Raw genomic sequence first — 57,671 nt, 5'->3', positions numbered from 1 at the left:
GGCAAAAAAAGCGGACGGCCAGTCCAAGGATTGGGTTATTAGGACAAGTAAAAAATAAAAAAATATTTTTTTTCTTTACTAAGCAATTCTGAACTAAAGAATCCTGTGAGGTTGTTAATAATGCTGTGATGACTAAGCTAAAAATTACTAACCTTTTCAAAAAACACAGACTGAAATTATTGGGTTTGATGTTTATCGTCCTAATACCCGAATTAATCAGTAGTTGTTTGCAATTTAGAATGAGTGAAGAAAAACTTAAGAAGTATTTTCAAGCCAAATCCATAGAACCAGAAATAAACCAATATGAAGCTTTAGGGAGAACTGTTAATTATGTTTCAATAGGACCTGATACACTACCAATGGTGTTGTTTGTTCATGGTGCTCCGGGTTCCCTTGACGCATTTATAGATTATATTTCAAATGATTCTCTTGCTTCAAAAGCAAGGTTGGTTTCGGTAGACCGGCCAGGGTATGGTCATTCAGGTTTTGGTGATCACGAAACCTCAATTGAAAGGCAGGCTGCTATGATCCAGCCTATATTAGAAACCAATAAATCAGGGAAACCTGCTATCCTGGTGGGCCATTCGTATGGTGGGCCTATTGTGGCCAGGATGGCAATAGACTTTCCGGATCAGGTTGGCGCTTTGGTAATGGCAGCTCCGGCAATTGATCCTGAGCATGAAAAGATATTCTGGATTTCATATCCTGCTGATTGGTTTGTGTTTAGATGGATGGTTCCTGCTACATTAAGGGTCTCCAATTACGAGAAACTTTCCCATGTGGAGGAGTTAAAAAAGATGCTTCCCTTATGGAAAAGAATAAAGGTTCCCACGATTCATATTCATGGGGAAAAAGATGGTCTTGTCCCTTTTGAAAATGCTGCTTTTGCAAAAAAAATGATCACCAATGCGTCTTTAGAAATGGTTACCAGAAAAAATATGGGCCATCTCATCCCTTGGAAAAACCCAGATTTAATTTACAATGCGATCTATAATTGTCTGGAAAAAGTTGACAAGATGAACGCAATGGAAAAATCTACTCAGGATATGAATTAAGATTAAAGAATTGATGGAACTTTGGAACAATCTTTTAGATAATTTGCCTTAAAAAATTTACTTTAATATGCCTTTACTCGTATATTTAAATTGAATAAGTGCTTATTTAATACTTACTTTTACCGATCTTAACAGGAAAGGGAAAAATTTGTGCTGTTGACTAATCGAAAAAATTAAATGGATAAGAATTTTACGATACTTTATGTAGATGATGAGCAGCAAAACCTCATTTCATTTAAAGCTGCATTCCGAAGAGAATTTAAAATTCTGACGGCAATTAGTGGAAATGAAGCCATGGAGATATTAAAGGAAAATGTCGTCCATTTAATCATTACCGATCAGAGAATGCCTGAAATGACAGGAGTCCAATTTCTTGAAAAAGTGGTGCCTATTTATCCTGATGCCATTCGGATGATTCTAACAGGTTTTAGCGATATAGAAGCTATTATTGATGCGATAAACAAAGGCAAGGTATTTAGGTATATTTCCAAACCCTGGGATGAGAATGAGCTCCGAATGACTATAGAAAATGCCAAAACACTTTATTTCCTTCAAAAGAAAAACAAGCAGTTGGTGGAGGAACTTCAGCACAAAGTAAATGAGCAGGAACGAACCCTGAAGTTGTTCATGAAATTTGTTCCGGAACAGGTGGTCCAAAAAGCCTTGAATGATACAGAAAACTCAATATTTGAGGGAGAAGTCAGGAATATATCAGTCCTTTTTTGTGACATAAGAGGGTTTACCAGTATGAGTGAGGAAATGCAACCAAAACATGTAGTCTCGTTTCTAAATTCATATTATGCGATGATGACTGAGGTAGTTAAAAAGCATAATGGAGTGGTAAATCAATTTGTTGGAGATGAAATATTCGCAGGGTTTGGAGCCCCGGTGGCCTATCCAAATAATGAAGAGAATGCGGTTTTTTGTGCTTTGGAAATGCTGGAAAAACTAAATGAAATAAATGAGGCACATCGTGAATATTTAAAAATACCTGTAAGTGTTGGTATAGGAATCAATTCAGGAGAGGTGGTGGCTGGAAACCTGGGGTCGGAAGATAAAATTGAATATTCTGTTACGGGAGATACTGTAAATACAGGGAAGAGAATTGAAATGCTTACCAAAGAGCTCCCTAATTCTATTTTAATGAGTGAAAGTGTATTTAAAAAAGTGGGTCATTTATTTGAAACCAAAGCCTGGGAACCAGTAGCTGTAAAAGGCAAAAAAGAGAAGATTTTGGTTTATGAGGTGTTGGGGAAGAAGTAGAAGGTTTTGAAGATCCTGAGAATCCAGACATTATAATGAAAAAGTTTGAAATTGAATTTCTGGACCATGTGGCTATTCGAGTTAAAGATGTAGAGGCTTCTGCGAAATGGTACGAAAAAGTGCTGGGTTTAAAAAAATATCAATTACCTGAGTGGGGAGATTTTCCCATTTTTATGCTGGCCAATAAATCGGGTGTTGCTTTGTTTCCCGCCAATTTAAATGATGAAAAAGCTGATCCTTTCTCCAGAAATATTAAAATTGATCACTTTGCTTTTAATGTTACGCTACAAAACTTTGAACAGGCAAAAAAGAGGTACAAGGAACTGGGATTGAATTTTAATGTCCAGGACCATCATTATTTCCACTCTATTTATACCAAAGATCCGGATGGGCATACCGTAGAATTGACTACATTGGTAGTGGATGCAAATTCCTTTTACCAATAAAAAAATGGATACCCGACAAAACAGGATAGTTGGGTTCAAAATTATTCTTATTTTAATCGCTAGAATGCGATTATATTTTTATTACCCTGATTAAGCGCCAACAATCAGTGTATTTTATTCTTGGAATAATTAAGGTTTTTTGATAAAAGCCTTCAACTACTCTGCTTTTTCTGGAAAGTAAGATGCTAATCGCATTAGTACTAAATATGAAATATAGAAAACTATGCGAAACACTATTCTTACAATCATTCTCTTTATTATATTTTCCCCTTTCTTAAAATCACAGTCTACCTGGCCCTTTGAATATACAGGCGATGAATTTACTGATGAGGCCCTGCTTGATTTAAGGTATTTAAATGAATCGGTAGCTGGGGAAAACGGCTTTATCCAATTGTCTGCTGATGGTAAATCATTTGTTACTGAAAATGGAAAGCCAATTCGTTTTTGGGCAATTGGGGGTGGAGTACTTGCCAAAGATTTCTCCGATCAGGAATTGGCAGATTATGCCCGGTTTCTGGCGAAAATGGGCGTAAACCTGATCAGGTTTCATGGGGGAATTCATCCGAAAAAATCAAGTCAGGATATTACTGAAGTAGACACTGATGAAATTGATGCCATATGGAAACTTGTGGCCGCTATGAAAAAGGAAGGGATTTATACTGCTATTAGTCCCTTTTGGGCTGGTAAGGTGGATCATATTCCTGCTTCCTGGGATCTGGGGGATTATAATGGGGAAACGAAACCCTGGGAGGTGATGTATTTTGAGGAAAACTTGAAAGAAGCCTATAAAAAATGGGTGGAGGTTTTGTACACGGAAGAAAATCCTTATACCGGAATTCCACTTAAAGATGAACCGGCTGTGGCGCTAATCCAAACCAAAAATGAAGATGGTGTTTTCTTCTGGACCATTTCCAATGTAAAACCTTCCTTACAATTAAAAATAGAAACCTCTTTTTATACCTGGATTGAAGAAAAATACGGAGATCTCACAAAAGCATATGAAGCCTGGGATGGAGAAACCATGGACACCGATAATGCGGATGAAAAAAGAGTAGGGATTTACCATATTTGGGATGCTACTCAACCTCAGTCTGGTGGAAAAGCCAAACGCCTTGCAGATCAGATTCAGTTTTTTGCCGAAATACAACGGGATTTCTATACGGAAATTTATGATCATTACAGAGCTTTGGGCTGCAAACAACTTATTAATGGTAATAACTGGAAAACAGCCGATCCTACCTTGCTTTTTGATGCTGAAAGATATACAAATGCCACCAGTGAGGTAATGGCTGTCAATAGATATTATGCTCCACAGCATGTGGGGGAAAATAGTGGATGGAGAATAGATCCAGGCCATCATTATGTGGGCAATTCAGTTTTACATTATCCGCATAAATTGCCAGTGAATATTAAGCAACTGGACGATCGCCCGTTTTTTGTAACGGAAAGTGCCTGGAACCTGCCTCATAAATATCAGGCAGAAGGGCCTTTTTTAATTGCTTCTTATATGTCATTAACCGGAGTGGACGGCTACTTTTGGTTTTCCCCAAGTGCAGGAGCGTATGATGATTATCCTTATTGGGATTTTACAAATTTTCCTGGAGGACAAAAGGCAATGTACCGCTGGACAGTTTCCACTCCTGGGCAAATCGGAATGTTTCCAGCCAATGCATTATTATACAGGCTGGGTTTTTTGAAAGAAGGGGAAGTAGTAGTTCATGAAGAAAGAACACTTTCGTCTATCTGGAATAGGGAAGTTCCCCTGATTAGTGAAAGTAACAGTTTCGACCCTAATAGGGATGAATGGGGTAACTCCGGAAATGAACTGGAAACTGAAATTTCTCCTATTGCTCATCTCACCGGACCAATAGAAGTAAAATATGACGGGAATCCGGAAAACAACAAAATTTCCGAGGAACTGGATAATCTAATCGATTATAAAAACAAAACTGTAAAAAGTATCACAGGTGAGTTGAACTGGAATTATAAAGAAGGTATTGTGACCATGAATGCACCTTCCGCACAGGGAATTTGTGGTTTTATTGGGGAGAAAAAATCCTTTGAACTCAGTGATGTAACCATTGAAACTGAAAATAATTATGCGGCTATAAATGTGGTAGCCATGGATGAAAAGGCTCTTAAAGAATCTGAAAAAATCCTGATTCAAATTGGAACGATTTATCGACCAAGTGGATGGGTGGAAACCAAAACGACCTTTAAAATAGATGAAAATGAAGTGGAAGGTTTTCGAATTGATAACACTGGGAAAATGCCCTGGAGAGCACAGAATACAGAAGTAACCATTACTATTAAAAATCCAAAAATTAAATCTGCCAGGGTTCTGGATGCTGCCGGTTATGAAGTAAAAGTAATTCCTGTTACCCCAATTGAAGGTGGATTAAATATTCTTTTGCCCAAAGAAGCTATGTACATTATCGTAGATTCGAAGGAAGATCAGGTATTAAGTATTGGGGACGAACAGGGAAGTATAGAACCAGTCTTCCAGATTTATCCCAATCCCTCCAGTGATGGGTTTGAAATCAATTTTTCGGATAACCTTCGCAATGATAAACTTTACCAGATTGAAATTCGGGATACGTATGGAAAAATTGTAATTGAAAAACAATTGTACAAGGGAAAAAATGTAAAATTGGAAAATGCTGCAATTCCTGAAGGAATTTATTTGGTTACTTTAAAATCAGGGAATAAAATAGTTGGGGTAAATAAAATCGCCATTCAAAAATAAAATTCCTTAAATTAAGGATTTGAAAATAATTTATGGTTTTTGAAGAAGGAGTATTGTTTATAATTAAATAAACGTTAGTTTTACGTTTATTAATTATCGTATAATTTCTTATGACCATTACTAAAGCATTTGAAGAGCAGTTTGGAGAATTGCCTCAGTTACAAATTCAGGCTCCCGGAAGAATTAATCTTATTGGTGAGCATACCGATTATAATGAAGGATTTGTATTACCTGCATCAATTGATAAATACATTTCTTTTGCCATTAATAAAGGTAGCCGGGATGATTTGGCCAGGGTTTATTCCATCGATAAAAAGGAGTTATACGAATTTAAGCTTACCCAATTGGACGCAATTCCTTCTGGTGGCTGGAGAAATTACATCATCGGAGTGGTAGCTGAGATGGAAAAAGCTGGGGCAAAGGTAAAAGGATTTGATTGTGTATTTACCGGGAATCTGCCACAGGGAGCAGGGCTATCTTCATCTGCTGCCCTTGAATGTGGATTAAGTTACGGACTAAATGAAATTTTTGCTCTTGGTCTTTCTCGCCTGGAACTGGTAAAATGTTCTCAAAAAGCAGAGCATAATTATGTAGGTGTAAAGTGCGGAATTATGGATCAGTTTACCAGCATGATGGGACAGGAGAACAAGGTAATCCGGCTCGATTGTCGTTCTCTGGATTATGAGTATTTTCCGTTGGAATTAGGAGATTTCACCATTGTGTTGTGCAATACCAATATCGCTCATGAATTGGCTTCCTCTGAGTATAATGTAAGAAGGGCGCAATGTGAAGAGGGGGTAGCATTATTACAAAAATATTATCCCGAAATTAAATCTTTGCGAGATGTGGATATCAATATGCTTCAGGCTCATAAAAGTGAAATGGAGGATGTAATTTACAGACGATGTAAATATATTGTGGAGGAAAACTTAAGAGTTTTAGCTTTTTGTGATGCGCTGAACAATGCAGATTTTGAAAGTGCCGGGGCACTGCTTTATCAGGCACATGAGGGTATGAGAACAGAATATGAAATCAGTTGTAAAGAACTGGATTTTTTGGTTGAATTTACTAAAGATAAAGATTTTGTTGTGGGGAGTAGATTAATGGGGGGAGGTTTTGGTGGATGCACCATTAACCTGGTAAAACAAAAAGACACCGCACAATTTATTGAGGAAATTAGCAAAGTTTATTTAAAAGAGTTTGATATTCAGTTGGGTTGCTACCATGTAAATATTGGTAGTGGAGTAAAAAGTGTTACAGATATTGAATATTAAGCTATATGATTTTGACCCTTAACTTATATGCATTAAAAATATCCCCATACAATTCTGGTTGGTCAAACTTGTATTTAATTCAACGATCAATGAAATTTGATTTAAAATAAATTGCTGTGTTCAAGGACTACCATTTATTTTATCACAAGAAAAGTTAAATAATGGCATCATTTATTGAAGAAAGCTCACATTACCGCAAAAATATATTAACCGGTGAATGGATTCTGGTATCTCCACACCGGACTAAAAGACCCTGGCAAGGCAAAACTGAAGATCCAGACCTGTCAGAGCGGCCGGCTTACGATCCCAATTGTTATTTATGTGCAGGAAATACCCGGGCCAATGGGGAAACCAATCCGGATTATGAAGATGTTTTTGTTTTTACCAATGATTTTGCGGCCTTAACTTCGGATAGCAGCCAGGATGAATATGAGGAAGGATTGTTGTATGCCGTAGGTGAAACCGGGATTTGCAGGGTAATTTGTTTTTCACCCAACCATTCCCTTACCTTGGCTCAAATGGAAGATGAGGCCATTAAAAAGGTGGTAGATACCTGGCAGGTGCAATACAAGGAGCTGGGCAGTCATGCAAGGGTAGATCATGTGCAGATTTTTGAAAATAAGGGAGATGTAATGGGATGCAGTAACCCTCATCCACATGGACAGATCTGGGCGCAATCTTCAGTTCCTGTAGAAGTACAGAAAAAGTCATTCAACCAGAAAAAATATTTTGATAAGCATAAAAAAAGCTTGTTGAAAACTTATCTGGAGGAGGAGTTAGGTCATGGGAAAAGGATAGTTTTGGAAAATGAGGACTTTGTGGTTGTGGTGCCATTTTGGGCAGTATGGCCATACGAAACAATGATTATCCCAAGAAGGCATGTAACCAATATTTCAGAAATGACTGAAGGAGAAAAGTTAAATTTTGCAAGAGCAATTCAGGGTATCACCATTGCTTATGATAACCTTTTTGAGTGTTCTTTTCCTTATTCCTCAGGAATACATCAGGCCCCAACCGATAAAAATAATTATGACTTTTGGCATATGCATATGTCCTTTTATCCGCCATTGTTAAGATCTGCAACAGTGAAAAAGTTTATGGTTGGTTATGAAATGTTTGCCAACCCCCAAAGAGACATTACCGCAGAGCAGGCCGCAGAAAAATTAAGGTCATTGCCAGCCACTCATTATAAAAACCGTAATCCGGAGTGGTAATTTATTGATAAACTGCAAAAAAATGGCTCAGGATATTTTTTTCCTGAGCCATTTTTTATCTTCTCTTTACAATAAATATAACTTAATTTAGATTGATGTCTTTTACCACCTGAATTCCAAATAGTCCATTCTCAATTGTATAAGTGATTTTAGTAGAATTTGAAATATCATTTTGATTAAAAAAGAATCTTAATCCAGGGTTTTTATCAAATCGATTGTCAGGCAATGTAAACATGCTAGTTTTAATTAATTTGGAATTACTACCTCTGCTGCTATAAGACCAATCCGTAATATGTGAAATCGGATAAGTTTCGGTCTTTGGATTTTTGGTAAAATTGAAATTAAGAAATAAAAATAGGCTTAGAATTGAGGGAAAAACACCGAGAGAATTAAAGAGTATATTTTTTTTAAAATAATTGATTTTAAGATAAGAAGATAAAAACCCCAATAATCCCAAAGTTAGATAAAGTACGATCACTACCCATGTGCTCATTATGGTATTTATCCCAATCTTGAAAAAAAGAAAGTTGCTTAAAAGAAACAAAAATAGAGTCCAAAAAAATTTAGTTTGAATAATTCTAAAGGAAGCAGATAAGAAACTTTTTATTGGAACTATTTTTAAACTTAGTATTCCTTGAAGTAGAAGTCCGGAAACGAGCAATAGAATAAAGCTAGCCACGATTAACCCTAATTGACCGCTTTGTGTGTAACCAATATAAGGGGTATAAAAAATGATTGACAGGCATATAAAAAGTACAAAATAGTCAAAAACAATTTCAAAATCTGTATAGGATCTTTTATAAAATACGGTTCCTTTAAAATCATCAAAACTCATATTTGAATAACTCTCCAATTCAGTTATGTTAAGCTTATCTTTATTTATTAAGTAATGATAAGCTTCGGTAACCAAAAGGAAATTTTCAGTAGCGGATGGATCATTGTTCTTATCTGGATGGAGAAGTTTAGCCTTTTTTCGAAATGCTTTTTTTATTTCATCTTTGCTAGCTCCTTCTCTTAGGCTTAGAATATGTAAATAATTCTCTTCCAAAATTTTGCAATTTAGTTGATACCTATTAATCCAAAACCATTAACCCCTTTAAAAATTATCACTCAATAAAAATAACCTACCGGATTGGTATTCACTTCAGAAACCAAAATAGAGATGTTTTTAAATTCTTTTTCCAGCATCCTTTTTAATAAATCACGGGTATAAGTTTCACTTTCAAAATGCCCGACATCAGCAATTATGATTTTATCTTCTGCATCAAAAAATTCATGATATTTAAAATCTCCGGTGATAAAAATATCGGCTCTGGCCCCAATGGCCTTTTTTAATAAAAAGGATCCGGCTCCCCCACACACTGCTATTTTTTTTACGGAGTCTTTCACTAAAGGCGTATGCCGGATTACTTTCAGATCCATTTTTTCTTTGAGGTAGGCAAGGAATTCTTTAGCAGGCAGCGGATCAGGCAAATTACCTGTCATTCCCGAGCCGATTTGCTCATATTTATTTTCCAGATTATGCAAATAATAGGCTACCTCCTCATAAGGATGAGCTGTTTTCAAAGCATTTAAAACCTGGCCTTCCAGGTAGGAGGGAAGGATTACTTCCAGTCTTATTTCTTCTACAGACTCCAGTTTGTTGGCTTTCCCGATATGGGGTTTGGCCACCTCATTGGGTTGGAATGTGCCGGTTCCTTCCAGTTGGAAACTACAGTTAGAATAATTCCCAATATTCCCGGCTCCTGCTTTACTTAGTGCCTCAAGTACTTCTTCCTTATTGGCTTTCGGAACAAATGTGGTTAGTTTGGTGAGGATGTTCTTTTTTGGGGAAAGTGTCTTTAATCCGGTCAGACCCAACTTTTCGCAAATCATGGCATTTACACCATTATTTACATTATCCAGATTGGTATGAATGGCATAAATGGCGATATCATTTTTAATGGCTTTAATTATTGTTTTTTCTACATAATTTTTACCATTAATTTTTTTCAGACCAGAAAAAACTATTGGGTGATGAGCTACGATCAGGTTGCAATTTTTTTGGATGGCTTCCTCTACAATCACCTCTGTGCAATCGAGGGTGGTAAGGATTCCGTTGACTTCCCATCCCGACTCTCCGGTGATTAATCCTGCATTGTCATAACTTTCCTGATAGGCCAGTGGGGCAATAGATTCAAGGTAATTGGTTATATTTTTTATCTTCATTTTTTTACAAATTCATTTCCAGTATTGCATTTACAAAGATGAAGATATAAAAAAATAAAAAAAGGCAACCTGCGAATAGATTGCCTTTTTTAAGAAAATTGTTCCTTTTATACGTGAAACTGTTCTTTAATATTTTCTGTAACTACTTGTCCATCAAATAAATGAATTACCCTGTGGGCGAAATTTGAATCGTGGGGAGAGTGTGTTACCATCACGATTGTAGTACCAGATTTGTTTAGTTCAGTCAATAAATTCATTACTTCCTCACCGTGGGCAGAATCAAGGTTTCCAGTAGGCTCATCGGCAAGAATTAATGGAGGATTGGCAATTACGGCTCTGGCAATGGCCACCCTTTGTTGCTGACCTCCGGATAGTTGCTGGGGAAAATGGTTTCTCCTGTTCATGATGTTCATTTTCTCCAAAACTGCTTCCGCTTTTTCCTTTCTTTCCTTAGCGGGAACTTTTAAGTATAAGAGTGGAAGTTCTACATTTTCAAAAACTGTAAGTTCGTCTATTAGGTTAAAACTTTGGAAAATAAACCCGATCTGTCCTTTTCTAAGTTCCGACCTTTGTCTTTCAGAATATTTTGAGACTTCTTTGTCAAGAAACCAATATTCTCCTTGTGAGGGATTATCCAGAAGGCCCATAATGTTAAGTAAGGTTGATTTTCCACAACCTGAAGGTCCCATAATGGCTACAAATTCACCTTTTTTTACATCAAGGTTTACGCTATTGAGAGCGGTTGTTTCTATCTCTTCGGTAGTGTAGATTTTTTTCAGGTTTTTTGTGCTTATAATCATAATATCTCAATAAGTTTTTTTGTTTAGTAATCCGAAAACGTTTTTTTAATTAATTTGACACTAGGATATATCAATATACGCATCCAATACAATTTCTGCCATTAATTTATGCTAATTGGTGAAATTGTCATTTTAGCGGATTTATTTGTGTTATTTGAGTACAAGTACTTCATTTTCACCGAAATTATCATAGGAAGAAGTAATTACCTTTTCCCCTTCCTGCAGACCGGAAGTCACTTCAAAATAGTTTGTATTTTTCCTCCCAATCTGAATTTCTCTTTTATAAGCTTTACCTTCATCTTCATTTACAACAAACACATAGTTGCCTCCAGTGCTGGAATAAAATCCTCCAACAGCCAGCAAAGTAGCTTCAAGAGGGCTTCCTAATTCTATTTGAATTCTTGGTGAATATCCCCTTTTTATACCAGCAGGAGCGCCATCCAGAAATTCCATGTCTACTTCAAACCTCCCTTCGGAAATGGTTGGGAATATTTTTGTAATCTTCATCTGATAGGTTTTGCCTGTATAATCAAACTTTCCAATCAAGCCTTTTTCAATTCTGGGAAGATAAAGCTCATCTATTCTCACCCTCACTTTATAATTGTCCATTACATCAACCTGACCAATTCGCTCTCCCTGAACTACGCCCTGGCCAAGTTCAAGGTCGGGAGTGGCTAACTGTCCGGCAATTGGTGCCCGGATAATTAAATTATCAAGAATATCACCAACAGCATCAAGACTCTTTTTCATTCTGGAAGTAATCATTCTTTGCTCTATCGCTCTAGATGCTTTGGTTAATGAATCCTGTTTGTAAGAAGAATATTGGAGCTCTCTTACCTTCAGGTTATACAAATAAGGCTTTTCCACTTCCTCAAACTCTCTTTTAGAGACAAGGTTTTTGGAATAAAGTTGCTTGAATCTTTCATATTGTGGGCGAAGCAATGCAATTTCATTGTCAATTCTGGCCAATTCAGATTCTAGCCTCAAAGAAGTGTTTTCCATTTCCAGTTGAGTCCTTCTGGCAATGTTGATCTGTTCGTAAAGTTGTGTTTCCCTGGTCATGACTTCTCTTTCCAGGGCATCATTTGCCAATAATAGAATGGTGTCTCCCACATTGACAACTGCACCTGTTTCCCTTACAATTTTTTTGATTGTTCCCCCCTGAATCACATCAAGGTAACGGGTTTCTATTGGAAGTACGGTTCCGGTTTGGGGGATAAATTCCTGGAAAGATCCTTGTTTTACAGTGGAAATGGTAATCTTATCCCTTTCCACATTTAGTTTTGATCTTCTATCGGCAAAGATAAAGCTATAAAGTACACCGGAAACCACAAGGGCAATAAAACCTATTCCGGAAACTTTCTTTACAGTCCACTTTTTCTTTTTAATTTTTCTATCCATTACCTTTTTATATGAGTGAGTTTGTACCCTATTATTACAGTTAAATTATCATTCTTGCTGATCGTTTTCCAAAAGGTGTGCCATTAGCAAAAATCGCTGTTTTTAGCCAATCAGGCTATATTATTTAATTTTCATTTGATCGTTTGCGGATAGTAATGTCCGTCAGCGAACAGTAAAATCTGACTGGTTTTAAAGAAAGTTAGTGGTGTTTTTTTTGATTTGCTTACTCTTCATTAATTTACTGAGAAAATCAGGAAAATGCTAATGCAGTGTGGGATATAACAACTATCTGGGCATTATGAAAATGATGCTGAAATTTCATCAGGAAAAATGATTAAAAAACTAAACTGGAAATATGCCATTGGGGAAATTATTATAGTCATTATAGGGATTTCCATAGCCTTTTCACTCAATAATTGGAATGAAGAAAGAAAAAAGGAGGTAGAGAGGATTAAATACCTGGAAAGTTTTAAAATGGATTTGGATGATGAGATAAATCATCTAAGGGAAAATATTGAAACCTTCGAAAACAAAATATCCTCTATTCAGGGGCTTTTCCCTTTTTTATATGGAAAACAGGCTGGAAGAGATACTGTGGTGAATGATGTATTTGAACTGGCCAATGTGGTGATTTATAACCCCCATGATGTTACTTATAATGCTCTGATCAATTCGGGTGATCTGGGTATTTTTGATAATTTCGAATTGAAGAGGGCTATAGAATATCATTATGCCAATCAGGTGCAGGTAAAGTTGGATTATAAAAGGCAGAATAGTATCATGGAAAATTATTTTGGCGATTTCATGATATACAATTTAGATTATGGAAAGATTAGGTCAGGCGATTATAGTTTTATTGATGACAAGTTATTGAAAAATATTATACAAAGTTTATATGGAACTTACGGGATTGCCATTGGCTCTTCCACAAAAGAAATAGAACGTTGCCAGGAATTGAGATCTTTACTGGATGAAGAATTGGAAATGCTGTAATCCCCAGAAAATTTAATCATTAAACTTAGTTGACAACAAAATGATAGCCACCATTACATATCTCGAACTGAAGTCCCCATTCAAATTTTTTGCCTTATCAAGAAAAGCATTGGATATTGTGAATCAGGTAAAGAAAACGAATGCGATAGCTTATAAAAGTACCGGCTTCTGGACGAAACATTATACCATGACCTTGTGGCAAAACCATCAGGAAATGCGGGAGTTTGCCATGAGTGGTGCCCACAAAGAATCCATGAAACACAGTGCAAAAATTGCAAAAGAAATCAGGACTTATACCTTTGAGACTGAAAGTTTACCAGCCTGGTCAAAAGCAAAATCCTTAATTATGGCAGAGGGTAAAGTTTTAAATTTTTAAAGATCATAAAAATATCATGGCTCACTTACCAGAAAAACCAGCTCTGAAAGATTTTCAGGAATATATCAAGGAGGTATGTGCTGAAAGAGGATGGGATAAAAATAACCATCTTGAATTGTTCCTGCTTTTTACAGAAGAAATTGGAGAGTTGGCAAAGGCTATTAGAAAGCATGAGAACCTTTACCATGAAGAGGGGAAAGAAGATTTACCTTTTGAATTAGAAGAAGAATTTGCCGATGTTTTTGCATACCTGTTAGACCTTGCCAATTATTTTAAAGTGGACCTGGAAACCGCCTTTAGGAAGAAAGAAGCGGTGAATGAGAAACGGAAATGGAAGGTTTAGAGGAAATTACTAATCTGGTTTGCGGACCATCCAAGCAGATGCTTGAAACAAAAAAACAGGAATATTTGAACTGATTATTTAGATCTAAACCAGTATGGTTTCCTCCCCCTTTTAAATGACCCTAAGGATAATATCCACTCAAAAGCAAACCCTGATAACTAAGTACAAGCATTCAACCACCATTTTACATTACAATCTTTAAAAATTAATGCTTAATTTTCGGTGACAAAATTCCATATATTTATTTTAATATTTTTTAAATGGTAAGGCACTTCACTTTTATAATATTTGTTGTACTGGGTTTCTTACAGGGATGTGCACCTGTGGAAGAAAAAACTGAAGAAATGGATAAAGAAGAGGAAAAACCGGTAGAAAAAGTAGATCAGCATAGCTTCGCTATTCCTGAAGAGGCAGTGATGACCTTTCTTGATTTGTATATCGAGGTTGATTTTAGTGAAAAGGTGATCAAGGGTACCGCCAAAATCACTTTTGAAAATCATTCATCAAACAGACTTTTTCTGGATACTAAAGGGCTTTTTATAGAATCAGTAAAGGTTGGGGACAGGGAAGTGAAATTTACCCTGCATGAGGAAATTCCTTTTATGGGAAGTGCCCTGGAAATTGAGATTGATACTTTTACCAATGTAGTGGAAGTAAACTATAAAACTTCGGCTGACGCTCCGGCCCTTCAATGGTTGAGTGCGGCACAAACTTCTGGAAAAAGGCATCCATTTTTGTTTACCCAGTCCCAGGCCATTTTAGCCAGATCGTGGGTGCCCTGTCAGGATAGTCCCGGAATCAGGTTCCCATATAGTGCTACAGTTACCGTTCCCAAAAACTTAATGGCATTGATGAGTGCAGAAAACCCTCAGGAAAAAAATGATTCAGGTATTTATCACTTTAAAATGTCGAAGCCGATTCCGGCTTATTTGTTGGCACTTGCTGTGGGTGATATCGATTTCAAATCACTCGGTAGCAGAACCGGAGTTTATGCAGAACCTTCCATGCTTAAAAAATCTGCGGATGAGTTTGAAGATTTGGAGAAAATGCTGACTGCTGCAGAAAAATTGTATGGTCCATATAAATGGGGAAGGTATGATCTTATTGTTTTACCTCCTAGTTTCCCATTTGGTGGAATGGAAAATCCCAGGCTAACTTTTGCTACACCAACCATTATTGCCGGAGATAAATCTCTTACTTCATTGGTAGCGCATGAGCTGGCGCATTCCTGGTCAGGTAACCTGGTAACTAATGCCACCTGGGACGACTTTTGGCTGAATGAGGGCTTTACAGTTTATTTTGAAAACAGGATAATGGAAGAAGTTTATGGAAAGGAAATAGCCAAAATGCTGAGTTTGATCAGTTATCAGGATTTACAGGCAGAAATGGAAGGGATGAATTATTCGGAGGATACCCGGTTGAAACTGAATCTGAAGGGCAGAGATCCCGATGATGGGATGACTTCAATTGCTTACGATAAAGGTTATTATTTCCTGAAACTTATTGAGGAAACCGTAGGAAGAGAAAACTGGGATGCCTTTCTTAATCAGTATTTTTCGGAAAAGGAATTTCAGGCTATTTCCACAGAAGATTTTTTGGCTTACCTGAAAGAGAATTTGCTTGACAAACATCCCGGTGCGGAAGAAAAACTTAAAATTAATAAGTGGGTTTATAGTGCCGGTTTACCGGAAAATTGCCCGGTGATTCAGTCCGATAAATTTGAAAAAGTGGAAATGGAGATTGTGAAATTTATGGATGGAGAAAAGGCAAGAAACCTCAATACCAATAAATGGACATACCAGCAATGGGTACATTTTATTAGAAAATTAAGCGATTCGGTAAGTATTAGTCAGATGTCAGAATTGGATCTGGCTTTTCACTTTACCAATACTGGAAATAATGAAGTGCTTTTTGAATGGCTAATGCTGGCGGTGAAAAAAGAGTATAAACCAGCTTATCCAAAAATGGAATATTTTCTAAAGTCGGTAGGTCGAAGAAAATTTATAGCCCCTTTGTATAAAGCTATGGCTGAGAATCCAGCTCAAATAAATTTAGGCAAAAGAATTTACAAACAAGCTAAATCAAATTATCATTTTGTGGCGGTTAATACCATAGATACTTATTTTAGTGAGCAGTAAAATGAAAATTAATTTTTTGAATTGTAAAAATAAATGATGAATATATTAAAATCGGCTTCTTTATATTTCCTGTTAATTGTTTTAATATTTGCGTGTAAATCAGGTGAAAAGGCTAATGGAAATAAATCGGCTAAAATGACATCGCTAAAAAACACAAAATGGGAGCTGTACGCATTTGAGGATGGAAAGCCAATTACTTATCCCGATGAGAAAAAAGCTACTTTAGAATTTGATGAAAGTGGGGTGAAAATAAGTGGATTTGCCGGCTGCAACAGGTTTTTCGGCTCTGCTACGGTTGAAGGAGAAGCTATATCTTTCGGACCACTGGGGGCTACAAAAATGATGTGTGCCGAACCTGCCATGGGAATAGAAGATAAATTTCTAAGCCTGGTGGATAAAACAAGCAGTTTTGAAGTAAAGGAAAATCAATTGCTATTAAAAAGCACTGAAGGAGTAATTCTTACTTATAATAAAGTGGATTAAAATGAGGATTGGGTTCATTTTGCTTTGTTTTTTGATATGGTCTTGCAATAAAGGAGAAGAGCCTCAACTGGAGAAAATTACCTTTGACCTTTCACTATTGAATAAAAAAGGGGTTTACGGACCTCCTAATGGATTAAGGGCTCTGGATTATGAGTTTTGTATTCCTAAAAATGAAACTTTTAAAAAGGAAGTTTTATCAATTGATCCGGGTGTGAAAATACATGAGGAATCGAAAGGGAGAATAGCCTGCTCGGAAAATGAATTTTTATGCATAGGAAATACACATCAGGAAGGTCATCGGCAAATACTGGAAAAACTGACAACTCTTCATTATATTAAAAGAATTGACCAGTGTTTTTATGAATAATTGATTCGAAACACTTTTTAATTAATTAGTCCTGGTTAAATCACTGGTTAAATCCAGAACAACCTAAATTATTTTTTTAGCTGCATGATCTTCAAAATATTTTCCAAACCCGCCACTCTTTCCGATCTTGAACTGATTCGGAAATACCAGGAGTCTGGGGAGGAAAAGTGCATTGGAGAACTATTTGATCGCTATATTGATTTGGTTTATGCGGTGTGCCTAAAATATCTCAAAAACCAGGAAGAAAGTAAGGATGCAGTTATGCAGATTTTTGAAAAATTGATTATCCAATTGAAAAATCAGGATATCCAAAATTTTAAAAGCTGGTTGCATGTGGTGGCCAAAAATCATTGCCTGATGCAGCTGAGGGCAAAGAAAAGTGAAAAAAGTTTTGAATCCATTGAAGAAACTCAGGGGCTGGTTATGGATTCTTCTTTGGCTTTGCATCATGATAATGAGGATGAACTTGAAAAAGACCTGGTTTTGATGGAAAAGGGAATAACTGCCCTGGAGGAAAACCAGAAGGTTTGTGTAGAATTGTTTTACCTGAAGCAGAAAAGCTATAAAGAAATAGCAGGAATCACCGGCTTTGAATCTAAAAAGGTGAAAAGCTATATCCAGAATGGAAAAAGGAAATTAAAAATTTTTATGGAACAGCAACGTGAGTAAACAAAAATTTCATAGGGAATCTGGCGCAAATTCTGGCATTACCACGGAGGAAATGCAAAAATACCTCAATGGCGAGCTTTCTCCTGAAAGAATGCATTTCCTGGAAAAGAAAATGCTGGAAGAGGAGCTATATGAAGATGCCATGGAAGGAATGGAGGTAGTGGATAATTTTAATAATTTTAATGAAGATGTTGTTGATTTAAGAAAGCAGTTAAGCCATAGAGTAGGGAACCAGAAAAATAAAAGCGTATTTTTTAATTATAAAACTTATGGGATAGCGGCTACTTTATTACTCTTAATTGTATCTTCCTATTTGTTTATCAATAATTTCGGAGGGAGCAAGGAGGGTGTTCCAATGGTGACAGAGGCCATGGAAAAAATGCCTGAAGAAAACCAGTCTCTCAAGCCTGAAGCACCAAAAGATGTTGAGCCTGATTTACTTGCTGAGGATATTCCGGGTGGTCCGCCAATGGTACAGCAATCCCCTAAAACTGAAAGTAAAGAAAATTATCAGGAAGTAGAAAAACCCACTACAAAACCAGAGAAAACAACTAAGGCTTTAGCTCCATCGGTAGCCGTTCTTGATGAGGATGAAACATTTGAGCATAAAAAAGCAGAGCCGGTTGCGGAGGAATTTTCTGAAGATGATTTTTCTACAGAGGAAGAACTGGCATTTTCTACTACCCCTAATCAGGATTCAGTTGTGTTTACCCCCGCTGAAGGGTTTGCTTTAAACAGGGCATTTTCCAACAAATCCATGAAAAAAGAGGCAAAGGGGAAATCAGCTCCACTAGGAAGAGTATTGAAGGGGAAAGTATTTTCTCAGGAAAACAATGAACCATTGGCTGGGGTAAGCATCACATTAAAAGGAACAGAGGTGGGTACACTTTCTGATAAAAATGGTAATTTTTCCTTGCCTATCAATAGCACCGAAGAAAACACCACTGTTCAAATTTCCTTCCTTGGATTCGATACGCAGGAAGTCGCTCTAGGTAAAAATGATGAAGTTGACTTTTACCTGAGTGCTGACCTTTCCCAATTGGATGAGGTTGTAGTTTTGAAATATCAGGGAGAAAAAATTGATATTGTTAATTCCGGAGCCTTGCCGGATGAAACTGAAGATTATCCAGCCTTAAGGAGGGAAATTAAAAGAATAAAAGAGCCCAAACCGGAGGTAAGTCCCGCAAAATATAAAAAGTATCTGGAGGATAATTTACGGTATCCTGAAGCTGCTAAATCACAACAAGTGGAAGGGGTGGTGAAATTAAAACTCAGCTTGGACGATAAGGGAAATATTGTGGATGTAATTGTTGAAAACAGTGTGGGTTATGGTTGTGATGAAGAGGCTGTTCGATTAGTGAAAGAAGGGCCTAAATGGGAACCCAAAAAGATAAATGGAATCCCATGGGAAAGTGAAAAAATAGTGAAAGTTAAGTTCAAGCTTTAAATAATTACCTTTTTATTGTGGGGTTTGAGAGTGGTAAATGTAAATACTTGTTAATAAAACTGAATAACAAGGTGTATTTTTCTGTGGGTTTTCCGGGAATTTTAGTGAAAACATCCTATAACGAGTGTTAATATCAATAATATTGTTGTAAATAAAATTAAATAACCAAAAATCTTACAAATGAAATTATAAAAAATCCTGATATGCTTTCCTCTTTGAGGCATCTAATGCCATATCTTAAATGATCTTCCTTTTGGTAAAACAGGTTGCCATTCTGCTATTTTATACATTAAACAAATTGATATTCTCCAAATCATTCCTGTTGTAGTACTTCCAACTCCCTAATTCCTTATTTACCAATATCTCCCGCATCTGGTTAAAACTTACATTGTAATGAAGCCATAAATCCATCCTAAGCCAATACATACAGCAGAAATTCAGTAAATCGTTAACAATGGTAAATACGCGAATCCACCTAACACTTTAATAAAACTAACAGTATGAGTAGACTTTACTATTGCTTTGTCTTTACCTGTACTTTGATTTTTCCGCTTGAATTGCTCTCCAATACAGAAACTTTGGAAAAGAAAAGTGCTTTAATCAAGGATATGGATGTGGTTACAAATCCCGTTGTGGCCAATCTTAAATTAACTTCCATGTGCTCCGGATCAACAAAAGAGGAGAAAATGTGGAGGATAATTAACCCGAATGAAATACCCATAGAAGTGGAGTGGTGGGTTTATAAAACGGAACAAAAGGGATCTTTAATTGCCGCTCCTGGTGAATCCTTTTTCTTTACAAAAGCACTTTCAGGGCCCAACACCACAATCATCAGATGGAAAAGTGGAAATAAGTGGAAACAAACCGTAAAAGCAGCGCTGGAAATGTTTTGTGCTACTGAATTTGAATTGTCTAATATTTCTCTTAGTGAAAGTTTGCCAGCTGGTGCCGAGGTGGGGACCTTTACTTTTTCAGGTGAAGAAAATCCTAATTATTACCTGAAATTAATGCGAATGGGTTGTGCTTCCGACAATGATTATTTTACGATATCAAAAAACAAGCTTTATACGAACCATAAATTTAATGCTAAGAAAAAGAAAGAGTTTAAAGTCAGGATAATGGCCTTAAATATCTGGGACAAAAAATTGTATTTTAAAACATTCACTTTAAAAGTGGAGGATACCGCAAATCCACCAACTGATATCCTTTTTAGCATAAACTCAATCGATGAGTTTTCACCAAAAGGAACTGTTTTAGGAGAATTGGAAGGCATCAGTGATCAGCCACAGGAAACACTAAATTTCACCCTGGTGGATGGTGATGGAAGTGAAGATAATATTTGGTTCAGGTTGATGGGAAAAACCGTTTTATTGGATAGCATACCTTATTTTCAGCAGAAAGATACTTTAAAGTTCAGGGTTCAGGTGGAGGACAATTACGGAGGGGTTTATCACAAAGCATTTGTACTGGCTGTAAATAACCTGAAAGATCAGCCCACAGGCATTCAGCTTAGCAACCAAAATTTGGATGAATTAAACCCTGCACATTCTTTTGTGGGTATATTAAGTGCTACTGACCCTAACCCTTTTGATAGTCATGCATATACACTGGTCTCAGGGGATTCTGCTTCAGATAATCATTTGTTTTTAATTGAAGGAGACTCCTTGTTTGCCAAAGTTTCTTTTGATTATTTTCAGAAACAAAATGCATTGGTAAGAATTCAGGCAACTGATCAGGAAGGTGAAGCATATTCCAAGGGTTTTAAAATAGATATTAATAATGTAGTAAATCCACCAACTGCCATTAATTTTTATACAGATAATCCGATATTCGAAGATGCTCCAGTAGCATCAGGTCTTGGTTATTTTGAGGTAATTGATCCGGATTTTTATGATGCTCACACTCTGGAGTTGGTGGCAGGTTCTGGTGATAATGATAACTTGTTCTTTTCAATTGTTGATGATACATTAAAAAATATTCTACCTTTTAACTATGATGAACAACATCTTTTTTCTGTTCGGGTAAGGGCAACTGACTTGGATAGTGGAATTTATGAACAAGTGGTGGAAATTGAAATAAGGGATGTAATTGAGGAGGGCAGTGGATCATTTAATCCCGGAGAAACCGATTTTGGTGTGAATAATAGTACCAATGTGCAATTGGGCGATTTTGATGCAGATGGAGACATGGATGCTTTTGTAAGTAATCAGGGGGAAAGCAGCCATGTTTGGTGGAATGATGGCGATGGGAATTTTACAAATTCTGGTCAATCTTTTGAAATTACCACTATTTTCGATGTGAAAACGGCAGATATTGATGGTGATGGAGATTTGGATATTCTAATTGGAAACTGGGCATCAGAAAATACAATTTATCTGAATAATGGTAATGGTATCTTTTCAAAATCCAATCAGACACTTGGAAATGATTTTAGCCTTGGGCTGGTAGTCTATGATTTTGACAGCGATGGAGACCTTGATGTGGTTACAGCCAGTTACTCAAAAGAAAATTCAGTTTGGCTTAATGATGGTGCAGGAAATTTTAATTTGCATACAGGTTTTGGAGAAAAATTGTCGTACAATGTTTTAAGTGGAGATTTTAATGCGGATGGAATTGTAGACATTCTGGAATTAAGGGCTGGAGGAACTCATAAAGTATGGTTGAATGATGGACAGGCAAATTTTACGGATAGCGGCAATGATATTGTAACTAATCTGAACATATTCAATGCAGGAATCGGGGATGTGGACGGAGATAATGACCTTGATATTGTAATGGCTAACTCAACAGGTGGTAATTCTGTGTGGACCAATAATGGGAATGGTATTTTCTCGAATACGGATCAGGTTTTAGGAGATGCCAATACCCATAATGTGGTGCTTGGAGATTTGGATGAGGATAATGATTTGGATATTATTTTCGCCAATAGAAATGCCGCTATTGGAGTCTGGAAAAATGATGGATTAGGGAAATTCACCAAAACTGCCTTGGATATGGGGGTGATGGATAGTAGGGAAATTGCTCTTGGAAATTTGGATAGTGACCAGGACCTGGATGCTTTTATTGTGACCAATGGACAGGAGAACCTGGTTTGGCTAAATATTACCCCACCTTCTGGTATTACACTTTCAAATAATAGTGTGCTTGAAAATTTACCTGTCAATTCAATAATAGGAAATTTTGAGACAAAGGATTTGGACGTGAATGATACTTCCCATTATGAATTCGTAACAGGAGAGGGGGATTTAGATAATGGAAAATTTAATATAGTAAATAACCAACTATTGACTAACCAAAATTTTAATTATGATGATCAACAATCTTATTCAATTAGGGTAAGATCCACAGATTCAGGAGGTTTTTCCACCGCCCAGGTATTTAAAATAACTGTAATCAATATCAATAATGCTCCGGTGATGGATAGTATTCCTGAAATTCACTTGGCTTTTAATGAGCCTACAAAATTGATTAATTTAACTGGAATTTCCGATGGAGATATTGATGCTCAGGTGCTGACTTTTGAGATGAGTAGTTCCAACCCTGATTTATTGGAGGTTTTGGCTATCAATTACATTCAGGGTGATACATTGGGAAAATTATCATTGAAACCTGCTTTGGATCAGTTTGGGGAAACCCTGATTACCTTAAACCTGAGAGACAATGGGGGAATTGAAAATGGAGGAATTGATTCATTGGTATTGCAGTGGAAAATTGTGGTGGAAGAGCCGGACACTATAAGTGAATCACTTTCTGAAGAGCCAATTTTGGAGGACCATTCCAATGATCAGTCGGAAAGGTTAACTACCTTAGGAAGTGAGCTGGCTGCTGAAAAAGAATTAAGTGTAGAGTTTTACCCAAATCCTACTACCGGATTGCTTTCTATAGAGTTTAGTGAGAATCAATTTAAAGGGAGCAACCTGAGGGTTGTAGACTTGGGTGGAAATGTGATTGTTTATCTTAATCCCCAAAATGGATTGGAAACAATTGATATTTCCTCTTTCAAACCGGGTATTTATCTCTTAAAAGTAACCAATGGAAATCAGGAATTTTCTAAAAAAATAATTAAGAAATAGCCTGATCAATAATTAAAAATGAAAAGGGAAGTGTTTTATGAATAACACTTCCCCTTTTTTTTACCTCCAAATAAAATCCGTTAGCTTTTGCTTAAGGGTTATTGTTATTTATAATTTGAATCCATCCCTTTACAAGTTCGGTTTCATCTTTTTCTCTAAGTCTGATGGTTTTCAATTTTGCACTGTAATAATAAACACCGGAGCTAAGTTGTTCTCCATCGTTGTTTTTCCCATCCCAATTGATGTACTTGTCTCCATTTTGAGAATAAACAGTTTGTCCCCATCTGTTCACTACTGTGAATTCCACACTCTCCACAAATTTGATGCATTTAAATGGTCTGAACAGGTCATTGAAGGCATCTTCATTTGGTGTAAATACATTCGGAAGTTCATAGAACGGGCAATTGTCATTACAATCCAGGTTACTAAAATCGCTCTCGTTTCCAGTGGCATCCAGGGCGGTAACGGCATAACAACCGGCCACCGAGGTTAATCCGGCATGGATGTAGTTGGTGTTAAGTACATCAGTAGCGATTAATTCCAGTTCACCATTTTCCCTCGGGGAATAATAAACATTATAGGAAACAATTTCCTGATCACAATTGGGGTCCGGATCTATTTCCCAGGAAAGCCTGTTCGAAAATAGGGTGTCACCTACTGAACAATCAGCAGTTTGATCCTCCAACTTAACTCCAATTGTACTACAATCCAGTTTTTCTACTGTAAGGGTAGGAGGGCATGGGGCAGTTGTATCCAGCACTACCGCACAGGAAATCTGGCTGTTATTTAATAAGGAATCTCTGATGAAATCATTATCATAAGTTCCTACAGTGAGTACTTTGTAACAATACTCTTCTTTTTCCACCACTGGGAACCCGGGAATTTCCCCTTTATCCACATAATTAAATCCATCTTCAGTGATATCTACACTATCAATCAGGATGAAATTATCCTTGTTATTGGGGTCTGCCCTAAACACATAATGTGTAGTAAAATCACTGGAACCAATACTCCATGGTACATTGGCTTCCCATGATAATTCTACAGATTGAAGGGCTGGTTTGGTCATCAGGTCTACCGATGAAGCAGAACTTGAAGTATCTACTAAAGTACCCTGGGAAAATAAATTGATCACGTAATTGTAGGGTAATCTTTCTGTATCCAGCCCTGTATCTACAAAGAATGTATCCAATTCATTAAAAACTGTTGGGAGATCAACTGCATTGGTATTGCCATCAAGACCTTCTGACCTTGTCAGTGTATAAGTGTACGGTCTTGGGTATTCTACCGTATCGATAGTGATTGGTGTTGTCCATCGGACTCCTATTTCTCCATTATTCCTGTCCGTTTCCAGTACATCAACTTCTACAATGTAAGGGGCGAGCTGAGGAATGAAAACACAAGTTTCTTCAGAAGCATAGCTTTCCCCACCTGTGGGCTCAGGGAATCTTACAAATATTCTGTAACAATAAGTGGTTCCTTTTTCCAGGCCTCTGCCTTTATTGTCGTCAATAAAGGTGTTGGTGTTGACATCAATCTGACCAATTTGTTCATATCCGGTATAGGCTGGTAAACCTGTTTCACAGTTATCAGGTTGGAAGTCGAATGCACCTTTCCTTCGCCAAACCGTCATTACAGCACCTTCATTAGGACAGGGATAATTGTCCCAATTTAAAGTAACAGTATTGCTAACCAGGTCCACATCGGAAACAAGGTTTTCAGGAGCCGGCCCCACTACTCTGATAAGCCAGGTTTGCAAATCTGCCAGTTTGAATTCGTTTTGGTCTGGTTTATCTACTGCTTTAAATGTGGCCTGGTAAGGTTGCCTTCTAATATCCGAACACTCTGATTTCCAGGTAAATTCTCCTTCTTCATAACCATTTGGTGGTTGTAATCTCAATACTTTAAATTGCGCCTGGTTAGCATGTCCCCCGGTATCCGGATGAACAAACAGCCCTCCTTCTCCCGTAAGGGTGATATAATCTGAATCAGGATCTCTGGCACTTATGGTATCAATTAAGGTACTACCAGCCACAATACAAGTATCCATTGGTACCATTAATTCCGGGCGTTTATTATTTCCTTCCACCACAATTATCTGCATATCCCTGTTTACCGAACCAATCTGGATACCATTTCGCCATTCATCCACATAAAAGGCAACATTATATTCCCCAAGTTCCCCTGGGGCATCCCAAATCAAATCTCCATTAAAGGGATTAAGAGTAAAGGTGGCTACTCCTGTTCCGTCTTCTTTTACCCCATTAAAGTCAGGATGGTCCGGGTATTTATATTGAGACACTTCGATGGCATTCCCATTATTATCCTTGCCTTGCTTACAAACCGTTAGTCTGTATGATAAGCTATCTCCATCTACATCATAAGCTCCGGGATTGTGAATATATCTTTGTCCGATAGCGGCTTTATCTACTGGTGGGATGAGCAATACAGGTGAAGAATTCAGCCCAAATGCAGGGTTAATCCTGAATACCGACTCTATGTAAAAGGCAGTATTTCCGGAAGCAAACATATTTCTTACACCCGGATTTCTGTTTTGCTCAAAATAACTTACCCTAAATGTTCCTGAAGATGGAAAAGTGTGTTCCACCTGATAAATCAAAATTTCTGTATCACCATCAATAAATCCAAGGGAAACCGGGTCGATAACTGCAGGAGTGGCTGAGGTATAACCAAACTCAAAGGTACCCGGTTGTGCCGGTACTCCTTCTGTGTCCCTGTAAAGTATTACCGTAAATCTATAGGTAAGCGCTGATCCTCCTGAAATCCTTACTGCAGTTAAATCACCGGCCCTAATGTGGGTGGCAAATGATTCTGTGGCCAGTAGGGAAAGAACGGAAAGAGTTATGAGATAAAGTATTCTTTTTAAAATCATCTAAATTGTAGTGTTTTAGGCTTATTCCCTCAAAAAATAAAATCTCTTGTTTTAAAATTGGAATTTATTTATGCCAAAAAATGAATATCCAAGGATTAAAAAATGAAATTACAAAATGCTTTTCAAAAATAATTAAAATGCTGCTTTCTAATGCTTAAAATTTCTCTTTTTGATAAAGTCCTTTAACAAATCATTCTCCATGTCCATTGGAAACTCCATTTCTCGGATCAGGTAGCATATTTGTTTTTTAGACCATGTTTTACAGTTATTAGTTGGAATACTTGCCTTGAGAAAAAACAATCAGGTTACAGTTTTTGAATTCAATCAAGCATTCAACACATTTCCATTTAAGTTGGTTTAGTTTAAAAAAATTCAAATGGTTGCTTTAATCTAAAAATAACCTGATTTTTATTTAACGTGGTTTGTGGACAATTTTTCAATAAAATCATTAATTAAATTATAAGCCCCCGAAAATTTTGTCAATGGTAAGTTTGGGACATCGTTAATATCATGGTAATTTGGCCAGTCACCCATCAGGTAAAAGAAAAATGCAGGAACGCCATTTTGAGAAAAAAAGTAATGGTCAGAGTTTGCGGCCTGGCCTCTTTTTTTTATGGCCGGAAGGTATTTGTTTTCCTCATTTATTTGTTTTATCCATTCAAACTCTTTGGTAAGCGCTTTTCCATTCACCACCATCATTCCCTCTTCTCCGGTACCAAATAAATCCAGGTTCACTACAAATCTTGTTTTTGATAACTCAAATAGGGGATATTGAGTGAAATAGTGAGAGCCAACAAGGCCTGCTTCTTCTGCTCCAAATGCAATGAAGACTAGTGTATAAGGCAAAGGATTTTTTCCGTATTTGTGGGCAATTTCCAATAACATGGCCACTCCGCTGGCATTGTCATTGGCACCGGGGAAATAAACGTTTTGACCCATCGTACCCAAATGATCGTAATGTGCGCAAACAATAATGATAGAGTCTGGTTTAGTGGTGCCAGGGATATATCCTACCAGATTTTGAGTTTTATAAAATTTGTGTAGTACAGCTTCTACCTGGAAAATTGCTTTCTTCGCTTTTTCGGGATAACAATCTTTTAATACCTGAAATTTGGCAATTTGAAGTTGGTTTCTGGAGGCTCCAAAAGTTAATTTTTCTGTAAGAATAAGGAGTGCACCGGCTTGTAACAAATGAGCGATCCCGGGTCTGGGAAGGTCATAGATGAACTTTTCAAATTTCTGGTCCAATACCAGAGCCTGACCTTTTATATCCACCTTTAAAAAAGCTTTTAAAGCATTTGAATCGGAGAAAATCAGGGTGTCTACAGGAATGATTTTACCCTTTCCTATAAAGCCCCCTGAAGATGGGTCCATAATAAATTCCTTACCCGGAATAAGTGTTCTTTTACCAATTTTTAAGGCAAGGTCATCGGGAAAAATGTTGATATTAAGCTGAAATGGTTGCGAATAGTCATTGGTATAGCTTTTTAGTCCGGCATTTTTGAATTGAGTGGCAATATAATTGGCCGCAATTTTATCTCCATGGTAGGTATAACCTCTGCCATACATTTCTGGCGAACACAAAGTATCAATCACTTCATTTACCCTTACCATATCCTGAGCTGGTAAGTGCGAAGCAGAAAAAAAAATGAAAATAATTATAAAAATCAGGTAATTTCGAGACATTAAATTTTTAAGGTTTTTTACACATGTTAATCTACTCACTAATATAAAAATTAAAAGCAAAATGAAACCTTTAATTCTGTATATCGCAACTTCTCTCGATGGTTATATTGCCCGAAAAAATGGAGCAGTGGACTGGCTACCGGAAGGTGAAGAAGGTGATGATTATGGATATCAGGCCTTTTATGATGGCATTGATACGGTATTGATGGGAAATAAGACCTATCAGCAATTGCTTTCGTTTGGAGTGGAATATCCTTACAAGGGAACGGAAGGTTTTATTTTTACCCGAAATATGGAATTAACCAGGGATGAAAATGTGACTTATATACAAGAAGATATTGTGGAGTTTACCCAAAAGTTGAAGCAGGGGGAAGGAAAAGGAATCTGGCTGATCGGTGGTGGGGAAATTATTAAAATTTTATTAGAGGCAGACCTGGTGGATGAACTGATTATTTTTGAAATGCCTGTTTTATTGGGCAATGGCATTCCCCTTTTCCCTGAGTCTAAAAAGGAAATTAAATTGAAGTTGGAGGAAAGTAAAACCTATTCGGGTGGTATTGTAGAATTGAAATATAAAACCTTAGGGTAGGAAAATACAAAAATGAATAATTATCGAATAACATTCACCAGTCGGTAAAAATCAAGCATGGTTTTTCGGAAAGCTTCTCTTTCTTCAGCATTTTTTAAAAAATCATGTTTTTCTCTGTTCACCGTGATTTTTAATTGATGATCTTTTAGAATACTTTGGTAGATTTCTGTGGCAAACCTGAACTGGTCATCCCTATTTCCCTGAGTATAATAATAGCTTCCCGATTCCTGACTAATTTCATCGAGCCAGGTAACTGACAGCCCCTGTTCTTCTTCCAAAAAGCTATTGGGTTCTAAAAGAATATAGGCTTCATCCTGTAACCAGTTGTGTAAAATACATAGATTTACCAAAGGTTTTTGTTCGTTCTGAACTCTTTCGGTAATCCTGTATTGATCAATTTTTCCCGCCTTATGTTCTGTTTTATCATAATAACTCTGCCTGAGGTTTTTGAAGAATAAAACAGAACTGTCGGTAGTTTTATATTTTGGTTTTTCCTTGTCTATGGTCTTCTTTTTATCCTGATTACAGGACAAAAAAAGGAGGGTGAACAAACAGAAAAAAGTGAATGTGGTTTTTGAAATTAAGGTTGATTTGAAAAGGATAAGTATCATTAAAAGGCTATTAAAAAAGTTTCTAAAGGCATTGAAAGGGCTGAAAGACGGAAGCTTAAACTTATCCACGGTCCGATTCATATGGCTCCATTATTTATTAAAAATAAAAACAGGGTAAAAAGTTTAATACATCCTGCACATTTTGTCTTTTGCAGAACCAATTCAATTAATTCAACTCCTTTTCTGAGGCAATTCCACTAAATGGTAAATAAATGGTAAATTCAGTGCCATGTCCCAGTTTGCTTGAGACCTCTATTTTTCCCCCGTGTTCTTCCAAAATACCATGGGAAATAAATAAGCCTAATCCAGTACCCTTACCTACTTCTTTGGTGGTGAAAAAAGGATCAAAAATTTGTTTTGAAGTTTCCTGAGGCATTCCAGAACCGTTGTCTTTTATTGCAACTTTGGCAAAAGTACCATTTGTTGAAGTGGTAATAGTGACTTTCCCTTCCCCATCAATTGCCTGAAAAGCATTGATCAAAATATTCATAAACACCTGATTAATCTTACCCGGGCAGGCCTTTATTTCTGGCAGTGGGTTGTATTCTTTAATAATATCCACCCGGTTTTTAAATTGACTACTTATTAAAAGTAGGGTAGAGTCCAATCCATTATGAATATTATAGTTATCTATCTGTTGGTTATCTTGTCTGGAGAAAATTTTCAGCCCTTTTATAATTTCGGTGGTTCTTTCTACCCCAATGGAGATATTATTGGACACCTTTATAAGCAGATCGATTGTATGGTTAAATTGAATTTGTTCCATAAACTCCTGAATTTCCTTTAATTTTTCTTCTACATTTTCAGGAGTGATTTCCTCATATCTATGGATTAGATTAAAAATATTATTTAAGTATTTTTTCAAACCAATCACTCCGGCATTAATAAAATTAATAGGATTGTTAATTTCATGGGCTATGCCGGCTGTTAATATACCAAGAGAAGCCATTTTTTCGGATTGAACTAATTGCCCCTGAGTCTCTTTAAGTTTCTCCAGGGTAGCTGTAAGTTCTTGATTTTGAGCGTTTAACTCTTCCTGGCTTGCCTGCAGTTCTTCATTCTGTGCATTGATTTCAGTTTTTTGTTCCCGAAGAATTTTATTGCTTTGGTCCAACTCCCGGGTTCGGATTTCTACCATTTTTTTCAGAATCTTTTTCTGGCGTTCCAGAAAATTAAACCTGATTTTATACAGCAGCACTCCTAAGCCTATGATGGTGGTGGAGGCAATTATGCGAAACCACCAGGTGGCCCACCAGGGAGGTAAAACTTTAATCACTAATCTTGCTTCGTTTTGAGCCCAGTCGGTTCCATCTTTGCTGGCTCTTACCTCAAAAGTATAGGTGCCTGGTTCCAGGTTGGTATAGGTTACTTTTCTTTCTTTACCTACATATTGCCATTGCGGATGAGCAAAGTTTTTTAACCTGTAAGCATATCTGGCTTTGTCAGTTCCGGTAAATGAAATTAAGGCATATTCAAAACTGATAACCATTTGATCTTGATTAATTACAATTTCGTTTGTTTGGGATATGTTTTTGTTAAGAGGAGAGCCTTCTGCTCCTATTTTTACGTCCTGATTGAAAATTTGGAAATTAGTTAAAACAAGAGGGTTCTCATTGTTTACTTCCGGGATGCTGTCAGGATGGAATATATTAAAACCATTCACTCCGCCAAACATCAGTTCTCCTGAACTTAGAAGGGTTGCCGCTTTTGGATTAAAGTGTAAATCTTGTAAACCATCGCTGATGTCATAATTGGTAAACTTCAGTACTTTGGGGTCAAATTTTGTAATCCCCATATAGGTTCCAAGCCATAATATGCCATTTTTATCTTCAATAATGGAGGTTATATTATTACTTGCCAGGCCAGATGTTTTATTAAAACTTTTGAGGGAAAAATCTTCGGTATTGACCAGCTTTAATCCTCCGCCACCGGTACCTATCCATATTTGACCTTTTGAATCCTCAAAAATTTCATGGGGTGTATAAGCATTTTTTACATCATCGAACGTGCGAATATGAATGACTTTGTTTTCTGCGGGATCATAATAATCGATAAAACCATTACTTGTCCCATTATAGAACTTCCCGTTTTTATCAATAATAAAATCCCAAATGTTGATATCTGCTAAACTGGATGGTTCATTTGGGATTTGGGTAAAATATTCAAATGTGCCTTTTTCAGGATCAAATTTATTTAATCCACCACCAAAAGTTCCCAACCAAATTGCCCCATTCTCATCTTCCGCAATGGACAAAATATTGTTGCTATTGGGACCTGTATTTTCCCCTTTTTTTATTTTATAATTCCTGAAAGACTTTGTGTTTAGGTCGAAAAGATCGAATCCTTCTCCCCAATATCCAATCCAAATTCTATTTCTCTTATCTCTGTAAAGGTATTTTATTTTATTTCCCAGAATGCCATCATTTGATTCTCTTTCTATGTTTATAAACGTCCCCTTTTTTTTATTAAATAAATTGAGGCCTCCTCCATCAGTTCCTATTAGAACTTCCTCCGGATTAATTTCTAAAAATGCGGAAACAGTATTAGATGAAAGAAAATTTTTATTTTCCTTTTTTTGATAATAGTGTTTGAAAATCCTTGCATTCTGGTCTAAAAGTGCTATTCCCCCATTGTAAGTACCAATCCATAACCGGCCATTGTTATCTACTGTAAGTCCTTTAATTGAATTTGCAGGTAAACTTTTATTATCATTAGGATCATGAGTGAAGATTTGAAAATTATCCTGCTTTTCATTATACAATGCCAAACCTATATCACTTCCAATCCATATTTTTCCATCATTTGTCTCCTCAATTTGCCATATGTCATTACTTTTAAGGCTGTTTAAGTCCTTATTACTAGCCTGATATCCTTGGAACTTTTCAGTTTCAGGGTCCATTTTAAAAAGTCCATCTCCCCAGCTTCCAATCCATAAGCGACCTTTGCTGTCAAAAAATACGCTATATAACAGCTCAGTATTTAAAGAATCCGGGTGGTTTTTCCCCAGTCCGTAAATCGTGAACTGGTGGGTATTGGGATTAAGTTTATTTAAGCCACCACCAAATGTGGCAATCCAAATATTACCTTTATCATCCTCCTCTATGTCCATCACCCTGTTACGACTTAGTCCGTTTTCATTGTTTTTGTGTTGATAGGCCAAAAACGAAAAGTCATCTACATTGAATTTAAACAGACCAGCTTCATTTATCCCAACCCAGATATTCCCTTTAGAATCGTTGAATAGATTATTGATAAAACTGGCATTTATTTTTTTACCATCAATTTCCAGTTCGTAAGGTAACCTGATGAATTTTTCAACCTCAGGGTCAAATACATTGATTCCTCCTCCCCAGGTCCCCAACCATATTTTCCCATTTTTATCCAGGGCAATTTGATTAATATTATTATTAGAGAGGCTGTTTGAATCTTCAGGATCGTTCCTGAAAATTTTAAAGGAATATCCATCAAATTTATTTAACCCATCGCTGGTTGCTATCCAGATAAAGCCATTTTCTCCTTGTATAATATTTCTTACAAAATTGTTTGAAAGGCCTTGTTTTACATTATAACTTTTGAAAGAGAATTGATCCTGGGCAATAGCAAGAACCCCGTTTTGGATGATTAAAGCAAGGAAAATTAATCGGCAATATTTTAATTTAAAAAAAATCATCCGAAATTGGTTTATGCTATTTAAGTGGTTTTGGTGGATAGGAAAAAACCTTAATTTAATTACTTAATTTTACAAAAATGTCATTTAATTGATCCTGTTTATTCTATTATTTATAGTCACAGGAAAAGTCGTTTGTAGATAGAAGAAATTTCCCTGAATAATTTCTAGCGGAGATTAAAATTAATCCTGGTTATTTCAAACTTTAAAACCTGAAAGCATTCTTTGTCTATTATATAAAAATGCTATCAAAAAACAAAGAAATGAAAATCATTGAACCTTACCAATCAACCAACAAAATTAGAATTGTAACAGCCGGATCCCTTTTTGACGGCCATGATGCTGCCATAAATATAATGAGAAGGATTATGCAGTCCTCAGGGGCTGAAATAATTCATTTAGGGCATAACCGGTCTGTTCAGGAAATAGTGGAATGTGCCATTCAGGAAGATGTCCAGGGAATTGCCATCACTTCCTATCAGGGAGGGCATATGGAATTTTTTAAGTATGCTTTTGATCTTCTCCAGGAGAATAATTGCGGACATATTAAGCTGTTTGGAGGGGGAGGAGGAACTATTTTACCCACCGAAATAGAAGCGTTGCAGGCCTATGGAATTACCAGAATATATTCTCCTGATGATGGGCGAAGTCTTGGCCTTCAGGGCATGATTAACGATATGCTTTCCCAATGTGATTTTCCAACTGGAAAAGGTTTGAACGGGGAATTGGAAGGCTTAAATACCCGGGATAAAAAATCCATTGCCCGCATCATTTCAGCTACAGAAAATTATCCTCAGGAGATTCAGGATTATTTGAAAAAATTAAAACAGGAAGGGCCAGAAAAAGTCATTCCTGTACTGGGAATTACCGGAACTGGCGGGGCAGGAAAATCCAGTCTGGTAGATGAATTTGTGAGACGTTTTTTATTCGATTTTCCGAATAAAACTATGGCTATTGTATCTGTGGATCCTTCCAAAAGAAAGTCCGGAGGGGCATTGTTGGGAGATAGAATTCGGATGAATTCCATTTTTAATAACCAGGTTTACATGCGTTCCCTTGCCACCAGGCAATCTAATCTGGCACTTTCTCAGCATGTACAGGAAACACTTCATATTTTAAAGGCAGCAGGGTTTGACCTTATTATTCTGGAAACCTCAGGAATTGGTCAGTCTGATACAGAAATAGTAGATCATTCCGATCTGGCATTGTATGTCATGACTCCGGAATATGGAGCAGCCACCCAATTGGAGAAAATTGACATGCTGGACTTTGCCGATATTATTGCCATTAATAAGTTCGATAAAAAAGGGGCTCAGGATGCTTTGAGAGATGTGAAAAAGCAATACCAAAGGAATCACAATTTGTGGGAAGCCTCTACGGATGACCTGCCTGTTTTTGGTACTATCGCTTCTCAGTTTTATGATGATGGGATGAATAAACTCTATCGGGAAATCATACAGAAATTGAATGATAAAGTAGGGTTAAAGTGGAAGGGAGAAGGAAAGTTTTTGCAATTTGATGCACAGTCAGATCCCATCATTTCCCCCAAAAGAGTAAGGTATTTGTCCGAAATTTCCACTACAATAAGGGATTACAATAAGTGGGTGGATGACCAGGCCGAAATTGCCAATCGTTATGCAGCACTTGAATCAACTTTGAAAGAACTTAGGAGCGAAAATGAGGAAGAAATCATAACCAGACTAGGGGAAATAAAAAAAGAAATAGCCCTAAAGCTGGATCGAAATAATAAACAGATTTTAGAAAATTGGGAAGCCAAAAAGTCCGCTTATCAGGGGGAGGAGTTTGTTTATAAAGTGCGTAACCGGGAAATAAAGGTAGCAACAACAACAAAATCTCTTTCTCATTCCAAAATTAAGAAAATTGCTTTACCAGGTTATTCCGGTTGGGGCGATATATTAAAGTGGAATCTACAGGAAAATGTGCCTGGAGAATTTCCCTATACAGCTGGCGTATTCCCATTCAAAAGACAAAATGAGGACCCCACCCGAATGTTTGCCGGAGAAGGAGGACCGGAAAGGACAAATAAGCGATTTCATTATGTTTCTGAAGGTTTGCCTGCTGCCCGGCTTTCTACAGCATTCGATTCAGTTACTTTATATGGAGAAGATCCGGATTATCGCCCTGATATTTATGGGAAAATTGGTAACTCGGGTGTAAATGTTTGTTGCCTGGATGATGCTAAAAAATTGTATTCGGGCTTCAATTTATCCGACCCTACTACATCCGTTTCCATGACAATTAATGGCCCGGCTGCCACTATTTGTGCCTTTTTTATGAATGCAGCCATTGATCAGCAATGTGAATTGTATATTAAAGAAAATGGATTAGAAAAGGAGATCAATCAAAAAATTGAGGAAATCTACCAAAAGAAAGGTGTAGAAAGGCCTTTCTATAATGGGGAATTACCTCCAACTCATGATGGATTAGGGCTGATGTTGCTGGGTGTAACCGGAGATGAGGTTCTGCCCGGTGAGATTTATGAAAAAATTAAGGCGGAAACACTTACCAAAGTGAGAGGAACCGTTCAGGCAGATATATTAAAGGAAGACCAGGCTCAGAATACCTGTATTTATTCTACAGAATTTTCTTTGCGTTTGATGGGAGATGTGCAGCAGTATTTTATTGATCAAAATGTACGAAACTTCTATTCTGTTTCTATCTCAGGTTATCACATTGCCGAAGCCGGAGCAAATCCTATATCTCAGTTGGCTTTTACCCTAAGCAATGGTTTTACCTTTGTAGAATATTACCTCAGCAGAGGTATGCATATTGACGATTTTGCCCCTAATTTTTCCTTTTTCTTTTCCAATGGACTCGATCCGGAATATGCTGTAATTGGCAGAGTAGCCAGAAGAATTTGGGCAAAAGCCATGAAACTGAAATATGGTGGAAATGAGCGCTCACAGAAACTCAAGTATCATATCCAGACCTCAGGCCGGTCTCTGCATGCTCAGGAGATTTCCTTTAATGATATCCGTACCACATTGCAGGCACTTTATGCTATTTATGATAATTGTAACTCTCTGCATACCAACGCCTATGATGAAGCGATCACTACGCCAACCGAAGAATCGGTAAGAAGAGCCATGGCCATTCAGTTAATAATCAATAAGGAATCTGGTTTGGCTAAAAATGAAAACCCGCTTCAGGGTTCATTTATAATTGAAGAACTAACAGATTTGGTAGAAGAAGCGGTAATGGCAGAGTTTGATAGAATTACCGAAAGGGGAGGAGTGCTTGGTGCTATGGAAACCATGTACCAGCGAACTAAAATTCAGGAAGAATCCATGTACTACGAAACATTAAAGCATTCTGGTGAGTTTCCGATAATTGGTGTAAATACATATCTGTCTACTGAAGGTTCTCCAACCATCATTCCTGAAAATGTAATCAGGTCAACAGAGGAGGAAAAGCAATTCCAGATAAACACAAGGGAAAATTTGCATGAGGCCAATCAAACGAAAATTAAGGATGCACTGGAAAACCTCAAGATAGCCGCTCTGGAAAAAAAGAACCTGTTTGAGGAATTGATGGAAGCTACTAAAATATGTTCTTTAGGCCAGATTACCCATGCATTATTTGAAGTGGGCGGGCAGTATAGACGAAATATGTAGGTTGAAAAATAAAAAAGTCCCCTGATAATATTAATTATCAGGGGACTTTTCTTATAAAAGCTAAATCTTATTCTTCTACCTCTACAGCTTCTTTTAGGTTGTAAATCAATCCGGTTTCTGTTTCATTCAGTTCCAGCTTACCTCTAAAGGTCACTTGTTCCATTTCAAATTTTCTGGGATTTTTCATAAAAACTGCCATTACAGTCTCTATCCCAGCGCCACCACAAAAAAAACAGCTGCTGTAAGGCAGGGCAGAAATAACCACTGATCCGTCTTCTGTATCCAGGGGTAGCATATATCCTCTTATGGAAACTTCTTTACCATTCAGTTTTTTAGCTTCTTCATTAAACTTGGGAAAGCCAATTTCTGCACCATAAGTCTCACTATACTTTTGGTACCATTCAATATCTCCTAAAGTTGTCCAAAGGTCTTCCTGAGCTTTTAATTCACCAGAAAAAATTGTGAATAGAATAACAATGATGGTGAAATTTAAAAATCTTCTGATATCCATAGGGTTGATCCATTTAATTGTCAGTTGACAAATTTAATGAAGTTAAGGGAATTTGAATGCATAAAATTCCCTGTAATTGAAGGGTTTGTAATTAAAACGATTTCAATTTGTAATTTAAACTCATAAAACAAGTGTTACTAATCGGCCTTTCCGTTGGACAAAGGCTGAACTGAAGGAGGCAGGCTTTCATAAGCTAAATTACGAAGGCAAAAATATTGCAGGTTGGATTTTCTACCCGTTGAAGCTGTAAATCCCCAAATTACACTGGTTTCTCCATCAAAAATATCATTTACCAAATCCCGGGTGCCCCGATATACAACCATGCCATCCAGCTTTACAGTGATGGTTTGGGAATCAGGATCCCAACTGAAGCGGAAATCATGGAGGAAATCATCTTCCATATTATAATCATTTTCATTATTATTCCAGTGCTTTTCATGAAAACTCACCCCATTTTCCAAGTAAGCCACATGGTCATACATAGGGTCATTTTGCTGGAGATTTTGATAGGTATCGAATTCCACAGCAATGGAAGGAGTAATCGAATTGGCCCAATAGGCGTTTGGACTCCATCGCCCATATCCCATGCACTCTCCCCAGGTTCCATAGGCCTTATATTCTCTGGGGTCGTTATGAATTACAAAGGTAATTCCATCGGCTCCTTCATCTTTTCTGCCCAAAAAGATATCAAATTCAATTTCGAAATAACGGGTTAGGTCTAGTTTGGCATTGTGATAAGCCAATCCTTCGCTATAAGGCACATCTGGGGTGAGTAAAATACAATTTCCAGACATAAAATTAGCGGTGCCCATCAATTCAAATTGAGCATGTGAACAAAGGCTGATGAGAAAAAAAGTAAGGGTAGCCAGTAAACGTTGCATAGTTTCAGGGATTTATCTTCTTTAAATTAAGGATTTTGAGGTTAATAAACAATCCTTTCTTATTGGATAAAGTAGATATTTCCCAAAAGGTTCAAAAATTAAGGCAAAAAAAATACAGACCATTTCTGGCCTGTATTTTAAATTTTGAAAGAAGTGAGCTGTTTATTTCAAAACAACCTCTGTGTTATAAGATTTGCTACCTGATGATAAGTAAAAAGTGTATTTTCCAGGTGCAAGGTTCGACAAGTTAAATGTTTTTGCAAAAGAATCAGCTGCATATCCATTTGAGTAAACTTCTTCACCATTTTCATCTAAAATGGTAGTTTCCACATAATTCTCCATAAGATTTTGAAAAGAAACGTGTAGTTTGGCTTCCTCCTGTTTTACTCTTGGAAGGAAGTAGTCTACTACCTGATTTGGATCTACAGAAACCGCTCCTTCCGCATCAATTGCAAATTTTTGAAGAATTTCCCTGTTTTCAATTACCACATTTAGTAAGTAAGTTCCTTTATCAAGACCGCTTAAATCCAGTTTTCTTAGCAAGACAGATTCTGAAGAGAACTCTTTCGCTAAAATCACATTTCCATCTCTGGTCTTAATTTTTACAGCCACATCACTGTTGGCATAATTGAAGATACTTAATAAAGCGGAATTGCTTTCCAAAGCTTTCAAGGAAACATGGCTTCTTGAAGATGGACTATCTGAGGCCGACAGATTTAAAGCAAAAACTAATAATAACAATACAGATGCAAAATACTTTTTCATAGCTTTATTATTTTAATGTTGGTTTTTTAATATTTTAAATTCTTATAATTCGATTTTCTTTGTGTATTCGTTTTCTCCTATGGCTATAGAAAATAAATAACTTCCTTTTTTAAGGTTTTCAAGGTTTAGTATTTTACCATATGCTGATTCTCCAGCAATTATTTCCTGGTAAAAAACCTCTCCTGATTCAGAGGAAATCATTAGGGTTCCCTGCATTGAAATTTGATTCATCATTCTGACAGTGAGTTTCCCTTCAGAAAAATCTACCAAGGGAGCCAAAACTTGCATAGAGGTTTGATTTTCCAATAAAAAGTTACCGTCTTTTGTAATTCTAAAGCTTTGAGTGATTACCTGGTCTTTATTTAGAATTTCCAAAGTATACTTACCGTAATCCAATTTTGAGAAATTATATTTTTCAATATAATTTACAGCGTCAGTGATTTCCTTGTTATATATGATTGATCCCTGTGCGTCAAGAATGTTTAGTGATATCTTAGATTGACTTAAATTTTTTACCGAGATTAAAGCTTTGTGATTTTCACTTAAAGGCTTAAATGAAACCGAAAGGCTTTCCTTTTTTAGATCATCAGCAGGGTTAGTGCTTCCTAAAGAACTTAATGCAGATACCCAGACCAGCATTAATGATAGAACAATTGATTTAAGTGATTTCATAGTTGTTAAGTTGTAAGAGCTTGTGATAAAAATTAATTATTTATAGTGCAAACCTAAACGGGTATGCGGTTCTTTGTGTTGAAAAATTATAAATTAATTGTTAATTGTAGGTTAAGTAAATGTTTATATATTAATTTAATATTAAGTTTAAAGAAAGTATGAGTAAAATAATAATTATGAAATAATGCTTAATAAATGATTTTTTATTATGGTTTTTTGTTGAAAACACATTTTAATTCTGTAATAAGTCTAAATATAAGTATTTATGTGTTATTAATAATTAATTAATCATTATTAAAAATCATAAAACCGCTTAAACGGGTTTATAATTTTGTTTGGATTGTGTGGTTGCGGCCATATTGCAATCAAAAAACAGGTTTTTTTGATTGCATTTGCCTTTGCGAATGTGTTTTGTTGAGTCCTGATGAGGGTTAATGATCCTGGAAATTATCTTGAAATGGGTGGAGATACCCTTTTAAAATGCGCTTACCGGCTCTTGAATTTGGTAATTTATAAGCGGGGTAACCTTTTTAAACCTTCGCTTTTGGTTTAATCTCAGGCTACAGTTATTCAATCCCAAATAATTCCCTTTCACTTCTTTATTCTTTTTTCTGAGCTCACAGAAGGGCATATTTGGAATATCAAATAAGAATAATGAAACCTAAAACAATAAAGAAAGAAATGAAAAATTTAAATATAGTACTTGAAAAAATAGCAAGAATCACCCTGGGCTCGGTTATGTTTATTAGTACATTATTGGCTTCTCTGATCGTAATGCCATTCTATCTGGCAACATTAGTAATTACAAAATTCCAAAAACCAAAAAAAGAAATGATTTACGTGAAAGTTCCGGCTAATCGAAGTTGGTAATTTATAAATCGAATAAAAAAGTCCATCAGAACATCTCTGGTGGACTTTTTTATTGATACTACTTGTAGGCCTTAATCTTCCTTTTTAGCTTTTTCAGTTTTCATTTTCATGATGTCCCCCTAAGCCACTTCCAGTAAGTTGATCCCAATTGTCGGTGTGTTTCCCAATTTTTCCTTTTCTGTTCTTTTTTGTCATTACCTGAAATGCTGAAGGTTTTATCATTGACTTTACGATTAATCCCCAAATAAAAGGAATTGTCCAGTTTAAAATAGAATTCAAGTTTTTTTGAGAAGGATTAAGAAAATTAGTTTGGTTAATCTTTTTTTGTACTTTCCAAGCTAAAAAAATATGTGAAATAGCCAGAAAACATAGAAAAATTTCCATTGTTTAAAATTTTGAGTAAAGTCATTATGATACAATAATTCCTTCGTTTATTTTTAGTAAGTCCTCAACTAACCTGTCATTATTCTCCGGAGCAATATAAATTTCATTGTATTTGTTGAATTTAATAATTAGCCCCTTCGTAGCTATGGCGGGTCTTACTCCGGTCCACATGGTTTTTCCTTTTATGATTTCCCTAATGCTGGAAATTTCAATTTCTCCTTTTAAAAAGGCGGATTTGTATATTAGTTTATCATCAAGGATTTGATAGAAAGTATCCAGGTAAATCCATAAAAGCAATCCAAAAGGACTCCATAATAGAACCCAAAGGAAAGGCTGAGATGAGAATTTAGCTGAATCCAGAAAAAGAACCGCAAAGGGGAGGATCATAAAAACAACTAGAAGATAATTGAAAAATCCTTTCCTTTTGGGTTTATAGAAAGCCATAAATATGCCTTATTTAGACTGAAAAGTTTCTGCGATGACTTCAAGTTCCTTTTTTTTCAGGTTAGAAGTATTTTTTAATTTGGAAATAAAAGACTGGACTTCCTCCTCAGTTGCCGGACAACCCAGGTTTTGGCCTTCTTCATTAAAAGAGTCCTCCAACAATTGGCCATTTTCATCTAAAATTACCCAAAAGGGCAACCCGGATTTTTCTCCTTTATATTTTTTTAATAAATCTAATGCCCCGGGATTTTCAAGGTATTTTTTGTCCTTGCTTTCATGTACTATCAATTGGATCGTGATATAATTGTCCTCAAAAAAAGTTTTACAAGCTTCACTTTTCATTTGTTTGTCCATCCTTTTGCACCAGCCACACCATGAAGCACTATATTTTATAAAAACTTTTTTGTTTTCTACTTTGGCTTTCTTTAGGGCTGCATTCAAAATTTTAGCTGCATTGTCCTGAGCTTGTATTGAAATAGATCCGAATCCGATCATTAAAAATAAAAGGACTGTTAACCTTAGTTTCATGGTCTGAGAATTTTTTGGGTTAGTAGAATAAAAGAGAAGGAAAATTACAAAATATTTATAAAAAATTTGACTGGCCCGGGATTTTTCGGGCATTTCAAATGCCCTACTCAGTTATGGTTATCATATAATTGCTGCTGAGCCTTCAAAGGGGAGCTCAGCCGCAATTGCATTATAACTGGACCAAATTCGGCATTTGTAATGCCGGAAAAGACAACAAAAAAAGGCGCAATCAAAAGATCACGCCCAATCGAATTTAGGGATTATAAAAATTATCTTCGTCTAATTTCAAGTTTATCCATGTGGTTAATTACACAAAAGCTTGAAAGAAAGAGTGCTTATTTATCAAATATAAAGGCACAGGTGCTTAATGCTCCAGAAAGTTAATCAGGTATTCTCTATAACTATAATAATCCGGATGTTCCAAAACACTTCTTCTATCTCTGGGTCTTTCTAACGGGATGCTTAGAATATCACCCACTTTGGCGTAAGGTCCGGAAGTCATCATAATTACCCGGTCGGCTAAGAAAATGGATTCATCCACATCGTGGGTAATCATAATGGCGGTAATATTTTCCTGATTCCATACTTCCAACAATACATCCTGAAGTTCGGCTCTGGTAAGGGAATCCAACATTCCAAATGGTTCGTCCAAAAGCAGTATTTTAGGTTTTAAGGCAAACGCTCTGGCAATTCCCACCCGTTGTTGCATACCCTGGGAAAGATCAGATGCCTTTTTATGAAAGGAATCGCCTAACCCTACTTTATCCAGATAGTATTTACAAATATCAATTCTTTGTTCTTTTGTACCTTGGGGAAATACTTGTTCTACTCCCAATAACACATTTTCCAAAGCAGTCATCCAGGGAAAAAGGGATGGGGATTGGAATACCACTCCTCTATCCGGCCCAGGACTGGTGATGGGCTTTTCGTCAAGTAAAATTTGCCCGCCCGAAATGGGGTTTAATCCGGCAATCATGGTCAGTAAAGTCGATTTTCCACAACCAGAGTGACCAATGATGGAAATAAATTCCTCCTTTTTTACCTGTAAATCCAGGTTTTCCAATACTACATAATCGCCCTTGGGAGTAGGGTAGACTTTTTTAAGGCTTTGGATATCCAGCATCACTTCTCCGGGTTTTGATTCCGAATTGATGCTTATTTCCTCATTTATTGCTATATTTTCCATTGCTGTTGTTTCTTTTTTTAATAATTAGAAAACCAAAATTAACCCCTTGTAAAACCAGGGTGCTAACCAAAAAAATTAGAAATATTTCAACCGGTCTTTTTCAGTCCTTTTTTTGAATATTTTACCAGGCATGATGGGTTTCAAATCCGGTAGAGTATAGTTATTGATCTTTTTGGTTTTTGCTTCTGTTCCAATATCCATCAAGTATTCAATAATTTCGTTTCTGGTTTTTTTGAAATCATCATTAGAGTTCAAAGCAGTTTTATCCCTTGGCCTTTCAATATTGATTTCAAATTCAGGCCCCAGGGTAGCATTTGGTCCGGGGTTGAGCGGAATAATTCTATCAGCCATTAAAATTCCTTCATCTACATCATTGGTGATTAATAAAGCTGTTCTTTTATTTTCATCCCAGATTTTGATGATTTCCTCCTGAAGGGTACCCCGTGTTAAAGCATCCAGGGCACTTAGCGGTTCATCCATGATTAACATTTCCGGATTCATGGCCAGGGCCCGGGCAACTGCCACCCTTTGTCGCATACCTCCACTGAGTTCAGCAGGCCTTTTTTCTAAAGCCGGGGTGAGGTTTACCATTTCCACATATTTCTTTACATGTTGTTCCTTATCTGCTTTCGACATGTGAGGAAAAACTTCATCCACGGCCAGCACCACATTTTGAAAAACAGTAAACCAGGGTAGTAATGAGTAATTTTGGAATATCACACCTCTTTCATGTCCGGGACCGGTAATGGGCTCTCCTTTAAATAATACTTCCCCCTGGTCAGGCATAAGTAATCCGTTAATCAGGGATACTAATGTAGTCTTGCCACTTCCTGTAAAGCCAACAATTGCCACAAACTCTCCTTCATTTATATGTAAATTGATGTTGCGCAAAACCTCGGTTCTGTTCTTTCCTTCACCGTATCCTTTGCTTACATTATTAAGTTCTAAAAAAGCCATTGTTTTAGTATTTAAAGTCTTGAAATAGTTATACCGTTCTGCTATTATGCCACTACAGCACCTTTATCAAAACTTACAGCTTTTTGCAGGGCAACCATTATTCTATCCAAGAAAAATCCGATGATTCCCACAGTGAATACTGCTACCATAATTCTGGCAAGGGAATTACTGCTACCATTTTGGAATTCATCCCAAACAAACTTGCCTAACCCGGGGTTTTGGGCAAGCATTTCCGCAGCAATCAATACCATCCATCCAACCCCAAGGGAAATCCTTAAACCGGTAAATATTAGTGGTAAAGTTGCTGGTAATACAATTTTAAAGGTCTTTTTCATTGGAGAAAGTTGTAGTACCCTGGCTACATTAATATAATCCTTATTCACTGAAGACACTCCAAGCGAGGTGTTAATTAAAGTGGCCCACAAGGAACACAGTGAAACGGTAATGGCGGAAATGATAAATGATTTTTCAAAGAAACCGTCATTGGTTACATAAACCGCACTCACAATCATGGTTACAATGGGCAGCCAAGCCAGTGGGGAAACTGGTTTGAAAACCTGAATGATGGGGCTCATGGCCTGCATGGCATTTTTACTTAATCCACATAAAACTCCAATTGGAAGTGCAATTAAAGATGCGATTACGAAGCCCATAAATACAGTTTTCAGGCTGGTGATGATTTGGTCCCAATAAGTTGGCTTTCCTGTATAATCTATAATTTTTACAGTTGCAGCTGGGTTTTTAGCCAATTTTGCTGCATTTCTAATTTCTTGTCTTTCGTAGAAAGCATCGGCTTTAGCCCTTTCTTCTACGTGTTCTATCCAAAGGGATTTGGCTTGCTCTGCTACCTGAATTGGTCCTGGTACAGCCCCTAAAGAAGTTTCAATTTGGGAAGCAGTTACAGACCATAAAAAAAGGAAAGTGACAATGGCTGCAAGTGGAATACCCACTGTCTGGCCAATTTCTTTGAGTTGGGTTTTTGCTTCTTCTCCGGAGAAAAGTTTGATAAATGGAACGCCCCATCGCATTCCGGTAAAGGTCAATACTTTTATAGCAATAGTTTTCATTTTATTCTGGCTTTGAAGTTTTATTGATGATTGTTTGGCTTTGATTTAGAGTTTTTGGAGGATTAATTTCAGCCAGATTTCAAAATTAACCCAGCTGAAATTAAATTAAACTTGCTCTTTTTATTGTACAGGATCTTTAAGTCCCACGGTAAATTTATTGAGGTAACCATTTGGATCTTTCGCATCATACTCTACTCCATCAATAAAATCTGCAGTTGGAGTTTTGAATCCATCAGTACTTGGTATTTCCTCAGCAGAAAGATGTCCTTCTTCTTGTAATAATTTGGCGGCTTTCATCCAAACTTCTGGCAGGTAGATCTCTTTTGCAGTACTAATGTACCAGTCGTTGGATTTTGGCTCTGTGATTTGCCCCCATCTTCTCATTTGGGTTAAAAACCAAACTGCATCACTGTAATAAGGATAAGTTGCGTGATATCTGAAGAATACATTGAAATCAGGCATTTGTCTTTTATCTCCTTTTTCGAATTCGAAAGTTCCAGTCATACTGTTGGCAATTACCTCATAGTCAGCACCTACATATTCTGATTTTGAAAGAATTTTCACAGCTTCTTCTCTGTTGGCTCCATTGTTCTCATCCAGCCATTTTCCAGCCCTGATTAATGCTTTTGTAATCGCTACCATGGTGTTGGGGTTCTTGTCAGCCCATTCTTTACTCAATCCAAATACTTTTTCAGGATTGTTTTTCCAGATGTCATAATTCGTAGTGACTGGCACACCAATTCCTTTAAATACCGCTTGTTGGTTCCATGGTTCTCCTACACAGTATCCTAAAATAGTTCCAGCTTCCATAGTGGCTGGCATTTGTGGAGGAGGAGTAACTGAAAGTAAAACCTCTGCATCCGTTGTTCCTGTAATATCTGATTCAGTATAATAACCAGGGGAAATTCCTGCAGCTGCTAACCAGTATCTGATTTCATAGTTATGTGTAGAAACCGGGAATACCATTCCCATATTAAAAGGCTTTCCATTTCTCTTGTATTCCTCAATTACAGGCTTAATCGCATCTGCTTTAATAGGATGCACAGGTTTTCCGCCCTCCATTGGAACATTGGGCTTCATTTGTTCCCATATTTCGTTGGAAACTGTAATCCCGTTTCCATTTAAATCCATACTAAACGGTGTTACGATGGCAGCTTTTGTTCCAAATCCGATAGTTGCTCCAATCGGCTGTCCAGCCAACATATGAGCTCCATCCAGTTCTCCTGAAATTACCCTGTCTAATAAAACCTTCCAGTTGGCCTGAGCTTCAAGGGTTACGTAAAGTCCTTCATCTTCAAAAAATCCTTTCTCTTTTGCAATGGCCAATGGCGCCATATCCGTCAGTTTGATGAATCCAAACTTCAATTCTTCCTTTTCTAATTCTAACCCTGAAAGTTCAGGAGCAACGGTTGCCTGGGAAACTTCAGGTTGTTTTTTGCCACTACATGAAATGATCAGGCAAAGGGCTGTTAACCAAATAATGGAGGTTATTTGTAATTTTTTCATGGAAATAAATTCTTTTTATTGTTTAAATATTTTGTTGTTGCAAGATTGTCTGACTAAAAATATGGTAAAAGGAAGGTGAAAGACAATCATCAATTCTACGCAATTTGTTATTTTGAAGTGAATAAAGTTGGCTTGATGGTTAACATTACCCAGGCCCAGTTATTAGAACCTTTGGCATTAGCCACACTTTTTACGTATTCCATTGATTCCGAGGCAAACATTTGAGAATAACCGACCTTAAGGTTGACCTCTTTTCCAAGATTTAAGTTATATACCAGGTCAATTTCCTGACCAAGCGTTTTGGATAAGTCTTCACCCGTTTCCGTATTGGTAATTCCTACAGCAGACTGGAAATAGTGTATATGTGCGATCAAATTTGATTTGCCTCCTAATTTGAAATTGGTTTTTAAGTACGGGTTAACCAATCCTTTATTCATGTGTGGATTTCCTACGTAGAAATAATCCATGAATCCGTAGAATTTGTGGTTCGTTCCATACAAAGGTGCGAAAGATTTGTCCTTAGAATCTCCAGCAGCAGTTCCTGTCAGGTAATCAAATCCGATGGTTAATGGGGTGATTTTAGTTTTAAAAGTCGCATTCAAGGCGATTAAGGCCGCACTCACGTCATTTCCGGCAGCATTCTTACCGCCCTGATAATATAATTCCCCCTCTAGTCCGACACTGCCTAATTTTTTCTTGCCATAAAAAGCATAGGTTTGTCTGAAGAACACATCAGTAGAATCTGAAGTAGTATTCAGTGCCTGTCTTCCATCATTGAAAATCATGAAGGAAAGGCCTCCTCCTGAAATTTCTTTATGAAACCAGGCGTATTGCATTGTCTTGTAGTTATTTACATCAGAATAAAAAGTGGAAGTTAATTTTCCTGGTTCGAATGGTACGTTTTGGTTAAATGCTGCACCCACATGGAATTCTATTCCGGTGGTATCATTTTTATAAACATATTTAATAGCATCGTGGCTTCTTCCCTGAGCTGCCCAGCCAAGGTTTCCAAGGAATCTGGCATTGTCATAATCCAGTTCCATTCTACCAGCCATGATACTTGACTTTCCTGAAATAGCATAGGAACCCCAGGCCTCATATACGTTGTTAAGAGAAGGGTCGGTTTTGTAAATCTGAGCTGCATTTCCCCAGATTCTCACATCCTGTAAAGATAATTTGAATTTAAATTTTTCACCCAGGTAATTAAAATATAGCCTTGAACGCTGTTCCACAAAAGCTGCCGGATCCTGTCCCTCCGCAATTGGCTTTTTAAAACCATTCCTGTATTCAAATCTGGGTCGGATTTCACCAACTACAGAAAACTGGGCAAATGCTCCACTGGCATTTATACACATTAAAAAGAGGCAAACTTGGATGATTCGTACAAATAATTTCATATCAGTAATATTTTATGTCTTTCCCGATTTTGATTCTAATTGCTAGATTTTTTAGGGCTAAGACTGTTCATAATGTTTTTAATTGAGCTTTAATTTTTGTTGAAATTGCTAGTTTGTCATTTTCAATTTACATCCTGGGTTTTACCCTGTTTGTTTTCTCCTCGTAATGGTTTTTTGTATTTAGTAATATTACGTAATTCAAAAGTACGTAATAGAATTTAAAAAGCAAGTAAATTTACGTAAAAATATGCTTAAAATACGTAAAATAGTATCAATTACTTATTTTTTACGTAGTTTTATTACGTAGTTTTTGAGTCCAAATAAGTAGTAGTTATTAGAGTGGAAGGGAAATTAGAAGTGAGGTATATTCAGTGCCTTTTAAGTTTCTTGTCAAAATACTAGCTGATTTGAAGTAGTTAACTAAAAAAGAGGGAAAGGAAATTGGAGAGTCTACCCATACCATTAGTTATTTGTTTATGCAAATCGGCCAAACGAACTCTCCTTTTGGTGATTTGTAGTCAGGAAGCACTATTTATGACAAAAAAAATCCGGCATTTCTAATGCCGGATTGGTTAATGCTTATTTCCTTTTCATTTATCAGGAATAATTTGATGCTGCGATCATAGTTGAGGATAATACACCATAAACTTCAACCCAGGCGGCTTTTACTTCCTCTGTAAAATCCTCACCTAATCCGGCTCCAAGGGTAAAGATTAGAGCTTCCCCAACCGTTTTATAACTACTCTCAGGCACGCCATAACCGACATGTCTTTTGCCAAGGTTTTGCACAACGGGTACCAAGGTTCCCAAGTCATCCAGTCCGGCCACAGCAGCTTTTATCATTGTCATCAGTTTCCTGCCCTGACTTTTGATATCAGATTTGAATAAAGGTTGTAGGGAAGGGTCCAATTCAAATAATTTCCCATAGAAAATTTCAGCAGCCTGATCGGCAATTGGTTCTACTTTAGCGAAAGAGGCTTGAACCATCACTTTTTGTTTTTCAGTCATTTGTTTTAAAAGATTAGTTTAAAGAAATAGATTGAAAAGTGTTTCTTGAAAGCAAACAATCAGGAATCTCCAGTAGAGATTCCTGAAGTTAACTTAAGGTGAAAGTGGAAATAGTCTGATTAGGAATAATCAAACAAAAAGGTTTTGTGATAAGGATGCCACAGCAATATAATAAAAAAAAATTGTAATTACGTAAATTTACGTAAAATACGTAATTGTTCGTTGGGGGTTTCCCTGTATTTTAAAAGTGCCGGCTTTTATAAAATGTAATTCGGAATGGGTAAGGCCAGGCAGTTACTCTGATATGCTTAGCTCATTCGAATTTTGGAAAATATTGAAAAAACTGCCGGTTATGGAAATGTGATGTTTTAATAAAATATTGATTTGAATTGGTTGGTTAAGGGTTTTTGCTGTGTGGATTGTCTGAAAATAATTGATTTTTAAGGATAAATGAGTGAAGAATCCACTCCTGATCAAATAATTTAATTTTATTAAAATGTAATGTTTTTTATTCCTGTCGGTAATCCATTGCTCATTTGGTAAAAATTCATTTCCCTTCCACATAAGGCAAAATTTAGGTTACAGGTTCGTGAATTTTTTAGCCGTATATTTATTATAAACCAAAACAATACGACTATGATTTTCTACCTTGTTTCCTTATTTCTATTTGTGGCTTATCTTTTTAAAGACACCAAATAGACCATTACAGCATAAAAAAATAAAAAGGCAGTCCTGGATTCATTTCAGGACTGCCTTTTTTAATGTGAAATTTTAATTAAAGTTGCGGTGTGTTTTGGCAATTCCCCATCTCTTGTTATAGCTTTAAGGATCATTTTTTTCCTTATTTCAAATAAACACACATTAATATGCAGACAAGTTATAAGCGGACTTCACTAATAATTTTTTTATTCTTAATGCTTTCTTCCATGGCTTCTAAAGAAGAGAAAATCAATTTAAGGGTAATGACTTTTAATATCCGGTATGACAGCCCCAATGATGCCAAAGAAGGAAATGGTTGGGAAGTCCGAAAACCTAGGGTGGCGCAAATTATTGAGTTTTATAACCCTGCAATTTTTGGTTTGCAGGAAGCTTTACTGCATCAAACCAAATATCTGGACAGTGTGTTGGTGGATTATAAATGGTATGGTGTAGGAAGAGATGATGGGAAGGAAAAAGGAGAATATTCCCCTGTTTTTTATAATGCAAAAATGTTTGACCTGGTTTCCAGCGAAACCATGTGGTTATCTGAAACTCCCGGGAAGCCGAGCAAAAGCTGGGATGCAGCCTTGCCCAGGATTCTAACTAAAGTACAATTGAAACACAAGGCTTCAGGAAAAGTAATCGATTTTTTTAATACACATTTCGACCACAGGGGAGAAGAAGCCAGACTGGAAAGTGCGAGATTAATAAAGCGAAATATCCTTGCTGAAGGCTTGTCAAAGCCATCGGTACTTATGGGAGATTTCAATGCTTCCGAAAATTCGGCTCCATACCATGATCTTATTTCAGGTCAGCAAATTTTTGATGTACATCAGATAACCCAAAATGGAAGTATTGGTCCTAAAGGAACATTTGGAGGGTTTGAAGTTTGTGGCAAAGAGATTACAAACAGAATTGATCATATTTTTACCACTAAAGAAATTGAAGTAAAGTGGGTGAAGGTGATAAATGATTCATTCGGGGAAAAATATCCTTCTGATCATTTTCCAGTGATGGCTGATATTGAATTTTAAAGTAATGCTACTTAGGAATTGGAATTGTAAATAAACTAGCTTTCGTATTAGCAGGGTTTCATTTTAAACCCTGCTTTTTTTTTTATTGAAATTAAGGCCATTTTTAGAAGGCTATACAAAGAATGAAGAATGCCCCAAAGTTATTCATGGTTAAATAAAAATACCTGCTGAAATTAATTTACAGTTCTCATTAAGTAAAAATAGCTGTACATTTACATTTAAGTTCCAGTACTTTTTTAATATTGAGCAATATTACCTCAATAGTAATCATTTGCAGCAAATTACAAGGTAGTTATTTTTGATTTACCATATACAGTTAAATTAATCAGCTAAATAAAAGAAATTTTTCGAGTTGAAGGCAATGGAAGAAAATTCAGCAATAAATCAGAAAAAAGAGAAGGATAGTCCGCTAATGAATCTGGTGATTAATATCATTATTCCTTCGGTGATATTAATGAAATTTAGTGGGGAGGATAAACTGGGTCCTGTAAATGGATTAATTATCGCTTTGGCTTTTCCTTTAGTTTATGGTATTTACGATTTTATAAAGAAGAAAAAAGTCAATTTTATTTCAGTTTTAGGATTGGTCAGTATTCTCATTACGGGAATTATTGGTTTGCTGGAACTCGATGCCCACTGGATTGCCGTAAAGGAAGCAGCCATTCCTTTTATCATTGGTTTGGTGGTCATTGGCTCCTTGTGGACTCCCTTTCCTTTAGTGAGAAAACTGTTGTTCAATGAGCAGATTTTAAATGTTGGCAAGATCAACCAAATTCTTGATGATAATGGCAACCGGGAAAAATTTGATAAAAAAATGGTGACTGCCACCTATCTGCTATCTGCTTCATTTTTAGTATCGGCCATTTTGAATTATGTGTTGGCGAAGGTTATTATTAAAAGCCCTTCGGGAACCGAAGCTTTTAATGAGGAGTTGGGACAAATGACTGCTTTAAGCTTTCCTGTGATTGCCGTACCTTCCACCATAATCATGTTACTGGCGCTTTGGTTTTTGATTGCAGGTATTAAAAAGCTTACTAATTTGGAGCTAAAGGAGATTTTTAATGATCCTGACGCTGGTAAAAACTAAGAAAAAGGTCATAAATATTCCCCAATTAACAATAATGCTGAAATTTTAAACAAAAACCTTCGTGGTTACTTTTTAATTATGTTTAATTTTAGGATATTTGCACCTTAATTTTTAAAACTGATATAATAATGGCAAGAGTTTGTGATATTACAGGAAAAAGACCTCGAGTAGGAAATAATGTTTCCCACGCAAATAATAAAACTAAAAGAAAGTTTTATCCAAATTTACAGAAGAAAAGATTTTTTATCCCTGAAGAAGATAAGTGGATTACTTTAAAAGTATCTACTTCTGCATTGAGAACCATCAATAAAAATGGGATTACAGCAGTGCTTAAAAAAGCAAGGGCTAATGGTAATGTAGTTATCTAATTACCTGATTATTAAAGGTTTTTATTGAAAATATTTATAGATTTATTTAATCATGGCAAAAAAAGGAAATCGTGTTCAGGTGATTTTGGAATGTACTGAGCACAAAGCGACCGGGGAAAAAGGTACTTCAAGGTATATTACTACCAAAAACAGGAAAAATACTCCTGAAAGATTGGAACTTAAGAAGTACAACCCTGTTTTAAAGAAATATACTGTTCATAGAGAAATTAAATAATTATGGCTAAGAAAGTAGTTGCAACCCTGAAAAAAGAAGGTGGAGTAAAATATTCAAAAGTAGTGAGAGCTATTAAGAATCCTGAAACAGGAGCTTATACCTTCAAAGAAGAAATTGTTACCGAAGATGTGGCAAAAGAACTTTTGAAAAAGTAATTTTAAAAACACATCTTTTGAAGTATTTTTACAACCCTACTATTTGGTAGGGTTTTTTATTTTGGAAATATCTGTATTTTTTATGGCTAAAACAGCCTAACTGCTTGACAATGAGAAGTTTTTTCTCGAACCAAATTTATACAGAAGTTATTTCTGAAAACAATACGAAAATCCTAAATTTAGGAATTAGGTGAAATTCAGCAGGTTTAGTTTAAAAAGAAGTATATTCTTGAGTTTTAAGACCAAAAACCGCTTTTAGCTTCCATTTTTTTAATTAGCATTATGGGATTATTTGATAAGATTTTTAAAAAAGAAAACCAGGAATCCCTGGATAAAGGATTAGAAAAGACCAAACAAAGTTTGTTTGGGAAGTTGGGCAAAGCCTTGATAGGGAAGTCTACAGTGGATGAAGAAGTACTGGATGAGCTGGAAAGCATTCTGATTAGTGCGGATGTTGGTGTGGAAACCACCCTGAAAATTATTGAAAGAATTGAGGAGAGGGTAAAGAAGGACAAATACTTGAATACTTCTGAACTCAACAGGCTTTTGCATGAGGAAATAGCCGCTCTGATGGAAGAAAACAAATCTGCTGATGTAGGTGGATATGAAATTCCTGAGGGTAAAAAACCATATGTGATTTTGGTGGTAGGGGTGAATGGTGTAGGTAAAACTACCACCATAGGAAAACTTTCCTCTCAATTTAAGAAAATGGGAAAATCGGTAGTTTTAGGTGCTGCTGATACTTTTCGGGCTGCGGCTGTGGATCAGTTAATATTGTGGGGGAACAGGGTTGGTATTCCGGTGGTGTCCCATGGAATGAATACAGATCCCGCCTCAGTGGCTTTTGATGCGGTGAAACAGGGAGTAGAGCAAAATGCAGATATTGTGATCGTGGATACAGCGGGCAGGCTACATACCAAGGTGAACCTGATGAATGAATTATCCAAAATTAAGAGAGTGATGAAAAAGGTGATTGATGATGCTCCTCATGAAGTTTTATTAGTTTTGGATGGAAGTACCGGACAAAATGCGGTAATTCAGGCAAAAGAATTTACCAAAGCCACTGAAGTAACCTCTCTGGCAATTACCAAACTTGATGGAACCGCCAAAGGTGGAGTAGTAATTGGCATTTCAGATGAATTTAAAATTCCAGTAAAATATATTGGAGTAGGGGAAAAGGTAGATGACTTGCAGCCTTTTAATAAAATGGCGTTTGTGCAGTCGCTTTTTGGAAACGAAAACTTAAAATAAATAATCATAAATATATACAATTAAAAATGGCATTAGAGGTAAAAGGAAAACTTGTAGAAATTTACAATGAAGCACAAATTACTGAAAGGTTTAAGAAAAGGGAATTTGTTATAGAAATTCAGGATGGTATGTACTCGGAGTACGTGAAAATGCAATTGACCCAGGATAAATGCGGTTTATTGGATCAATTCAGTAAAGGAGATGAAATAAAGGTAAATTTCAATTTAAAGGGAAGACCTTATACCAAGGAAGGCAAAACCACTTATTTTACCAATTTGGATGCCTGGAGAATAGAATCTGCTTCTGAGGCAGCACCAGGGCCCGGACCAGATAATTTTGCCGGAGATCCGGGACCATCAGAAGAGCCAGGAGGGATTTCCGAAGCTTCAGAAGATGAATTGCCTTTCTAAGAATTACAAAATAATTACCCGGATAAAGCTCAACTTTGATGTTGGGCTTTTTTTATACTTTTCTTTTTTTGATTTCCCACATGGATACAATAATTCCAGCAAATAAAGCCACACTAAAAGAGGGAAATAATTCTGACATTTTTGAAAAGTAAATTCCAATTTTCGGAATTTCAGGGATAAGAAATTTAAAAATGGGTACCCCGAGAAATCCGACAATCATAGCAGCAATAGCCCCTTTTTCAGTAAAGTCCTTCCAGAAAATGGATAATATCATAACCGGGCAAAAAGATGCTGCAAGTCCGGACCAGCCAAATATCACAAACCAGAAGATTGTCCTTCCTGGAACTATCCAGGCCACCAAAAGGGCCATTCCCAGAGCTATGAGGGCAAGGATTAATGTGATCCATTTGGAAAGTTTTGCCAGTTGCTGGTTTTCAAGATCAGGATGAAATATTTTTTGATAAAAATCTCTGCCAACAGCACTGGAAGCCAGAATTAAAAGGGAATCAATGGTGGACATTATGGCGGCTAAAACTGCAGCAATATAAAGTCCGGAAGCTAAGGGAATTACCAAGTCCACCAAACTGATAAGCACGTTTTGCCCGGCAGGACCTAAAATATTCAAAGATTGATCTTCGGGAGTAGTAAGTAAATACCTGCCAAAAATTCCTATAGTAATGGCTGAAATATTCATTATAGCCTGAATGGAAAGGGAAACCCATTTCCCCTTATCAATTTCCTTTTCATCCTTAATGGAAATAAACCGGATAAATAACTGTGGGGAACCTAAATATCCCAAACCAATCATAAAGAAACCCAAGGCCTGAAAAAAGTTGATCCAGGTGAAGCCCTCATCTCCCCAAATATTGAGCAATGCCGGATTAATTTCCCTAAGTCCAATTTGCAATTCATTAAAATTCCCAATCATAAAAAAGGCCCCAACTGGAAGCAATACCAATCCGGATAACATAATCACTCCCTGAAATAAATCGGACCATACTACAGCGATGAAACCTCCCGAGTACATGTAAATGACCACAATTAAAAACCCTACAATAGCCCCGATAAAATAATCCCAACCTAAAAAAGACTCAAAAGCGGTCCCTGTGGCATCAATTTGTGCACTGACATATATGATCACAAAAACAGAGAGGGCGGTAGCAGATAAAGTTCGAAGGAGATTTGATTTTGAATTAAATCTTGAGACCAGAAAATCGGGGATGGTGATTGAATTGTATTTGTCTGTAAGGGCTTTAAACTTTTTCGCCATCAAAAACCAGGAAACGAATACCCCGGAAGTCGTGCCCAAAGCGACCCAATAGGCTTTTACCCCAAAAACGGCCCCCATGCCTGTAAGTCCCAGTAAAATCCATGCAGAAGAACCGGTAGCCCGGGAGGAAAAAGCCACTACCCAAAAACCAAGTTTTTTGCCCCCCACATAGTAATCTTCCATTCCTTTTACCTTTCTGGAGGCAACCAGACCAATTAGAAATAGTATCAAAAAATAAAAGGCAAGGAAAATATAATTATAAAGCACCTGTTTGTAGTCTTGTTCAAATCAGGAAGCTATAAAAGAGTAGGGATTTATCCAATAAAATGAATTCTAATGTGAGGGGAAGAAGTTTTTAAGTAGTAATTCAAAATTAACTGTGTATTATTTTGCCATAAAAGACTGATAGAGAGATTAATGTTTCTCGGAAATAATAGTACCCGGTATGGAGTACCCGGTATGGAGTACCCAGTGTGGAGCATGGGTGCTTAAGCATACCCAATTACTTTATAGACGATGTAGCCAAGGATTTCTCTGGCCAGGCGGTGGGTTCTTGAAAAAGCTTCGGCAGATGGAAAAAAATAGTCCATTGGATTGGAGGGAGCATTTTTATCGGGGGAATAAAAATCAGTAGAAAAGGTATCTACATTTATTCCAGCCTTATTAAAACAGCCTTCCGATCTTCTAATATGGAATGCTGAGGTAATGAGCATGTATTTCTCGTTCGGGAACTGTTCATTAAGGATTTTGGCACATTCCAGGGCGTTTTCCCGCGTGTTGATGGAGTTTTCTTCTTTAATAATCACTGAATCCGGAATACCATTTTGCAGCAAGAGGGTTTTCATGTTCTCCGCCTCAGATGCTTTTTCTCCAGTCAGTTTTTGAAAGGCTCCGGTTACAATGATATTTTCAATTTTTCCTAAATGATATAGCTGTGCTGCATGAAGCACTCTGTCTGCTCCTTTATGTGTATAAACTCTGTCTTTTGGATCTCTAAAACCTTCTGTAACTCCACCCAGAACGATTCCTACCTTGTAAGTGTTTTTTACTTCATCAAATGGAGTAGCTGGAATTTCCCAGCCATGCATCAGGTTATTAATCAAAAAATTATTACAGCTGAGGTACAAAAAAAGCGTACCCACCCCAATCAATATATTCTTGCGCTGTGATTTTTTTGTAAGCCAGGCCCAAATAAAAAGGGTGAAAACCCAGGTAATGGGCATGGCAACGGCATAAACCGTTTTGGATAGTAAGAAAAACATAAGAATTTTTAGGCTAATGTTTTTTCATTTCGGCAATGGTAGCAATTGGGTCAGGAGCACCAAACACGGTATTTCCCGCCACAAAAATATTTACTCCGGCTTCAAAAAGTTTTTGATAATTTTCCAGTGTTACTCCACCGTCTACTTCAATTAATAAATCTTTTCCCCTTTTGTCTGCCATCTCCCGCAACTGTTTTATTTTCTTGTATGAATTTTCGATTAGAGATTGTCCCCCAAATCCCGGATTAACCGTCATGAGGTTTACAAAATCCAAATCTTCAATAATATCTTCTAATTGAGAAACAGGAGTATGTGGATTAACGGCTACTCCGGCAAGGCAATTTAGTTTTTTTATTTGCTGAATATTTCTGTGTAGATGAGGGCAGGCTTCAATATGAACCGAAATGGAATTTGCTCCTGCTTCTTGAAATGCCTCCAGATATTTTTCCGGATTGACAATCATAAGATGGACGTCAATTGGTTTTGTAGCATATTTTTTCACCGCTTTCAACACGGGCAAACCAAAAGAAATATTAGGCACGAAAGATCCGTCCATTACATCAAAATGTATCCAGTCTGCCTGGCTGTTATTCACCATTTCAACATCTTTTTGCAGGTTGGCAAAATCAGCAGAAAGCAAAGAAGGCGCAATTAATTTTTTCATGGCGTAAAGATAAAAACCTTATGAAAATATGCCTGATTTTTTTACAAGGAAAACCGTCAATCCAACTTATTTTAAAAAGGAAAGGAGATGAATTCCAACACTTCTCCACACTTTCGATCCTGTATTGAATTCTTTTTGATTTTTTACATGGATTTTTAATACTAAATGATAAAAAAAACCGCTTTTTATACTAAGTAGAAATTGGTTTGTGTGATGCGATATTTTTTGTGTTGAATTTTTTGCGATTTTATTTTCAAGTGCTTGCAAATGGTGTTCAAATCAAACTCCAATCTGTGAAGTAACTTAATAAGTTTAGTTCTAATCCAATGTTACCAGAATGAAAAGTATTTTATCTCAAAAATGTGACCTTTATGTTTCTTATAGCCATTATGAAAGTATTGACTTGGCGGAGATGCTGGAGGATAAATTAAGTCAGGAAGGATATGAGGTAAAATTAAGTAAAGAAGAATCAAACTTTGATGAAGAGGTTTTAAGTGATTGCCTGAATCAAATTGAATACGCTGATAATTTTGTTTTTATAATTTCTCCCCATTCCCTCAACTCTATTCTTTGTGATAAAGAAATTTCACAGGCGATTAGGCACAGCAAAAGGATCATCCCGATTCTGCATATAGAGCCGGAGCAGGATGAACTTTTTAAGCAGGTGCCTCCGGTAATTAAAA

The 57,671-nt window shown here is 36.6% G+C and carries 50 protein-coding genes (1 of these 50 only partly in view); 26 read left to right on the top strand and 24 right to left on the bottom strand.

Going from position 1 to position 57,671, the window contains the following annotated elements; all coding sequences use genetic code 11:
* The first annotated feature begins 239 nt into the window (after positions 1-239).
* The 6 genes from A3EM_RS0138105 to A3EM_RS0138080 all read left to right on the top strand — a co-directional run bounded on the left by A3EM_RS0138105 (position 240) and on the right by A3EM_RS0138080 (position 7,998).
* Positions 240-1,055, top strand: a complete 816-nt coding sequence (locus tag A3EM_RS0138105) for an alpha/beta fold hydrolase (protein WP_020533495.1) — start codon at positions 240-242, stop codon at positions 1,053-1,055.
* A 177-nt stretch (positions 1,056-1,232) separates the two neighbouring features.
* Positions 1,233-2,318: an adenylate/guanylate cyclase domain-containing protein gene (locus A3EM_RS0138100; RefSeq protein WP_020533494.1), complete on the top strand. Its 1,086-nt coding sequence runs from the start codon at positions 1,233-1,235 to the stop codon at positions 2,316-2,318.
* A 35-nt stretch (positions 2,319-2,353) separates the two neighbouring features.
* Positions 2,354-2,764 carry a VOC family protein gene (locus A3EM_RS0138095; protein WP_020533493.1) on the top strand — a complete coding sequence of 137 codons (411 nt, stop codon included), beginning with the start codon at positions 2,354-2,356 and terminating at the stop codon, positions 2,762-2,764.
* A 223-nt stretch (positions 2,765-2,987) separates the two neighbouring features.
* Positions 2,988-5,510 (top strand): T9SS type A sorting domain-containing protein, encoded by a 2,523-nt coding sequence (locus tag A3EM_RS45010; RefSeq protein WP_020533492.1) that lies wholly within the window; start codon positions 2,988-2,990, stop codon positions 5,508-5,510.
* A 110-nt stretch (positions 5,511-5,620) separates the two neighbouring features.
* Entirely contained in the window at positions 5,621-6,784 is a 1,164-nt protein-coding gene (galK, locus tag A3EM_RS0138085) for a galactokinase (protein ID WP_020533491.1), read from the top strand.
* Positions 6,785-6,945: 161 nt separating this feature from the next.
* Positions 6,946-7,998 (top strand): UDP-glucose--hexose-1-phosphate uridylyltransferase, encoded by a 1,053-nt coding sequence (locus A3EM_RS0138080; protein ID WP_020533490.1) that lies wholly within the window; start codon positions 6,946-6,948, stop codon positions 7,996-7,998.
* Between the two features lie 82 nt (positions 7,999-8,080).
* Here A3EM_RS0138080 and A3EM_RS0138075 read toward each other — a convergent pair whose 3' ends face one another.
* From A3EM_RS0138075 to A3EM_RS0138060, 4 genes are all read right to left on the bottom strand, one after another.
* Positions 8,081-9,046 (bottom strand): J domain-containing protein, encoded by a 966-nt coding sequence (locus A3EM_RS0138075; protein ID WP_020533489.1) that lies wholly within the window; start codon positions 9,044-9,046, stop codon positions 8,081-8,083.
* 62 nt (positions 9,047-9,108) lie between these two features.
* Positions 9,109-10,206, bottom strand: a complete 1,098-nt coding sequence (locus tag A3EM_RS0138070) for a Nif3-like dinuclear metal center hexameric protein (protein ID WP_020533488.1) — start codon at positions 10,204-10,206, stop codon at positions 9,109-9,111.
* Between the two features lie 107 nt (positions 10,207-10,313).
* Positions 10,314-11,006 carry an ABC transporter ATP-binding protein gene (locus A3EM_RS0138065; RefSeq protein WP_020533487.1) on the bottom strand — a complete coding sequence of 231 codons (693 nt, stop codon included), beginning with the start codon at positions 11,004-11,006 and terminating at the stop codon, positions 10,314-10,316.
* 150 nt (positions 11,007-11,156) lie between these two features.
* Positions 11,157-12,407: an efflux RND transporter periplasmic adaptor subunit gene (locus A3EM_RS0138060; protein ID WP_020533486.1), complete on the bottom strand. Its 1,251-nt coding sequence runs from the start codon at positions 12,405-12,407 to the stop codon at positions 11,157-11,159.
* Between the two features lie 330 nt (positions 12,408-12,737).
* On the opposite strand from A3EM_RS0138060, the gene A3EM_RS0138055 reads away from it, so the two are divergent.
* The 9 genes from A3EM_RS0138055 to A3EM_RS0138010 all read left to right on the top strand — a co-directional run bounded on the left by A3EM_RS0138055 (position 12,738) and on the right by A3EM_RS0138010 (position 23,296).
* Entirely contained in the window at positions 12,738-13,400 is a 663-nt protein-coding gene (locus A3EM_RS0138055) for a DUF6090 family protein (protein WP_020533485.1), read from the top strand.
* Between the two features lie 40 nt (positions 13,401-13,440).
* Complete coding sequence (locus A3EM_RS0138050; protein ID WP_020533484.1) at positions 13,441-13,776, top strand: hypothetical protein; 336 nt, start codon at positions 13,441-13,443, stop codon at positions 13,774-13,776.
* Between the two features lie 16 nt (positions 13,777-13,792).
* Positions 13,793-14,119 (top strand): MazG nucleotide pyrophosphohydrolase domain-containing protein, encoded by a 327-nt coding sequence (locus A3EM_RS0138045; RefSeq protein WP_020533483.1) that lies wholly within the window; start codon positions 13,793-13,795, stop codon positions 14,117-14,119.
* Positions 14,120-14,379: 260 nt separating this feature from the next.
* Positions 14,380-16,257: a M1 family metallopeptidase gene (locus tag A3EM_RS0138035; RefSeq protein ID WP_020533482.1), complete on the top strand. Its 1,878-nt coding sequence runs from the start codon at positions 14,380-14,382 to the stop codon at positions 16,255-16,257.
* Between the two features lie 33 nt (positions 16,258-16,290).
* Positions 16,291-16,740: an META domain-containing protein gene (locus A3EM_RS46755; protein ID WP_083925380.1), complete on the top strand. Its 450-nt coding sequence runs from the start codon at positions 16,291-16,293 to the stop codon at positions 16,738-16,740.
* A gap of 1 nt (position 16,741) precedes the next feature.
* A complete protein-coding gene (locus A3EM_RS0138025; protein WP_020533480.1) occupies positions 16,742-17,107 on the top strand; it encodes a hypothetical protein in 366 nt (121 codons plus the stop codon).
* Positions 17,108-17,191: 84 nt separating this feature from the next.
* The gene (locus A3EM_RS0138020; protein WP_020533479.1) at positions 17,192-17,776 is read left to right on the top strand and encodes an RNA polymerase sigma factor; all 585 of its coding nucleotides are present in this window, start codon (positions 17,192-17,194) and stop codon (positions 17,774-17,776) included.
* Positions 17,769-19,223 carry an energy transducer TonB gene (locus tag A3EM_RS0138015; RefSeq protein ID WP_020533478.1) on the top strand — a complete coding sequence of 485 codons (1,455 nt, stop codon included), beginning with the start codon at positions 17,769-17,771 and terminating at the stop codon, positions 19,221-19,223. The genes A3EM_RS0138020 and A3EM_RS0138015 overlap by 8 nt, the downstream gene beginning before the upstream one ends.
* Before the next feature lie 500 nt (positions 19,224-19,723).
* Positions 19,724-23,296 (top strand): FG-GAP-like repeat-containing protein, encoded by a 3,573-nt coding sequence (locus A3EM_RS0138010; RefSeq protein ID WP_083925379.1) that lies wholly within the window; start codon positions 19,724-19,726, stop codon positions 23,294-23,296.
* A gap of 91 nt (positions 23,297-23,387) precedes the next feature.
* Here A3EM_RS0138010 and A3EM_RS0138000 read toward each other — a convergent pair whose 3' ends face one another.
* Together A3EM_RS0138000 and A3EM_RS0137995 are read right to left on the bottom strand one after the other, a co-directional pair.
* Positions 23,388-26,189, bottom strand: coding sequence for a T9SS C-terminal target domain-containing protein (locus A3EM_RS0138000; RefSeq protein ID WP_020533476.1), 2,802 nt, complete (start codon positions 26,187-26,189; stop codon positions 23,388-23,390).
* A 408-nt stretch (positions 26,190-26,597) separates the two neighbouring features.
* A complete protein-coding gene (locus A3EM_RS0137995) occupies positions 26,598-27,875 on the bottom strand; it encodes a M28 family metallopeptidase (protein ID WP_020533475.1) in 1,278 nt (425 codons plus the stop codon).
* A 61-nt stretch (positions 27,876-27,936) separates the two neighbouring features.
* Between A3EM_RS0137995 and A3EM_RS0137990 the strand changes: the two genes are divergently transcribed.
* Positions 27,937-28,464 carry a dihydrofolate reductase family protein gene (locus tag A3EM_RS0137990; protein ID WP_020533474.1) on the top strand — a complete coding sequence of 176 codons (528 nt, stop codon included), beginning with the start codon at positions 27,937-27,939 and terminating at the stop codon, positions 28,462-28,464.
* A gap of 20 nt (positions 28,465-28,484) precedes the next feature.
* Here A3EM_RS0137990 and A3EM_RS46750 read toward each other — a convergent pair whose 3' ends face one another.
* Together A3EM_RS46750 and A3EM_RS0137980 are read right to left on the bottom strand one after the other, a co-directional pair.
* Positions 28,485-29,075, bottom strand: coding sequence for a hypothetical protein (locus tag A3EM_RS46750; RefSeq protein ID WP_157638288.1), 591 nt, complete (start codon positions 29,073-29,075; stop codon positions 28,485-28,487).
* Positions 29,076-29,241: 166 nt separating this feature from the next.
* Complete coding sequence (locus A3EM_RS0137980; RefSeq protein ID WP_020533472.1) at positions 29,242-32,745, bottom strand: two-component regulator propeller domain-containing protein; 3,504 nt, start codon at positions 32,743-32,745, stop codon at positions 29,242-29,244.
* A 260-nt stretch (positions 32,746-33,005) separates the two neighbouring features.
* Between A3EM_RS0137980 and A3EM_RS0137975 the strand changes: the two genes are divergently transcribed.
* Entirely contained in the window at positions 33,006-36,377 is a 3,372-nt protein-coding gene (locus A3EM_RS0137975) for a methylmalonyl-CoA mutase family protein (RefSeq protein WP_026210840.1), read from the top strand.
* Between the two features lie 67 nt (positions 36,378-36,444).
* Here A3EM_RS0137975 and A3EM_RS0137970 read toward each other — a convergent pair whose 3' ends face one another.
* The 4 genes from A3EM_RS0137970 to A3EM_RS0137955 form a co-directional block, all read right to left on the bottom strand.
* On the bottom strand, positions 36,445-36,888 hold the full coding sequence (locus A3EM_RS0137970; protein ID WP_020533470.1) for a hypothetical protein: 444 nt from the start codon (positions 36,886-36,888) through the stop codon (positions 36,445-36,447).
* A gap of 137 nt (positions 36,889-37,025) precedes the next feature.
* Positions 37,026-37,769 (bottom strand): L-type lectin-domain containing protein, encoded by a 744-nt coding sequence (locus A3EM_RS0137965; protein WP_020533469.1) that lies wholly within the window; start codon positions 37,767-37,769, stop codon positions 37,026-37,028.
* Between the two features lie 162 nt (positions 37,770-37,931).
* Positions 37,932-38,534 (bottom strand): T9SS type A sorting domain-containing protein, encoded by a 603-nt coding sequence (locus A3EM_RS0137960; RefSeq protein WP_020533468.1) that lies wholly within the window; start codon positions 38,532-38,534, stop codon positions 37,932-37,934.
* Between the two features lie 42 nt (positions 38,535-38,576).
* On the bottom strand, positions 38,577-39,206 hold the full coding sequence (locus tag A3EM_RS0137955; protein ID WP_020533467.1) for a hypothetical protein: 630 nt from the start codon (positions 39,204-39,206) through the stop codon (positions 38,577-38,579).
* A 654-nt stretch (positions 39,207-39,860) separates the two neighbouring features.
* Here A3EM_RS0137955 and A3EM_RS0137945 point away from each other — a divergent pair.
* Positions 39,861-40,076, top strand: coding sequence for a hypothetical protein (locus A3EM_RS0137945; RefSeq protein ID WP_020533465.1), 216 nt, complete (start codon positions 39,861-39,863; stop codon positions 40,074-40,076).
* Between the two features lie 93 nt (positions 40,077-40,169).
* On the opposite strand, the gene A3EM_RS48445 is transcribed toward A3EM_RS0137945, so the two are convergent.
* The 9 genes from A3EM_RS48445 to A3EM_RS0137895 all read right to left on the bottom strand — a co-directional run bounded on the left by A3EM_RS48445 (position 40,170) and on the right by A3EM_RS0137895 (position 48,553).
* Complete coding sequence (locus A3EM_RS48445; RefSeq protein ID WP_281169851.1) at positions 40,170-40,298, bottom strand: hypothetical protein; 129 nt, start codon at positions 40,296-40,298, stop codon at positions 40,170-40,172.
* Between the two features lie 186 nt (positions 40,299-40,484).
* Entirely contained in the window at positions 40,485-40,904 is a 420-nt protein-coding gene (locus A3EM_RS0137935; protein WP_020533463.1) for a PH domain-containing protein, read from the bottom strand.
* A gap of 9 nt (positions 40,905-40,913) precedes the next feature.
* Positions 40,914-41,432 (bottom strand): thioredoxin family protein, encoded by a 519-nt coding sequence (locus A3EM_RS0137930; RefSeq protein WP_026210838.1) that lies wholly within the window; start codon positions 41,430-41,432, stop codon positions 40,914-40,916.
* 364 nt (positions 41,433-41,796) lie between these two features.
* The gene (locus A3EM_RS0137920; protein WP_020533460.1) at positions 41,797-42,618 is read right to left on the bottom strand and encodes an ABC transporter ATP-binding protein; all 822 of its coding nucleotides are present in this window, start codon (positions 42,616-42,618) and stop codon (positions 41,797-41,799) included.
* Positions 42,619-42,693: 75 nt separating this feature from the next.
* Positions 42,694-43,575, bottom strand: a complete 882-nt coding sequence (locus tag A3EM_RS0137915) for an ABC transporter ATP-binding protein (protein WP_020533459.1) — start codon at positions 43,573-43,575, stop codon at positions 42,694-42,696.
* Positions 43,576-43,619: 44 nt separating this feature from the next.
* Positions 43,620-44,642, bottom strand: coding sequence for an ABC transporter permease (locus tag A3EM_RS0137910; RefSeq protein ID WP_020533458.1), 1,023 nt, complete (start codon positions 44,640-44,642; stop codon positions 43,620-43,622).
* 120 nt (positions 44,643-44,762) lie between these two features.
* The gene (locus tag A3EM_RS0137905) at positions 44,763-46,148 is read right to left on the bottom strand and encodes a CmpA/NrtA family ABC transporter substrate-binding protein (RefSeq protein WP_020533457.1); all 1,386 of its coding nucleotides are present in this window, start codon (positions 46,146-46,148) and stop codon (positions 44,763-44,765) included.
* Between the two features lie 107 nt (positions 46,149-46,255).
* Positions 46,256-47,545, bottom strand: coding sequence for an alginate export family protein (locus tag A3EM_RS0137900; RefSeq protein WP_157638287.1), 1,290 nt, complete (start codon positions 47,543-47,545; stop codon positions 46,256-46,258).
* A gap of 597 nt (positions 47,546-48,142) precedes the next feature.
* Complete coding sequence (locus A3EM_RS0137895; protein WP_020533455.1) at positions 48,143-48,553, bottom strand: globin family protein; 411 nt, start codon at positions 48,551-48,553, stop codon at positions 48,143-48,145.
* A gap of 926 nt (positions 48,554-49,479) precedes the next feature.
* Between A3EM_RS0137895 and A3EM_RS0137885 the strand changes: the two genes are divergently transcribed.
* From A3EM_RS0137885 to A3EM_RS0137855, 7 genes are all read left to right on the top strand, one after another.
* Entirely contained in the window at positions 49,480-50,286 is an 807-nt protein-coding gene (locus tag A3EM_RS0137885; protein ID WP_169513464.1) for an endonuclease/exonuclease/phosphatase family protein, read from the top strand.
* A gap of 361 nt (positions 50,287-50,647) precedes the next feature.
* Positions 50,648-51,373 (top strand): VC0807 family protein, encoded by a 726-nt coding sequence (locus tag A3EM_RS0137880; RefSeq protein ID WP_020533452.1) that lies wholly within the window; start codon positions 50,648-50,650, stop codon positions 51,371-51,373.
* A 128-nt stretch (positions 51,374-51,501) separates the two neighbouring features.
* Positions 51,502-51,741 carry a 50S ribosomal protein L28 gene (gene rpmB, locus A3EM_RS0137875; RefSeq protein ID WP_020533451.1) on the top strand — a complete coding sequence of 80 codons (240 nt, stop codon included), beginning with the start codon at positions 51,502-51,504 and terminating at the stop codon, positions 51,739-51,741.
* A gap of 52 nt (positions 51,742-51,793) precedes the next feature.
* Positions 51,794-51,976, top strand: coding sequence for a 50S ribosomal protein L33 (gene rpmG / locus A3EM_RS0137870; protein WP_020533450.1), 183 nt, complete (start codon positions 51,794-51,796; stop codon positions 51,974-51,976).
* Positions 51,977-51,978: 2 nt separating this feature from the next.
* The gene (locus tag A3EM_RS47300; RefSeq protein ID WP_020533449.1) at positions 51,979-52,131 is read left to right on the top strand and encodes a DUF4295 domain-containing protein; all 153 of its coding nucleotides are present in this window, start codon (positions 51,979-51,981) and stop codon (positions 52,129-52,131) included.
* Between the two features lie 282 nt (positions 52,132-52,413).
* Positions 52,414-53,382: a signal recognition particle-docking protein FtsY gene (gene ftsY / locus A3EM_RS0137860; RefSeq protein ID WP_020533448.1), complete on the top strand. Its 969-nt coding sequence runs from the start codon at positions 52,414-52,416 to the stop codon at positions 53,380-53,382.
* A 26-nt stretch (positions 53,383-53,408) separates the two neighbouring features.
* Positions 53,409-53,792, top strand: a complete 384-nt coding sequence (locus A3EM_RS0137855) for a DUF3127 domain-containing protein (protein WP_020533447.1) — start codon at positions 53,409-53,411, stop codon at positions 53,790-53,792.
* A 52-nt stretch (positions 53,793-53,844) separates the two neighbouring features.
* On the opposite strand, the gene A3EM_RS0137850 is transcribed toward A3EM_RS0137855, so the two are convergent.
* The 3 genes from A3EM_RS0137850 to rpe all read right to left on the bottom strand — a co-directional run bounded on the left by A3EM_RS0137850 (position 53,845) and on the right by rpe (position 56,988).
* Positions 53,845-55,245: a sodium/proline symporter gene (locus A3EM_RS0137850; protein ID WP_157638297.1), complete on the bottom strand. Its 1,401-nt coding sequence runs from the start codon at positions 55,243-55,245 to the stop codon at positions 53,845-53,847.
* A gap of 305 nt (positions 55,246-55,550) precedes the next feature.
* The gene (locus tag A3EM_RS0137845; protein ID WP_026210834.1) at positions 55,551-56,324 is read right to left on the bottom strand and encodes a YdcF family protein; all 774 of its coding nucleotides are present in this window, start codon (positions 56,322-56,324) and stop codon (positions 55,551-55,553) included.
* A 13-nt stretch (positions 56,325-56,337) separates the two neighbouring features.
* On the bottom strand, positions 56,338-56,988 hold the full coding sequence (gene rpe, locus A3EM_RS0137840; RefSeq protein ID WP_020533444.1) for a ribulose-phosphate 3-epimerase: 651 nt from the start codon (positions 56,986-56,988) through the stop codon (positions 56,338-56,340).
* 337 nt (positions 56,989-57,325) lie between these two features.
* On the opposite strand from rpe, the gene A3EM_RS0137835 reads away from it, so the two are divergent.
* Positions 57,326-57,671 carry the 5' portion of an eIF2A-related protein gene (locus A3EM_RS0137835; protein WP_020533443.1) on the top strand. The gene runs 2,423 nt beyond the window's last position, so the window shows 346 of its 2,769 coding nt (coding positions 1-346); its start codon is at positions 57,326-57,328; its stop codon lies beyond the right edge, outside the window.

The sequence above is a fragment of the Flexithrix dorotheae DSM 6795 genome, assembly GCF_000379765.1.
Taxonomy (GTDB): domain Bacteria; phylum Bacteroidota; class Bacteroidia; order Cytophagales; family Flammeovirgaceae; genus Flexithrix; species Flexithrix dorotheae.
This window is presented reverse-complemented; position numbering and strand designations above follow the sequence as displayed.

Bases quoted from the DNA above. Each gene is read 5' to 3' on its own strand.
- A3EM_RS0138105 (WP_020533495.1), top strand. From the start codon at position 240: ATGAGTGAAGAAAAACTTAAGAAGTATTTTCAAGCCAAATCCATAGAA.
- A3EM_RS0138100 (WP_020533494.1), top strand. From the start codon at position 1,233: ATGGATAAGAATTTTACGATACTTTATGTAGATGATGAGCAGCAAAAC.
- A3EM_RS0138095 (WP_020533493.1), top strand. From the start codon at position 2,354: ATGAAAAAGTTTGAAATTGAATTTCTGGACCATGTGGCTATTCGAGTT.
- A3EM_RS45010 (WP_020533492.1), top strand. From the start codon at position 2,988: ATGCGAAACACTATTCTTACAATCATTCTCTTTATTATATTTTCCCCT.
- galK (WP_020533491.1), top strand. From the start codon at position 5,621: ATGACCATTACTAAAGCATTTGAAGAGCAGTTTGGAGAATTGCCTCAG.
- A3EM_RS0138080 (WP_020533490.1), top strand. From the start codon at position 6,946: ATGGCATCATTTATTGAAGAAAGCTCACATTACCGCAAAAATATATTA.
- A3EM_RS0138070 (WP_020533488.1), bottom strand. From the start codon at position 10,206: ATGAAGATAAAAAATATAACCAATTACCTTGAATCTATTGCCCCACTG.
- A3EM_RS0138065 (WP_020533487.1), bottom strand. From the start codon at position 11,006: ATGATTATAAGCACAAAAAACCTGAAAAAAATCTACACTACCGAAGAG.
- A3EM_RS0138060 (WP_020533486.1), bottom strand. From the start codon at position 12,407: ATGGATAGAAAAATTAAAAAGAAAAAGTGGACTGTAAAGAAAGTTTCC.
- A3EM_RS0138055 (WP_020533485.1), top strand. From the start codon at position 12,738: ATGATTAAAAAACTAAACTGGAAATATGCCATTGGGGAAATTATTATA.
- A3EM_RS0138050 (WP_020533484.1), top strand. From the start codon at position 13,441: ATGATAGCCACCATTACATATCTCGAACTGAAGTCCCCATTCAAATTT.
- A3EM_RS0138045 (WP_020533483.1), top strand. From the start codon at position 13,793: ATGGCTCACTTACCAGAAAAACCAGCTCTGAAAGATTTTCAGGAATAT.
- A3EM_RS0138035 (WP_020533482.1), top strand. From the start codon at position 14,380: ATGGTAAGGCACTTCACTTTTATAATATTTGTTGTACTGGGTTTCTTA.
- A3EM_RS46755 (WP_083925380.1), top strand. From the start codon at position 16,291: ATGATGAATATATTAAAATCGGCTTCTTTATATTTCCTGTTAATTGTT.
- A3EM_RS0138025 (WP_020533480.1), top strand. From the start codon at position 16,742: ATGAGGATTGGGTTCATTTTGCTTTGTTTTTTGATATGGTCTTGCAAT.
- A3EM_RS0138020 (WP_020533479.1), top strand. From the start codon at position 17,192: ATGATCTTCAAAATATTTTCCAAACCCGCCACTCTTTCCGATCTTGAA.
- A3EM_RS0138010 (WP_083925379.1), top strand. From the start codon at position 19,724: ATGAGTAGACTTTACTATTGCTTTGTCTTTACCTGTACTTTGATTTTT.
- A3EM_RS0138000 (WP_020533476.1), bottom strand. From the start codon at position 26,189: ATGATTTTAAAAAGAATACTTTATCTCATAACTCTTTCCGTTCTTTCC.
- A3EM_RS0137995 (WP_020533475.1), bottom strand. From the start codon at position 27,875: ATGTCTCGAAATTACCTGATTTTTATAATTATTTTCATTTTTTTTTCT.
- A3EM_RS0137990 (WP_020533474.1), top strand. From the start codon at position 27,937: ATGAAACCTTTAATTCTGTATATCGCAACTTCTCTCGATGGTTATATT.
- A3EM_RS46750 (WP_157638288.1), bottom strand. From the start codon at position 29,075: ATGATACTTATCCTTTTCAAATCAACCTTAATTTCAAAAACCACATTC.
- A3EM_RS0137980 (WP_020533472.1), bottom strand. From the start codon at position 32,745: ATGATTTTTTTTAAATTAAAATATTGCCGATTAATTTTCCTTGCTTTA.
- A3EM_RS0137975 (WP_026210840.1), top strand. From the start codon at position 33,006: ATGAAAATCATTGAACCTTACCAATCAACCAACAAAATTAGAATTGTA.
- A3EM_RS0137970 (WP_020533470.1), bottom strand. From the start codon at position 36,888: ATGGATATCAGAAGATTTTTAAATTTCACCATCATTGTTATTCTATTC.
- A3EM_RS0137965 (WP_020533469.1), bottom strand. From the start codon at position 37,769: ATGCAACGTTTACTGGCTACCCTTACTTTTTTTCTCATCAGCCTTTGT.
- A3EM_RS0137960 (WP_020533468.1), bottom strand. From the start codon at position 38,534: ATGAAAAAGTATTTTGCATCTGTATTGTTATTATTAGTTTTTGCTTTA.
- A3EM_RS0137955 (WP_020533467.1), bottom strand. From the start codon at position 39,206: ATGAAATCACTTAAATCAATTGTTCTATCATTAATGCTGGTCTGGGTA.
- A3EM_RS0137945 (WP_020533465.1), top strand. From the start codon at position 39,861: ATGAAACCTAAAACAATAAAGAAAGAAATGAAAAATTTAAATATAGTA.
- A3EM_RS48445 (WP_281169851.1), bottom strand. From the start codon at position 40,298: ATGATAAAACCTTCAGCATTTCAGGTAATGACAAAAAAGAACAGAAAA.
- A3EM_RS0137935 (WP_020533463.1), bottom strand. From the start codon at position 40,904: ATGGCTTTCTATAAACCCAAAAGGAAAGGATTTTTCAATTATCTTCTA.
- A3EM_RS0137930 (WP_026210838.1), bottom strand. From the start codon at position 41,432: ATGAAACTAAGGTTAACAGTCCTTTTATTTTTAATGATCGGATTCGGA.
- A3EM_RS0137920 (WP_020533460.1), bottom strand. From the start codon at position 42,618: ATGGAAAATATAGCAATAAATGAGGAAATAAGCATCAATTCGGAATCA.
- A3EM_RS0137915 (WP_020533459.1), bottom strand. From the start codon at position 43,575: ATGGCTTTTTTAGAACTTAATAATGTAAGCAAAGGATACGGTGAAGGA.
- A3EM_RS0137910 (WP_020533458.1), bottom strand. From the start codon at position 44,642: ATGAAAACTATTGCTATAAAAGTATTGACCTTTACCGGAATGCGATGG.
- A3EM_RS0137905 (WP_020533457.1), bottom strand. From the start codon at position 46,148: ATGAAAAAATTACAAATAACCTCCATTATTTGGTTAACAGCCCTTTGC.
- A3EM_RS0137900 (WP_157638287.1), bottom strand. From the start codon at position 47,545: ATGAAATTATTTGTACGAATCATCCAAGTTTGCCTCTTTTTAATGTGT.
- A3EM_RS0137895 (WP_020533455.1), bottom strand. From the start codon at position 48,553: ATGACTGAAAAACAAAAAGTGATGGTTCAAGCCTCTTTCGCTAAAGTA.
- A3EM_RS0137885 (WP_169513464.1), top strand. From the start codon at position 49,480: ATGGCTTCTAAAGAAGAGAAAATCAATTTAAGGGTAATGACTTTTAAT.
- A3EM_RS0137880 (WP_020533452.1), top strand. From the start codon at position 50,648: ATGGAAGAAAATTCAGCAATAAATCAGAAAAAAGAGAAGGATAGTCCG.
- rpmB (WP_020533451.1), top strand. From the start codon at position 51,502: ATGGCAAGAGTTTGTGATATTACAGGAAAAAGACCTCGAGTAGGAAAT.
- rpmG (WP_020533450.1), top strand. From the start codon at position 51,794: ATGGCAAAAAAAGGAAATCGTGTTCAGGTGATTTTGGAATGTACTGAG.
- A3EM_RS47300 (WP_020533449.1), top strand. From the start codon at position 51,979: ATGGCTAAGAAAGTAGTTGCAACCCTGAAAAAAGAAGGTGGAGTAAAA.
- ftsY (WP_020533448.1), top strand. From the start codon at position 52,414: ATGGGATTATTTGATAAGATTTTTAAAAAAGAAAACCAGGAATCCCTG.
- A3EM_RS0137855 (WP_020533447.1), top strand. From the start codon at position 53,409: ATGGCATTAGAGGTAAAAGGAAAACTTGTAGAAATTTACAATGAAGCA.
- A3EM_RS0137850 (WP_157638297.1), bottom strand. From the start codon at position 55,245: ATGGAAGATTACTATGTGGGGGGCAAAAAACTTGGTTTTTGGGTAGTG.
- A3EM_RS0137845 (WP_026210834.1), bottom strand. From the start codon at position 56,324: ATGTTTTTCTTACTATCCAAAACGGTTTATGCCGTTGCCATGCCCATT.
- rpe (WP_020533444.1), bottom strand. From the start codon at position 56,988: ATGAAAAAATTAATTGCGCCTTCTTTGCTTTCTGCTGATTTTGCCAAC.